The sequence below is a fragment of the Variovorax sp. H27-G14 genome (assembly GCF_046156345.1).
Classification (GTDB): domain Bacteria; phylum Pseudomonadota; class Gammaproteobacteria; order Burkholderiales; family Burkholderiaceae_C; genus Variovorax.
Genome location: NZ_JAYLVN010000014.1, coordinates 111686 through 168158, shown reverse-complemented (window position 1 = coordinate 168158; position 56473 = coordinate 111686). Strand labels below are relative to the sequence as shown.

The following is a 56473-nucleotide window of genomic DNA, read 5'->3' as shown; positions in this document are numbered from 1 at the left end:
GAGGCCGTCGGGCTGCGTCTTCTCCTGGATCAGGTCGGCCAGCTGCACCACGGCTTCTTCCTGAATCTGGGGGCGGCCCATGACCCATTCAGCCAGGCGCGCGTACTTCGACAGGCCGATCACGTTGGTGTGCTCGTTGGGCATCACGCCAATCCAGAGCTTGCCGATGATCGGGCAGAAATGATGCGAGCAGGCGCTGCGCACGGTGATCGGGCCGACGATCATCAGCTCGTTCAGGTGCTCTGCGTTGGGGAACTCGGTGAGCGCGGGCGGCGGCACATAGCGGCCGCGGAACACCTCGTTCACGTACATCTTGGCGACGCGGCGTGCGGTGTTGTCGGTGTTGTGATCGTTCTCGACGTCAATGACCAGGCTCTCGAGCACGCCCTTCATCTTGACCTCGACCTCGTCGAGCAGCGCTTCCAGCTCGCCCGGTTCGATGAACGCGGCAATGTTGTCGTTGGCATTGAAGCGCTTGCGCGCTGCGGTGATGCGCTCGCGGATCTTCACGGAGACGGGGGTGCCCTCGTCATCGTCTTTTCGATCGGGGAGCGGTTCGACGTCGGTTTTCCTCAGCATGGCGGGGATCGTACCAGTGAATGACTCCAGGGCATTCGGGCTGCAACGCCCGCCCCTTCTCGGAGCAATGCTATGAATTAAGTAGCGTGAAATCGGCCACCAGCGGCAGGTGATCGGACATTCGCGCCCATATCGGGCCCCGGGGCACGGTACAGGCCAGCGGCTCCAACTTGCGCCCGTAAACGAAATCGAGCTGCGCCACCGGCAGGCGCGACGGGTAGGTGAGCGTGCGCGGACCGCGCAGATCGCTGGCGTCGCGCATCCCCATCGCGTTCATGGCGTAGCGCATGCGCGCGCCCCAGTCGTTGAAGTCGCCCGCCACCACCACGGCCTCGTCGGGCGGCACTTCGCGGTCGATGAACTCGCGCAGCCGAGCAATCTGGCGCACCCGGCTGCCCTTGATGAGGCCCAGGTGCACCACGATCGCGTGCACCGGCTGGCCGTCGACGTCGATCACCACATGCAGCAACCCGCGCTGCTCGAAGCGGTGGTCGGAAATGTCCTGGTGGCTGGTGCGAATCACCGGCCAGCGCGTGAGCAGCGCATTGCCGTGCTCGCCGTGGCGGGTGACGGCATTGGTCTCGTAGACGGCGGTGTAGCCCTCGGGCGCCAAAAAATCGGCCTGCGGCAGCTCGGGCCAGCGCGCGAAACGCGCCGCGGCCTGCCGGTTCATCTTGCGCACTTCCTGCAGGCAGACGATGTCGGCGTCGAGCTGCTCGATGGCGTGGCCCAGGTTGTGGATTTCGAGCCGGCGTGCGGGGCCGATGCCTTGCACACCCTTGTGGATGTTGTAGGTCGCGACCCGAAGGTTGTGTGCTGCTGCGGGCTGGTTCATCGGGCAAATTCTGGCAGCAACAGAATGGCTTCGGCGTTCGATGGGGAAAAGCAGGCGCCGGCCGCGTCGCGGTACGGCAGCCAGCGCCAGTCGGTGTGCTCGCGCGGTGCCAGCACCGGCGTGAGGCGTTCGGGCACGCAAAGGCCGAACAGGTGCTCGGTGTTGTGGGTCACGCCTGGCGCGTAGCGGGCTCGCCAGCGGGGATAGATTTCGTAGACATTGGTCAGGCCCCAGTCGACGAGCCGGGACGCCAGGGGCGTGCCCGCGCCGCACTGGACGCCGGTTTCCTCGGCCACCTCGCGCGCCGCCGTGAGCGCCAGCGGTTCGTCGGCGAGGTCCTTGCTGCCGGTGACCGACTGCCAGAAGTCGGTCTCGGCGTCCGCACGCCGGATCAGCAGCACATCGAGTGCCGGAGTGTGGATCACGACCAGCACCGACTCCGGAATCTTCCAGGGTCGGGTGCCGGTCGTCATGGCGGGTGTCAGTCCGCCTGCGCCGTGTTGCGCAGCTTGATGTGCAGCTCGCGCAACTGCTTCTCGTCGACCGGGCTCGGCGCCTGCGTCAGCAGGTCTTGCGCGCGCTGGGTCTTGGGGAAGGCGATGACGTCGCGAATCGACTCGGCGCCGGTCATCAGCATGACCAGGCGGTCCAGGCCAATGGCAATGCCACCGTGCGGCGGTGCGCCGTACTGCAGCGCGTCCAGCAGAAAGCCGAACTTGAGCTGCGCGTCCTCGGCGCTGATCTTCAGCGCGCGGAACACCTTGCTCTGCACTTCTTCACGGTGGATACGCACCGAACCGCCGCCCATCTCGATGCCGTTCAGCACCATGTCATAGGCCTTGGCAATGCACTTCTCGGGCGCGGTGTCCATGAGGTCTTCATGGCCGTCCTTGGGCGCGGTGAACGGGTGGTGCACGGCGCTCCAGCGCTGGCCTTCCTCGTCGAACTCGAACATCGGGAAGTCGACCACCCACAGCGGTGCCCAGCGATCGTCGAACAGGCCGCTCTTCTTGCCGAAGGGGCTGTGGCCGATCTTCACGCGCAGCGCGCCAATGGCGTCGTTGACGACCTTTTCCTTGTCGGCGCCGAAGAACAGAATGTCGCCGTTGCACGCACCCGTGCGGGCGATGATTTCGGCCAGCGTGTTGTCGTCCAGGTTCTTCACGATCGGGCTTTGCAGGCCTTCGCGGCCGGCTGCTGCATCGTTGACCTTGATGTAGGCCAGGCCCTTGGCGCCGTAGATCTTCACGAATTCTTGATACGCGTCGATTTCACCGCGCGACATGCCGCCTTCGGCACCGCCGCCGGGCACGCGCAGCGCCACGACACGGCCGCCTTCCATGGTGGCGGCGTTCGAGAACACCTTGAATTCCACGCGCTTCATCAGCTCGGTGAGTTCGGTGAACTCGAGCTTCACGCGCAGGTCGGGCTTGTCCGAGCCGTACTTGAACATCGCGTCGCCGTACGTCATGGTCGGGAACACCGGCAGGTCGATGCCCGCGGCGTTGCGGAACATGGTGCGCACCATGCCTTCGAACATCTCGCGAATTTCTTCTTCCGACAGGAACGAGGTCTCGATGTCGATCTGCGTGAATTCGGGCTGGCGGTCGGCGCGCAAGTCTTCGTCGCGGAAGCACTTCACGATCTGGTAGTAGCGGTCGTAGCCGGCCACCATCAGCAGCTGCTTGAACAGCTGCGGCGACTGCGGCAGCGCGAAGAAGCTGCCGTCGTGCACGCGGCTGGGCACCAGGTAATCGCGCGCGCCTTCGGGCGTGGACTTGCCCAGCATCGGGGTCTCGATGTCGATGAAGCCGTTGGCATCGAGAAACTTGCGCGTTTCCATCGTCACCTTGTAGCGCAGCATCATGTTGCGCTGCATGGCCGGGCGGCGCAGGTCGAGCACGCGGTGCGTGAGGCGGGTGGTTTCCGACAGGTTGTCGTCGTCCAGCAGGAACGGTGGCGTGACCGAGGGGTTGAGCACCTTCAGCTCGTGGCACAGCACTTCGATCTTGCCGCTCTTCAAGCCGTCGTTGGTCGTGCCTTCGGGGCGCGCGCGCACCAGGCCGGTGATCTGAATGCAGAACTCGTTGCGCAGGTTCTCGGCCACGGCGAAGGTAGAGGCGCGATCGGGGTCGCACACCACCTGCACGTAGCCTTCGCGGTCACGCACGTCGACGAAGATCACGCCGCCGTGGTCGCGGCGACGGTTGACCCAGCCGCACAGAGTGACGGTCTGGCCCAGCAGGGCTTCGGTCACGAGACCGCAATATTGAGTACGCATGGCCATAGGAACAATCCATTCCGGCGCCTTGTGGGCGCGTTCGTTTTTATGAGTTGGAAGACTTCACCGCCACCGCAGAGGGGCCGCCTGGAACGACCACCCCCATCGAGACGATGTACTTGAGCGCTTCGTCCACGCTCATCTTCAGTTCGATGCAGTCGCTGCGCTTGAGCATCACGAAGTAGCCGCCCGTCGGGTTGGGCGTGGTGGGCACGTAGACACCGAGGTAGTCGCCACCGCCCAGGTGCTCGACCACGTCGGCGCCGGGCGTGCCGGTGACGAAGGCGATGGTCCAGAGCCCTTCACGCGGCCACTGCACCAGCACCGCCGTGCGAAAGGCATTGCCGTTCTCGGAGAACAGCGTGTCCGACACCTGCTTGACGCTCGAATAGATCGAGCGCACGACCGGAATGCGCCGCACCACGGCGTCGCCCCAGCCCAGCAGGCGCTTGCCCACGAAGTTGCTGGCCACCGCCCCCACCACCAGCAAGATTGCCAGCGTGAGCAGCACGCCCAGCCCGCGCACGTTGTTGTCGTAGAGCCAGCGCTGCCAGGCGCCGGGCAGCACCCAGAGCGTCTGGTCCAGCGTGTCGATGATCCACTTCAGCACCGCGAGGGTGATGAACAGCGGAACGATCACCAGCAAGCCGGAGAACAACCATTTGCGCAGGGCGAGCATGGCGGTCGGTGTGTGTAGGGGTCAGTCGCCGCTCTTGGCGGCAGGGGCCGGCGCGGGAGCCGGGGCAGCGGGCGCGGGTGCCGCTGCGGGCGCCGGGCCTGGCGCGGCGGAAGAAGAGGATGAGGACGACTCGCCGGGCTTGGCGGATGAGGCGGCGTCGCCCGAAGCGGGTGCGGCGGCCGGTTCGGCCTTCTTGCCGCCACCGTCGCGAAAATCGGTCACGTACCAGCCCGAGCCCTTGAGCTGGAAGCCGGCGGCCGTGACCTGTTTTTCGAACGCACTCGCGCCGCAGTTCGGACACACCGTGAGGGGCGCGTCGGACATCTTTTGCAAAGTGTCTTTGGCAAAGCCGCAGGCACTGCACTTGTAGGCGTAAATGGGCATGGGAATGGGTTAAAAAAAGCGGCGCAGCTGCCGCTCGCAAAGCCCTCGATTATAGGGCCGCCCCCGCCAAAGGGCGCCCGGACCGGCGCCCAGGCCCCGGCTTCAGGCGGGTTCCGTCGCCAAAGGACGGTGCGGCGTGTGCGTGTTGGCCACCCATTGCGGCAGCAGCGAACCGACCCCCATGCCCACGAACGCGCACAACACGCCCGCCAACTGCGCCGGAAAAGCGTTGCCCCAGGGCATCCACAAGAACAGCAACCACACGCCGATGCCAAGCACGATCGAGGCGATGGCGCCCTGCGTGGTGGCGCGGCGCCAGTACAGCCCGCACACCAGAGGCACGAAAGCGCCCACCAGCGGCACCTGGTAGGCGCCGGAGACCAGTTCGTAGATCGGCGTGCCCTGCATGCGGATGGCATAAGCCAGCACGGCGGCGCTGAACAGCAGCACCGTGATGCGCATCGTGCGAAGGTTCTCGCGGTCGGTGCCGGCCGGGCGGAACTGACGCCAGATGTTCTCGGTGAAGGTGACGCTGGGCGCCAGCAAAGTGGCCGAGGCGGTCGACTTGATGGCCGAGAGCAGCGCACCGAAGAACAGCACCTGCATCACGAACGGCATCTTCTGCAGCACCAGCGTGGGCAGCACCTTCTGCGGATCTTCCTTCAGCAGCACGGCCACCTCCTGCGGCATGATCAGCAGCGCGCTGGCCACCAGGAACATCGGCACGAAGGCGAACAGGATGTACGCCACACCGCCGATCACCGGGCCTCGGGTGGCCGCCTTCACGCTGTTGGCCGACATCACGCGCTGGAACACGTCCTGCTGCGGAATGGAGCCGAGCATCATCGTGATGGCGGCCGCAAAGAAGAACACCATGTCGTGCCAGTTGGGCTCGGGCCAGAACTTGAAGAGGTCCTTGCTCACGGCAAAGGCGACCACCTTGTCGGCGCCGCCGGCCATGTTGCCCGCGAACACCGCAATCACGGCCAGGCCGCTCACCAGAATGATCATTTGCATGAAGTCGGTGACGGCCACCGACCACATGCCGCCGAACAGCGTGTACGCCAGGATCGACACCACACCGATCACCATGCCCACCGGAATGCTGATGGCGCCTGCAGAAAGCAAATTGAACACCAGCCCCAGCGCCGTGACCTGCGCCGACACCCAGCCCAGGTAGCTCAGCATGATGATCAGCGAGCAGGCCACCTCCACGGTGCGCCCATAGCGCTCGCGGTAGTAGTCGCTGATGGTCAGCAGCGTCATGCGGTACAGCTTGCCCGCGAAAAACAGGCCCACCAGGATCAGGCAGGTGCCCGCGCCGAACGGGTCTTCCACCACGCCGTGCAGCCCGCCTTCGATGAATTTCGCGGGGATGCCAAGCACCGTTTCGGAGCCGAACCAGGTCGCGAAGGTGGTTGTGACGATCATGAAGAGCGGCAGGTGCCGCCCGGCAATGGCGAAGTCGGTGGTGTTCTTCACCCGCTTGGCGGCGTACAGGCCGATGGCGATGGTGACCAGCAGATAGACGATGACCAGCGTCAGCAGCACAACGAAGACTCCTCTAGAACAAACGCACGCGCACCAGCAACTGCATGGCGAGCAACCCCAATACAAAACCTATGCCACCGTAGACGATGGCCTGAAGCAACCGGTTGGTGCGTTTCTGTTCGGCCAGCAGTTCGAGCAGCTCGCGCCGGTTGTCGGCGGGGCGATTTTCCAGAAAATCGTGCAACAGCCGCGGGAACTGGGGCAGCAATTTCGCGTAGCGCGGCGCCTCGGCCTTGAGTTGCTGCAGCAGCTTCTTCGGGCCGATCTGGTCGACCATCCACTTCTCGAGGAAGGGCTTGGCCGTGGCCCACAGGTCGAGGTCGGGGTCGATGTTGCGGCCCAGGCCTTCGATGTTGAGCAGCGTCTTCTGCAGCAACACCAGCTGCGGCTGAATCTCCACCTGAAAGCGGCGCGAGGTCTGGAACAGGCGCATCAGCACCATGCCCAGCGACAGCTCCTTCAGCGGCCGGTCGAAGTACGGCTCGCACACGGTGCGAATGGCGGCCTCCAGCTCGTCGATGCGGGTGCCCACCGGCACCCAGCCGCTTTCCAGGTGCAGCTCGGCCACACGCTTGTAGTCGCGCCGGAAGAAGGCCACGAAGTTCTGCGCCAGGTATTCCTTGTCGGACTCGGTCAGCGTGCCGATGATCCCGAAGTCCAGCGAGATGTAGCGACCGAAGGTCTCCGGCTCCAGGCTCACCTGGATGTTGCCCGGGTGCATGTCGGCATGGAAGAAGCCGTCGCGGAACACCTGCGTGAAGAAGATGGTGACACCGTCGCGCGCCAACTTGGGAATGTCGACGCCGGCCGCGCGCAGGCGGTCCATCTGCGCAATGGGCACACCCTTCATGCGCTCCATGACCATGACCTCGGGGTGGCAGAAGTCCCAGAACATCTCGGGAATCATCACCAGGTCGAGCGAGGCCATGTTGCGGCGCAACTGGGCCGCATTGGCGGCCTCGCGCACCAGGTCGAGCTCGTCGTGCAGGTACTTGTCGAACTCGCCGACCACCTCGCGCGGCTTCAGGCGCTTGCCGTCGGCCGACAGCCCTTCGACCCAGCCGGCCATCATGGCCATCAGCGCCAGGTCTTTTTCGATCACGCCGCGCATGTTGGGGCGCAGCACCTTCACGGCCACTTCGCGCACATCGCCCTGGTTGGTGCGGATGGTCGCAAAGTGCACCTGCGCGATCGATGCGCTGGCGATGGGGGTTTCGTCGAACTGGATGAACACGTCGCCCACCGGGCGGCGGAACGCGCGCTCGATGGTGGCGATGGCCACCGCCGATGGGAACGGCGGCACGCGGTCCTGCAGGAACGCCAGCTCGTCGGCGATGTCGGGCGGCAGCAGGTCGCGCCGCGTCGACAGCACCTGGCCGAACTTCACGAAGATGGGGCCGAGCCGCTCCAGGGCTTCGCGCAGCCGCTGGCCGCGCGGCGCGTCCAGGTTGCGCCCGATGGACACGATGCGCGCCACCACTTTCAGCCAAGGCTTCTGGAAGCTCGTGAGCACCAGCTCATCGAGACCGTAGCGCAGCGCAACCCAGACGATGAACAGGCCGCGGTAGAAGCGACTCATTCGACCTTGCCCACCGAGCCGGCGGCCTTGGCCGCGCGGTCGCCGACGAACTGGCGCAGCGCGCCAGCGACGCGGCGCACGGCGTTGCCCAGCGTGTGCGCGGGCACATCGCCAATCACGCGGGCCAGGTCGTCCTCGACGTCCCAGCGCACGTGGTCGACAAGCCAGTTGACCTCGGCGGCCAACTGCACGTCGCCGATGATCTGCACGGCAGGCTTGTCACCGCGCAGCGTGGCACGGGCTATATCGAGGGGGGAATCGTCGGTGACGGTGAGCGTCAGCTCGGGCACTGCGCCGGCGGGGGCCAGGTCGAGCAGGCCGGCGGGCGTGGCCACCAGCTCCATCGTGACAAAGCGCCACTGGAAGCGCACCACCCTGCCCTGCTGGCGCAACAGGCGCTGCTGGGCTTCGGGCTCCTGCTGAAGCACATGGTTCAGGAACAGGACGACGCGGTGCTGAATTTCATGAACCGCCCAGTCGGGCGGTTGCAGACGCTCGCCGATGCGGTTGAACAGGTCGCCGAGAAAAGAAAATGGGGACGATGGTGTGGCCATGTCCCCATTATCTCGTCAGTGCCGCGGCCCTGTGACGGCCGCGTTTCAGCTTTTTACTGCAGTGCCTGCACGCCTGCCACCAGCCAGCCACCATTGCCGTTGGTCGGCTTGGTCATGTTCCACACTTCGCGGAACGGGCCAGGGCCGGCCGAGGCGTCTTCGCGGATCATGCCGGAGAACTCCACGCTGGCCATGTAGGCCTCGGGCAGCTCTTCGATGCCCAGCAGCTTGGCGTCGAGCATGACCACTTCGGTCTTGTTCGAGGCACCGCCCGTGTGGCCGGCGCGATCGGCCAGCTGCGTGCGGATTTCTTCGACCATGCTGTCGGTCATCATCGAACGCAGCATCGACACGTCGGCGCGGTCCCAGGCGTCCTGCAGCGTCACGAAGTTGCGCTTGGCGGCACCGAGGAAACCGTCGACATCGAAGCCCGTGGGAATGCCCCAGGACTGCGAACCGCCGAGTGCCGAGCCGATCATGCTGCCACCGGCCGCGGCGCCTGCCGCGGAAAGGCTGCTGCCGTGCGGCGTGTCATTCGCAGGAGCGGCATCGAACGAAGTGGCGGTGCGCTCCCATGGGCGTGCCGATGCGTCGTTGCCGACGTTGGCCGGGCTGTACTGCGCCGGCGCGCTGGCGTTGCTCGGGCTGGCGCCCGCGCCCTGGAACGCAAAGCCACCCTGGCGGCTTGCGCCCGAGGCCTGCGAGCGCGCCTTGATCATGCGCCACACCACCACACCGGCCAGCACCAGCAGGCCGATCAGCAGGATGTTGCCGAAGCCGGCACCCATGCCCAGCGAATGCGCGAGCCATGCGAGACCCAGGCCAGCGGCCAGGCCGCCGAGCATGGCGCCCCACGGACGCTTAGGTGCAGCGGCAGCGGGTGCAGGCGTTGCAGGCTTCGCAGCCGCGTTGGTCGCGTTCTGCTGCGCCGGCGCGGCGGGCGGCGTGGCCTGGCGTTGCGTCACGTTGGACGACTGGCGCCCCACCGACTTGCCGCCACCCATGCGAGCCGCCTCGGCCTGGACACTGCCCAGCACCAACGCAGCAGCCAAAAACAAAGTACCCAAATTCTTCATGTCGTCTCCTCTCGAGCGAAAGATTCGCCTCATCAACATTTGATTCCAACATGGAGGGCAGCGATGCCACCCGTCATGTTGTGATAGTCCACATGTCCGAAACCGCCCTCTTTCATGAGGGTCTTGAGCTCCTCTTGCGAGGGGTGCATCCGGATCGATTCGGCCAGGTAGCGGTAGCTGGCGTCGTCGCCGGCCACGAGCTTGCCCAAGCGCGGCAGCACGTTGAAGGAGTACCAGTCGTAGGCCTTGGCCAGCGGCTTGGCAACCTTCGAGAACTCGAGCACGAGCAGTTTGCCGCCCGGCTTGATCACGCGGTTCATTTCCTTCAGTGCGGCATCTTTGTGCGTCATGTTGCGCAGGCCGAAGGCCACCGTCACCACGTCGAAGTGGTTGTCGGGAAAGGGCAGCTTCTCCGCGTCGCAGACCGTGGTGGGCAGCGAGATGCCGGCGTCGAGCAGGCGGTCGCGCCCGGTGCGCAGCATGGCTTCGTTGATGTCGGTGTGGACCACCTGGCCCGTGGCGCCGACCTTCTTGGCGAAGGTCATGGCCAGGTCGCCGGTGCCGCCCGCGATGTCGAGAACGCGCGAGCCTTCGCCCACGTTCGCAACCATCACGGTGTACGCCTTCCAGGCGCGGTGCAGGCCGGCCGACATCAGGTCGTTCATGACGTCGTAGCGGGATGCGACCGAATCGAAGACACCGCGAACGCGGCGAGCCTTCTCGCTTTCGTCGACTGTTTCAAAGCCGAAGTGTGTGGTACTCATGCGACCGATGTTAGGCCGGAAGCCCTCACATCAAGCCGACGACCCCGCGCGCACGGCGGGCATTCGTTGCTTTTTTTGCCCCACCCTTTCCGGGGGTAGGGCCATGTACGCGATCGCGGCGCTGGCGTTTCGAGCGATCGCGCGCGCTCAGTGGCTGCCGCAGGCGGAGCCGCTCTTGTCGATCATCGGCGCATCGCGGTCGATGCCAGCTTCGGCCAGGCGGCGCTCGTAGGTGGCCCACAACTCGGCCTGCTTGGCACCCAGTTCGTAGAGCAGGTCCCACGAATAGATGCCGGTGTTGTGGCCGTCGCTGAAGGTCGGCTGCACCGCGTAGTTGCCCACGGGCTCGAGGTTGACCAGCTCCACGTCGCGTTTGCCCGTCTGCAGAATTTCCTGGCCCGGGCCGTGGCCCTGCACTTCGGCCGACGGCGAGCAGATGCGCATCAGCTCGAAGGGAATGCGAAAGCTCGCGCCGTCCGAGAAGCCCACTTCGAGCACGCGCGACTGCCCGTGCACGGTGATCGATTGCGGCGTCGGTGCGCCCGGTTTCAAGCCTGCCATCAAAAACTCCTGTTGACCAAGCGCGCGATCATCGCAGCCTCCATCTCCGGCAGCCGTGCCGCAATGCCCGCCTCTTGCGCCGCATTGCGCTCGCGCTGCACCGGAGCCCACACCGACCCCGGAAAATGACTGTCTTCAGCGAAGCGCGCAATCACGTGCCAGTGCAGGTGCGCCACCATGTTGCCGAGCGCGGCCAGGTTGATCTTGGCCGGCGCGAGATGCTCACGCAGGCACTGCTCGAGCACCGTCACGGCCTCCATGCACAGCGTGCGGTCGGCCGCGTCGAGGTCGGAAAACTCCGGCGCATGGTCGCGCCACACCACGCGGTAGAAGGCCGGAAAGCCTTCCTCCTGTGCATGGATGACGCGCAGCTTCGCGCCCTCGAACACAAGGCGCCCGCCAGGCCCCTCGCACAGCACGCAGCCCTGCGCCTTCGTCATACCAGCACCCGCTCGATCCCGCCCTGGTTGGCCGCCGCCACATAGGTCGGCATCCAGTCGGCGCCAAGGATCTTGTTGGCCATCTCGACCACGATGTAGTCGGCTTCGAGCAGCCCGTTGTTCAGGTCGTTGCCGTAGCGCGAGAGGCCCTGCAGGCAGCTTGGGCAGCTGGTGAGGATCTTCACGTTGCCCTTCTCGCCGACGGCGCCGCTCTCGCGCAACTCGGCCTCGCCCTTCTTCAGCTCTTCTTCCTTGCGAAAGCGGATCTGCGTCGAGATGTCCGGCCGCGACACGCCCAGCGTGCCCGACTCGCCGCAGCAGCGGTCGTTCTTGAGCACGTTGTCACCGACCAGCGCCTTCACCGTCTTCATCGGGTCCTGCAGCTTCATCGGCGAGTGGCAGGGGTCGTGGTACAGGTAGCCGCCACCGCCCGCACCGGCCAGCGTGATGCCTTTCTCCAGCAGGTACTCGTGGATGTCGATGATCCGGCAGCCCGGAAAGATCTTGTCGAACTGGTAACCCTGCAGCTGGTCGTAGCAGGTGCCGCAGCTCACCACCACCGTCTTGATGTCCAGGTAGTTCAGCGTGTTGGCCACGCGGTGGAAGAGCACGCGGTTGTCGGTGATCATCTTCTCGGCCTTGTCGAACTGGCCGCTGCCGCGTTGCGGATAGCCGCAGCACAGATACCCGGGCGGCAGCACCGTCTGCACGCCTGCGTGCCACAGCATGGCTTGCGTGGCGAGCCCCACCTGCGAGAACAACCGCTCCGACCCGCACCCCGGAAAGTAGAAGACCGCCTCGGTCTCCGAGGTCGTCGTCTTCGGATCGCGAATGATCGGCACGTAGTCCGCATCCTCGATGTCCAGCAACGCGCGCGCCGTCTGCTTGGGCAGGTTGCCCGGCATCTTCTTGTTGATGAAGTGAATCACCTGCTCTTTGAGAGGCGCCGGCCCCAGCGTGGCCGGCGGCGCGCCGGTCTGCTTTTTCGCCAGGCCGCGCAGCAGGTCGTTGGCCAGGCGCTGCGCCTTGAAGCCGATGCCCACCATGCCTGCGCGCACCGCCTTGATGGTCTGCGGGTTGGTCGCGTTCAGGAAGAACATGGCGGCCGCGTTGCCGGGACGGAAGCTCTTCTGGCCCATCTTGCGCAGCAGGTTGCGCATGTTCATCGACACGTCGCCAAAGTCGATCTTCACCGGGCAGGGCGTGAGGCATTTGTGGCACACGGTGCAGTGGTCGGCCACGTCCTCGAACTCTTCCCAGTGCTTGATGCTGATGCCGCGCCGGGTCTGCTCCTCGTACAGAAAAGCTTCCACCAGCAGCGAGGTCGCGAGGATCTTGTTGCGCGGGCTGTAGAGCAGGTTGGCGCGCGGCACGTGCGTGGCGCACACCGGCTTGCACTTGCCGCAACGCAGGCAGTCCTTCACGCTGTCGGCAATGGCGCCGATGTCGCTCTGCTGCATGATCAGCGACTCGTGCCCCATGAGGCCGAAGCTGGGCGTGTACGCGTTGGTCAGGTCGGCATGCAGCGTGACCGCTTCGCCCGCCGGCGCGCGCAGCAGCTTGCCCTTGTTGAAGCGGCCTTCCGGGTCGACCCGGGCCTTGTATTCGGTGAAGGGGCGCAGTTCTTCATCGGTCAAGAACTCGAGCTTGGTGATGCCGATGCCGTGCTCGCCCGAGATCACACCGTCCAGGCTGCGCGCCAGCGCCATGATGCGCACCACTGCGGCATGCGCGGTCTGCAGCATGTCGTAGTTGTCGCTGTTCACGGGGATGTTGGTGTGCACGTTGCCGTCGCCCGCGTGCATGTGCAGCGCGACCCACACGCGGCCCTTGAGCACGCGCTTGTGGATGGCGGTGCATTCGGCCAGGATCGGGGCAAATTCAGCGCCCGAAAAAATCTCCTGCAGCGGCTGGCGCAACTGGGTCTTCCAGCTCGCGCGCAGCGAATGGTCCTGCAGCTGCACAAACTGTGCGTCGACGTCGCGCAGCCAGCCGGCCCACAGTGTGCGCACCTCCTGCACCAGCGTCACGGCCTGCGCCACGCGGTCTTCTAGCAGCTCGGCCGCCGGAATTTCGTGCGCGTCGTCGGTCTTGCCCAATGGCAGGTTGCCGCGCACCAGGAAGGCCTCCAGCTCGTCGGTGAGCGCGAGCTTGTTCTGCAACGACAGCTCGATGTTGATGCGCTCGATGCCGTCGCTGTACTCGGCCATGCGCGGCAGCGGAATCACCACGTCTTCGTTGATCTTGAAGGCGTTGGTGTGCTTGCTGATGGCGGCCGTGCGCTTGCGGTCGAGCCAGAATTTCTTGCGTGCCTCGGGGCTGATGGCCACAAAACCTTCGCCGCTGCGCGAATTGGCGATGCGCACCACTTCCGATGTGACGCGCGCCACGTCGTCGGCGTTGTCGCCAGCGATGTCGCCGAACAGCACCATCTTGGGCAGGCCGCCGTGCTTCTTCGACTTGGTGGCGTAGCCCACGGCCTTCAGGTAACGGTCGTCCAGGTGCTCCAGGCCGGCCAGCAGCACGCCCGAGCGCTTCTGCTCGGCGAACATGAAGTCCTTGATTTCCACGATGCTGGGCACCGCGTCCTTGGCATTGCCAAAGAACTCCAGGCACACGGTGCGCGTGTGCGCGGGCATCTTGTGCACCACCCAGCGGCAGCTGGTGATGAGGCCGTCGCAGCCCTCCTTCTGGATGCCCGGCAGGCCCGACAGAAACTTGTCGGTCACGTCCTTGCCCAGACCTTCCTTGCGGAAGCTGCGACCGGGAATGTCGAGGCGCTCGGTGCGCAGCTTGGTCTTGCCGTCGGCCGCGTAGTACTGCAGCTCGAACAGGGCGCTTTCGGCGTCGTGGATCTTGCCCAGGTTGTGCCCGATGCGCGTGACTTCGAGCCATTCGGCCTGCGGCGTGACCATGCGCCACGAGGCTAGGTTGTCCAGCGCCGTGCCCCACAGCACGGCCTTCTTGCCGCCCGCGTTCATGGCGACGTTGCCGCCGACACAAGACGCTTCGGCCGACGTGGGGTCGACCGCGAACACGAAGCCCGCGCGCTCGGCCGCGTCGGCCACGCGCTGCGTGACCACGCCGGCCTCGGTCCAGATGGTGGGCACCGGCTCGGCCAGGCCGGGCAGCGCCATGTGCTCGACCTCGGTCATCGCCTCGAGCTTCTCGGTGTTGATGACCACGCTGTCCCAGGTCAGCGGAATCGCGCCGCCGGTGTAGCCGGTGCCGCCGCCGCGCGGAATGATGGTCAGGCCCAGCTCGATGCAGCCCTTCACCAACAGCGCCATTTCGGCCTCGGTGTCGGGGCACAGCACCACGAACGGATATTCCACCCGCCAGTCGGTGGCGTCGGTCACGTGCGACACGCGCGAGAGCCCGTCGAACTTGATGTTGTCCTTGGCCGTGAGCCGGCCCAGCACGCGCGTGGCCTTGCGGCGCAGGGCGGCCACGTCGCGGAACTTGGTGTCGAAGGCCGCCACGGCGTCGCCCACCAGCTTGGTGAGCTCGCCCACGAGCTGGTCGCGCGAGGCATCGCTGTCGGGGGTGCGGCGCTTCTGCACTTCGCTCAGGCGGTGCTTGAGGGCCTCGACCAGCTGGCCGCGGCGGCGCGGGTTGTCGAGCAGGTCGTCGACCAGGTAGGGGTTGCGCTGCACCACCCAGATGTCGCCCAGCACCTCGTAGAGCATGCGGGCCGATCGACCGGTGCGGCGCTCGGCGCGCAGGGTCTGCAGCAGTTCCCAGCCGCGTTCGCCCAGCAGGCGAATCACGATTTCTCGGTCGGAGAAGCTGGTGTAGTTGTACGGGATCTCGCGCAGTCGTACAGGCTCTGCGGCCTGTGACAACAGCGTGTTCAACGCGGTCGGAGCATTCATCGGGTGGGGCGCCTCGGCCGGGCGCTGCGCACCCATAGCCGGGCCGGGCATTTTAGGGCAGGCACTGGGGTCTTGCCTCTTTGGCTTGGCGTTGCCCTTGTGCTAAGGGCGCTGACCCTGTGTGCCAGGGCGGTTGTCGTGGCGTGGATGCCGTCGGCCCTCACCCCCGCCCTCTCCCCGGGGGAGAGGGAGCAATACCGGGGAGATGAACAACCGCTGTGCCCAAGGCACCCATCGCCGCCCCCCAAGGAACATCAGAACAGCACGCGACTCCGGATCGTGCCGTTCACCTTGGCCAGCTTCTCCAGCGCCAGGTCGGAGGAGGCGGCGTCGATGTCCATCACCACGTAGCCCACCTTCTCGTTCGTCTGCAGAAACTGCGAGGCGATGTTGATGTGGTTGTCCGAGAAGATCTTGTTGATCTCGGACAGCACGCCCGGCACGTTGCGGTGCACGTGCAGCAAGCGGTGCTTGCCCGGGTGCGCAGGCAGCGCCACCTCGGGAAAGTTGACCGACGAGGTCGAGGTGCCGTTGTCGCTGTATTTGACCAGCTTTTCCGCCACTTCCAGCCCGATGTTGGCCTGCGCCTCCATGGTCGAGCCGCCGATGTGGGGCGTGAGAATCACGTTGTCCAGACCGCGCAGTGGCGACAGGAACTCGTCCTTGTTGCTGCGCGGCTCCACCGGGAACACGTCGATGGCGGCGCCCAGCAGCTTCTTGGCCTTCAGCGCATCGGCCAGCGCCTCGATCTCCACCACCGTGCCGCGCGAGGCGTTGATGAGAATCGAGCCGGGCTTCATCGCCGCGATTTCGGCCGCGCCGATCATCCATTGCGTGGCCTGCGTCTCCGGCACGTGCAGCGTCACGATGTCGCTCTGGCCCAGCAATTGGTGCAGGTCGCGCACCTGGCGCGCGTTGCCCAGAGGCAGTTTGGTGACCACGTCGAAGAACGCCACGTGCATGCCCAGCGCCTCGGCCAGCACCGACAACTGCGCGCCAATGGAGCCGTAGCCCACGATGCCCAGCGTCTTGCCGCGAATTTCAAAGGCGTTGTCGGCCGACTTGAGCCAGCCGCCGCGGTGCGCCACCGCGCTCTTCTCGGGCACGCCGCGCAGCAGCAGGATGGCTTCGGCCAGCACCAGCTCGGCCACCGAACGGGTGTTGGAATACGGCGCGTTGAACACCGCCACGCCATGCTCGCGGGCGGCTTCCAGGTCGACCTGGTTGGTGCCGATGCAAAAGCAGCCGGCGGCCACCAGCTTGTGGGCGGCGGCGAACACCTCGGCGGTCAGTTGCGTGCGCGAACGGATGCCCAGAAAGTGAACGTCGGCGATCTTCGCCTTCAGCTCCGCGTCGGGCAGCGCGCCCGGCAACGACTCGATGTTGGTGTAGCCGGCGGCGCGCAGCACTTCCACGGCCGAGGGGTGAATGCCTTCGAGAAAGAGGAACTTGATCCTGCTCTTGTCGAGGGAAGTTTTGCTGCTCATGGAGGTCTCGCGGAAGGCCCTGGCCGTGGCGACAAGCTGGGCCAAAAAAGGGAGGGCGATGCTAGCATGGTGCGCTGCACCATGCAGGGCGGCGGGCCTTGCCGGACATGATGCAAACAGGGCCATAGGCCCTGGTGCGAACACGGCCAAAACCAACCGCTCAAACAGCGCAAAAAGGGTTTCCCCGATTGGAAGAAACCCGTGGTCCGTGCGCCAATGTGACGCGGCTGTGTCACGCACATGCCATAGCATTCGCGCTTTCCATTTTTCCCTTCAGGAGTCTTCATGCGATTCAAGACGCTCGCGCTGGCATCGGCGCTGGCCGCCACGCTGTTCAACGTGGCTCAGGCCCAGACCGAGATCCAGTGGTGGCATTCCATGACCGCCGTCAACAACGAGTGGGTCAACGACCTGGCCAAGCAGTTCAACGAGAGCCAGAAGGAATACAAGATCGTGCCGACCTTCAAGGGCACGTACGACGAATCCATGACGGCCTCCATCGCGGCATTCCGCTCGGGCAACGCACCGCACATCCTGCAGGTGTTCGAAGTGGGCACCGCCACCATGATGGCCAGCAAGGGCGCGATCATTCCGGTCGGCCAGGTCATGAAGGACGCGGGCGAGAAGTTCGACCCGGCCGCCTACATTCCCGCCGTGGCCGGTTACTACACCGCCCCCAACGGCCAGATGCTGAGCTTCCCGTTCAACAGCTCGACCACCATCTTCTATTTCAACAAGGACGCCTTCAAGGCGGCCGGCCTGCCCACCGACAAGGCACCGGAGACCTGGCCCGAAGTGGTCGCGGCAGCGGCCAAGCTCAAGGCGAGCGGCCACAAGTGCCCGTTCACCACGGCCTGGCAGAACTGGACGCAGGTCGAGAGCTTCTCGGCCTGGCACAACGTGGAATTTGCCAGCAAGGCCAACGGCCTGCAGGGCCTGGACGCGCGCCTGAAGGTGAACTCGCCGCTGCACCTGCGCCACATCGAGAACCTGGCCAGCATGGCCAAGCAGGGCCTGTTCGTCTACAAGGGCCGCGGCAACGTGCCCGAGGCCTCGTTCGTGTCGGGAGAGTGCGCCATGATCAACACGTCTTCGGGCTTCTACGGCAACGTGGCCAAGAACGCCAAGTTCGCCTACGGCCTGGCACCCCTGCCCTACTACCCGGACGTGCCGGGCGCACCGCAGAACACCGTGATCGGCGGCGCCAGCCTGTGGGTGATGTCGGGCAAGAAGCCGGCCGAGTACAAGGGCGTGGCCAAGTTCTTCAGCTTCATCTCGACGCCTGAAGTGCAGTCCGCCAGCCACAAGCGCACGGGCTACCTGCCCGTGACCACCGCTTCGTACAAGCTCACCGAGGAATCGGGCTTCTACAAGCAGAACCCCGGCACCGACGTGGCCGTGACGCAGATGATCCGCAAGGTCACCGACAAGAGCCGCGGCATCCGCCTGGGCAACTATGTGCAGATCCGCGCCATCGAGGACGAAGAGCTCGAACAGGTCTGGAACGGCAAGAAGACGGCCAAGGAAGCCCTGGACGCCATCGTGACCCGTGGCAACGAACAGCTCGAACGCTTTCAGAAGGCAAACAAAAGCTAACGATTGAGCTTCGGGCCTCCGTGTCCGGCTAATATCGCCCGCCCGCGTCCACTCTCATAGAAGAGGGGGCCCGGCGGGATTTTTTATGTAGAGGGATACGAGGGGTTCATGGAAAAACGCGTCTTCTTTCGCTCGGGCTGGTTGCCCTGGCTGCTGCTGACACCGCAAATGGCGGTGATTCTGGTGTTTTTCTTCTGGCCGGCGGGGCAGGCCATCCTGCAGTCGCTGCAGCAGCAAGACGCGTTCGGCACCTCGGTGGAGTTCGTCGGGTTCGACAACTTCAAGCAACTGTGGGGCGACTCGAGCTACGCCGCCTCGTTCAGAACGACGGCCGTGTTCTCGGTGCTGGTGGCCGGCCTCGGCATCAGCCTGTCGCTGGTGCTGGCGGTGTTTGCCGACCGCATCACGCGCGGCGGCACCTTCTACAAGACCATGCTGATCGTTCCCTACGCCGTGGCGCCCGCCGTGGCGGCCGTGCTGTGGGTTTTCATGTTCTCGCCGTCGCTGGGCGTGGTCGCCTATGCGCTGGGCAAGATCGGCATCAACTGGAACCACCTGCTCGACTCGGGCCACGCCATGACGCTGATCGTGATGGCCTCGGTGTGGAAGCAGATTTCGTACAACTTCCTGTTCTTCCTGGCCGGCCTGCAGTCGATTCCCAAGTCGCTGATCGAGGCCGCCGCCATTGACGGCGCGCGCCCGTGGCGCCGCTTCTGGACCGTGCAGTTCCCGCTGCTGTCGCCCACCACCTTCTTCCTGCTGGTGATCAACGTGGTGTACGCCTTCTTCGACACCTTCGCGATCGTCGATGCGGCCACGCAGGGTGGGCCGGGGCAGGACACCACCATCCTGGTCTACAAGGTCTATCACGATGGCTTCAAGAGCCTGGACCTCGGCGGCTCGGCCGCCCAGTCGGTCGTGCTGATGGTGATCGTGGTGGCGCTGACCGTCATCCAGTTCCGCTATGTCGAGAAGAAGGTTCAGTACTGAGCATGAAACAACAACAAAACCAAACGGACGGAGCGCGACATGGTTGAAAGACGCGGCACCCAGGGCATCCTGGCCCACGTGGTGATGATTCTGGGCGTGCTGATCGTCGCCTTCCCGCTGTACCTGGCCTTCGTGGCCTCGACCCACACGGCGCAGGAAATCGTGCAGGCCCCCATGCCGCTGCTGCCAGGCACGCACATGTGGGACAGCTACAAGGCGGCGCTCTTCGGGCGCGAGACCAGCGCGGGCTCCAACGCCCCGGTGGCGCACATGATGTGGGTGAGCTTTGTCACGGCCATGGTGATCGCCGTCGGAAAGATCTCGATCTCGCTGCTGTCGGCCTTCGCCATCGTGTACTTCCGCTTTCCGTTCAAGAAGATCTGCTTCTGGGCCATCTTCGTGACGCTGATGCTGCCGGTGGAAGTGCGCATCCTGCCCACCTACAAGGTGCTGTCGGACCTGAACATGCTCAACAGCTACGCGGGCCTCACGGTGCCGCTGATTGCCTCGGCCACGGCCACCTTCCTGTTCCGCCAGTTCTTTCTGACGGTGCCCGACGAGCTGACCGAAGCCTCGCGCATGGACGGCGCGAGCCCGATGCGCTTTTTCATCGACGTGCTGCTGCCGCTGTCCAAGACCTCGATTGCGGCGCTGTTCGTGATCCAGTTCATCTACGGCTGGAACCAGTACCTGTGGCCGCTGCTGGCGACCACCAGCGAAGACATGTACCCCGTGGTGGTCGGCATCAAGCGAATGATTGCCGGCGGCGACGGACAGAACGAATGGAACGTGGTGATGGCCACGGCCATCCTCGCGATGCTGCCGCCAGCCCTGGTGGTGATCCTGATGCAAAAGTGGTTCGTCAAGGGCCTCGTAGATACCGAGAAATAAGAAATGGCTGCACTTTCCCTTCGCAACGTCATCAAGCGCTACGGCCACGGGCCGAAAGCCAATCAGGTCATCCACGGCGTGAGCGCCGAAATTGCCGACCATGAATTCATCGTGATCGTGGGCCCGTCGGGCTGCGGCAAGTCCACCCTGCTGCGCATGGTGGCCGGGCTGGAAGAAGTCTCGGCCGGCGAGATCGCCATTGGCAACAAGGTGGTGAACGACCTCGAACCGTCCGAGCGCGACATCGCCATGGTGTTCCAGAACTACGCGCTCTACCCGCACATGAGCGTGTTCGCGAACATGGCCTACGGCCTGAAGATCGCCAAGGTGCCGGTGCCCGAGATCAAGGTGCGCGTGGACAAGGCCGCGAAGATTCTGGAGCTCGGCCACCTGCTGGAACGCAAGCCGCGCGAACTCTCCGGCGGACAGCGCCAGCGCGTGGCCATGGGCCGCGCCATCGTGCGCCAGCCGCAGGTGTTTCTGTTCGACGAGCCCCTGTCCAACCTGGACGCCAAGCTGCGCGCGCAGACCCGCCTCGAAATTCAGAAGCTGCACCGCGAGCTGGGCATCACCTCGCTGTTCGTCACGCACGATCAGGTCGAGGCCATGACGCTGGCGCAGCGCATCATCGTGATGAACGGCGGCGTGATGGACCAGTTCGCCACGCCCGAGGAGGTGTACAACCGCCCCGCCACCACCTTCGTGGCCAGCTTCATCGGCTCGCCGCCCATGAACCTGCTCAAGCACGCGCCGGGCGTGCGCCCGGGCCAGATCCTGGGCATTCGCCCCGAGCACATGACGCTGGACGAAAGCGGCTGGACGGTGCAGGTCGAGCAGGTCGAACTGCTGGGCGCCGAGCGCCTGGTGTACGGGCGCATCGGCGACGAGCAGATCATCATGCGCACCGACGAAGGCGACCGCCCGCCGGTGCCGGGGGACACGGTGAAGATTGCCGCGCGCGAAGAAAAGCTGCACTGGTTCGACGCCGGCTCCGGCAAGCGCGCCGACTGACCGATGGCCGTGCCCATGCCCGCCCTCGCACCCTGGCCCTACCCGCGCTGGGTTGCGCACCGCGGCGCCGGCAAGCTGGCGCCCGAGAACACGCTGGCGGCGTTCCGGCTCGGCGCCTCGCACGGCTACCGCATGTTCGAGTGCGACGCCAAGCTCAGCGCAGACGGCGTGCCCTTTCTGATGCACGACGCCGCGCTGGAGCGCACCACCAGCGGCCAAGGCATCGGCGGCGAGCAGCCATGGCATGCGCTGTCGCAGCTCGATGCCGGCAGCTGGCATTCGCGCGCCTGCGCTGGCGAGCCGCTGCCCACGCTGGAGAACATCGCGCGCTTCTGCCTGGCCAACGGCCATCTGCTGAACATCGAGATCAAGCCCGCGCCGGGCGCCGAGCGCGAGACCGGCGAGGTGGTGGCGCGCGAGGCCGCGCGCCTGTGGCAAGACGCGGCCGTGCCGCCGCTGCTCACGTCGTTTCAGGTGGCGTCGCTGCAGGGCGCGCAGGCCACGCAACCCCAACTGCCGCGCGGCCTGCTGCTCGACAAGCTCTGGGACGGCTGGCTGGACGCGGCCCGCCAGCTCGGCTGCGTGGCCATCGTCTGCAACCACGTCCTGTGGACCGCCGAGGTGGTGGCCCAGGTGCACGGCGCGGGCATGCGCGCGCTGAGCTACACGGTGAACGACGAGGCGGCTGCGCAGCGCCTGATCGACCTGGGCACCGACGGCATCATCACCGACCGGGTCGACCTGTTCAGCCCGGCCGGCTGAGGCGCACGTCTCTTACAGGCTCTTACCTCATGGCCGCTTCTATGATGCGGCCATGAAACGGACCTCTCGCCTGGCGAGCCACTGCCTCGCCTTCCTGTTGGCCCTGTCGCTACTGTCACTCCTGTCACTGAGTGGCGCTGCGTTCGCGCAGCCAGACGCCAGCATGAGCGCCGGCAGCGGCAACCCCAACAACAGCGCCAACACCGCCGTTGCGCCACCACCGGCGCCGACGGTGGCCGAGCTGCGCACGCAGTTCAACAAAATCACGGCCGACGCCGCCACCAGCACCGACGACGACCCGCGCAGGCAGCTCTCGCTGATCAGCGACATCGGCGCTCAGGCCGACAAGTTTGTCGCCGCGCGCACCGGCGACCTCGCCGACCTCAACGCGCGGCTAGGCGAGCTCGGCAACCCGCCCGGCGCCGGCGCCACCGAAGACCCCGACATCACCCGCCAGCGCGCGCGCCTCACCAAGGAGCGCAACGCGCTGGACGCGGACATCCGGCTCGCCAAGCTGCTGTCGATCGACGTGCGCCAGCGCGGCGCCGACCTGGTCACGCAGCGGCGCGAGCTGTTCGAGGCCCAGCTCACCGAGCGCGCGGCCTCGCCGCTGACCGGCGCCTTCTGGAACGACCTGAAGGAGGCCTGGCCCGACGACCTCGAACGGCTGCAGGCCATGGGCGCGGCACTCAACGAAGGGTTCGACCAGGCGCTGGCGCCCGCGTCGCGCACGCTGGTGATTGCCGCGCTCATCGGCGCGCTGCTGCTGGCCTTTGCCGGCATCTGGGGCGCCGAGCGCGCGCTCACGCACCTGGCGATGCGGATGCTGCCGGCCGGACGGCTGCGGCGTTCGCTGCTGGTGATTGCCATCGTTGCGAGCCATGTGCTGCTGGTGGCGCTGGCCGCGCACGGCTTCGTCGAAGTGCTCAAGGCGCACGCCACCTGGGACGCGCAGGCGCGAAAGGCGCTGCAGTCGACGGCCCAGGCGCTGACTTTCATGGCCTTCGTGATCGGCCTGGGCCGCGCGCTGCTGGCCACGTCGCGCCCCTCCTGGCGGCTGCCGCCCATTCCCGACGCCACGGCCAGCAAGCTCGCGGTGCTGCCCTGGCTGGTGGCGCTGGTGGCGGCGCTGGCCTGGACGCCGGCCGAGATCAACGCGCTGGTCGACGCCAGCTTCGCGGCCGTGGTGGCCACGCACGTGCTGACGGCGCTGGTCCTCACCGCGCTGGTCGGCACCGTGATCTACCGGCTGAAGGCACTGCGCGCCGACGCCCCCGAGGCCGGCCTGCCCGAGCGGCCGATGTGGGTCGGCCTGCTGGTGGCGCTGATTGGCGCGCTGATGATCGCCATCTGGGTGCTGGTGGCGCTGGGCTATGTGGCGCTGGGCAGCTTCCTGGCCTCGCAGCTGACCTGGACCGGCATTGTGGCGGCGGCCTTCTATGTGCTGTTCAAGTTTGCCGACGACGTGTTCATGGCCGTCGTTTCGTCGCGCAGCGCCTTCGGGCAGAAGCTGCAGAAAAGCTTCGGCCTGGCGCCGCAGACGCTGGACCAGACGGCCACGGTGCTGTCGGGCATCAGCCGCGTGGCGCTGTTCGTGTACATGCTGATTGCGCTGGCCGCGCCGCTGGGCACCTCGCCGGGCGAGGTGTTCCAGCGCAGCGGCAAGCTCGGCAGCGGCGTGAAGGTGGGCGAGTTTCAGCTGGTGCCGGGCGCCATCTTGAGCGCCATCGGGGTGGCGCTGGTCGGCTTCATCGTGCTGCGGGTGTTCAAGCGCTGGCTGGAGCGCAGCTACCTGCCCAACACACAGCTGGAGCCGGGCATGCAGAGCTCCATCACCACGCTGCTGGGCTATGTGGGCGGCATTCTGGTGGTCGCGTTCACGCTGTCGGCCATGGGCATTGGCATCGAGCGCATCGCGTGGGTGGCCAGCGCGCTGTCGGTGGGCATCGGTTTCGGCCTGCAGGCGATCGTGCAGAACTTCATATCGGGCCTGATCCTGCTGGCCGAGCAGCCGGTGAAGGTGGGCGACTGGGTGGTGCTGGGCACGGCCGAGGGCGACGTGCGGCGCATCAACGTGCGCGCCACCGAGATCCAGCTGGGCGACCGCTCCACGCTGATCGTGCCCAACTCGGAGTTCATCACCAAGACCGTGCGCAACATGACCCTGGCCAACGCCGAGGGCCGCGTGCTGATCCGCCTGCCCATGCCGCTGACCACCGACGCGCAGCGCGTGCGCGACCTGATCCTCACGGCCTGCAGGGCGCACGAGGGCGTGCTGGAAACACCGGCGCCGTCGCTCACGCTCGAAGGCATCGAGAACGGGTTGCTGATCTTCCAGGCGATTGCCTATGTACCGAGCCCCCGGCTGGCGGGCGGCGTGCGCAGCGACCTGCTGTTCGTGATTCTGGACGAGCTGAAGAAGGCTTCGCTGCCGTTGGCGGTGCCGACGATGGTGCTGGCTGCGACGTCCACGGCACCTGCGTCCGAGCCGCTGGCCACGCCCAGCGTGCCGTCGTCGCCTGCTTCGCCGATTCCGGGCGTGCAGCTTTGAGGCGCCGCGAGACGCTGCACGGTTACAAGCCGCTGCCGGCCTGATGGCTTTGCCCGCTGACTGGCTCGTGCGCGCCATGCGCGCGGACGACCTCGACGCCGTGCTCGCGGTGCAGCTCGCGTGCTACGGCGCGGGCTTCGTGGAGAGCGGTGAAGTCATCGCACGACGGCTCGCTGCGGCACCGCAGACGGGCTGGGTCACCGAACACCAAGGGCGCGTGCGGGCCTATCTGGCGGGTTATCCGTCGGTGGCAGGCAAGCTCACGCCCCTGCATGGGGAGTTCGAGGTGGCCACGGCGCCCGATTCGCTCTACCTGCACGACCTGGCCGTGCACCCGAACGCTGCTGGGCTGGGCCTGGGGCCATGGCTGGTGCGCCATGCCTGGGCGCATGCCGCGCAGGCCGGCTGGCGGCATTCCACGCTGGTGTCGGTGCAGTCTGCGGTGGGCTTCTGGGAACGCCAGGGCTACGCGCCGGCACAGCCCGCCGGCCAGGAGCAACAGGCCCGGCTGGCCACCTACCCGGGCGACTCGGTTTTCATGATGCGACAGCTGGGCTGACCCGCCCGGTGAGCTGTCAGCCGCGCCAGCCGCGCATCGCCAGCCACTGCACGGTGCCGCACACCACCACCAGCGCGGCGTAGGTCACCATGGCGCCGTCGCGCCCGAACACCGCGAGGCCGACCACCGACACCCCCACGCCGGCCCCGAAGGTCAGCGCCCACTGGGCCCACCAGCGGGGCACCCCGGTGCGCTTGCCGCCCAGGTAACGGCCGGCCAGGACCAGCACCAGAGCCAGAAAAGCCGCGGGTGCCACAAAATTAAGCAGGTGATTGAAAAAGGCCAACAGGTCCATCGGAAGGGTCGCCGCGTGCGTGAGCCATGCGGCCGGCGTTATGGCTGTCATAGGGAAAGCGATTTGTCCCTGCGCAAGCCTTGTGCGGCTGCTGATTTTATAATCACGCGCATGTCAGTCTGGGCTCTCGGCTTGAACCACACGACCGCGCCGCTCGATCTGCGCGGCCGTTTCGCGTTCGCGCTCGATCAGATCGCCCCCACGCTGCAAAGCCTGCGTGGTTCCTTCGCCTCTGGCAGCCACCCCCAGGTCGAGGCCGCAATCATCTCCACCTGCAACCGCACCGAGATCTATTGCGCCTCGGAGCACATCGCGCTGGACCACACTTTCGGCTGGCTGGCGCAAAGCGGTGGCGTGGCGCCGGCCCTGCTGCGCTCGCATGCCTACACCCTGCACGACGACCAAGCCGCGCGCCACGCCTTTCGCGTGGCCAGCGGGCTCGACTCCATGGTGCTGGGCGAGGCACAGATCCTCGGCCAGATGAAAGACGCCGTGCGCGCGGCCGAAACCGCCGGCGCGCTCGGCAGCACGCTGAACCAGCTGTTCCAGCGCTCGTTCGCCGTGGCCAAGGAAGTGCGCACGGCCACCGAGATCGGCGCGCACTCCATCAGTATGGCCGCCGCCGCGGTGCGTCTGGCCGGCCAGTTGTTCGAAGACCTGCGCACCACGCGCGTGCTGTTCGTGGGCGCGGGCGAAATGATCGACCTGGCCGCCACGCACTTCGCGGCCAGGGAGCCCAAGTCGATCGTCATTGCCAACCGCACGCTGGAGCGCGGCGAAAAACTGGCCTCGCGCTTCGGCGGCGAGGCCATGCGACTGGCCGACCTGCCCTCGCGGCTGGCCGAGTTCGACATCGTGGTGAGCTGCACCGCCAGCACGCTGCCGATCATCGGCCTGGGTGCCGTGGAGCGCGCACTCAAGGCGCGCAAGCACCGCCCGATGTTCATGGTCGACCTGGCCGTGCCGCGCGACATCGAGCCCGAAGTGAAGGCGCTGGAAGACATCTACCTGTACACCGTCGACGATCTGGCCCAGGTGGTGCAACAGGGCCAGGCCAACCGCCAGGCCGCCGTGGCGCAGGCCGAAGTCATCATCGACGCGGGCGTTCAGAGCTTCATGCACTGGCTGGGCCAGCGCGGCACGGTGCCGCTGATCCAGCAGCTCAATGCTCAGGCCGACGAATGGCGTGCCGCCGAAATGGCGCGCGCGCGCAAGCTGCTGGCCAAGGGCGAACCGGTCGAGGCCGTGCTCGAAGCCATGTCGCGCGGGCTCACCCAGAAAATGATGCACGGCGCCATGGCCGAGCTGCACTCGGGCGATGCCGGCTCGCGCGAGCAAACCGCGCAGACCATCTCGCGCCTGTTCCTGCGCAAAGAGCGTTAGCGACGCTGGTCATCGCCCGGCCCATGGCCGTGGCTTTCATGCGCCTGCAGTCGCACGGCGGCATTCCCTCATTTTTTTCGAGCTTCCCCGAGCCCTTTTCGCCGTGAAATCATTCCTGCGCCACCAACTCGAACGCTACGCCCAGCGCCTGGGCGAGCTCGACTTCCTGCTCTCGCGCGAAGACATCATGAGCGACATGGCGCAGTACCGCACCATCTCGCGCGAGCATGCCGAAATCACCCAGATCGCCGGGCGCTACGAGCGCTACAAGCAGCGCGAGGCCGACATCGCCGGGGCGAAAGAAATGCTCGGCGATCCCGACATGGCCGAAATGGCGATGGAAGAAATCGCAGGCGCCGAAGCCGAGCTGGTTCAGCTCGAAGAAGAACTGCAGCGCCTGCTGCTGCCCAAGGACCCGGACGACGCGCGCAATGCCTTCATGGAAATCCGCGCCGGCACGGGCGGCGACGAGTCGGCCCTGTTCGCGGGCGACCTGCTGCGCATGTACACGCGCTATTGCGAGCGCGTGGGGCTGCGTTGCGAGATCGTGAGCGAGAGCGCGAGCGAGCTCGGCGGCTACAAGGAAGTGGTGATCCGCATCGTCGGCGACGAGGTCTTCGGCAAGCTGCGCTTCGAGTCCGGCGGCCACCGCGTGCAACGCGTGCCGGCGACCGAGACGCAGGGCCGCATCCACACCAGCGCCTGCACGGTGGCCGTGCTGGCCGAGCCCGACGAAACCGTGGCGGTGCAGATCAACCCGGCCGACCTGCGCATCGACACCTACCGCGCGAGCGGCGCCGGCGGGCAGCACATCAACAAGACCGATTCGGCCGTGCGCATCACGCACATTCCGACCGGCATCGTGGCCGAGTGCCAGGACGACCGCAGCCAGCACCGCAACAAGGCCAAGGCGCTGCAGGTGCTGTCGGCCCGCATCCAGGAGAAGGACCGCAGCGAGCGCGCCGCCAAGGACGCCGCCATGCGCAAGGGGCTGATCGGCAGCGGCGACCGCTCCGACCGCATTCGCACCTACAACTTTCCGCAGGGCCGGCTCACCGACCACCGCATCAACCTCACGCTCTACAAGCTGCTGGCCATCATGGAAGGCGACCTGGGCGACGTGCTCGAAGCCCTGCGCGCCGCGCGCGAGGCCGAGCAACTGGCCGAGCTCGAATCGAGCCTGCCGGCGTGATGAGCACCGAGAACCCGTTGCCGTCGACCGTGGCGCAGGCGCTGCATGCGGCCGTGGCGCTGGGCGTGGAACGGCTCGATGCACAGCTGCTGCTGCTGCACGCCCTGGGCCGCGCGCCGCATGACCGCGCCTGGCTGCTGGCGCACGACACCGACGCCATGCCCGAGGCCGCATGGTCCGCACTGGCCGCGCAGCTGTCGCGCCGCCTGGCCGGCGAGCCGGTGGCCTACCTGCTGGGCGAAAAGGAATTTCACGGCCTGGCCTTGCAGGTCGATGCACGCGTGCTGGTGCCGCGACCCGACACCGAGACGCTGGTCGAATGGGCCCTGCATTGCCTCGAAGGCCATGCCACGCCGCGCGTGCTCGACCTGGGCACCGGCAGCGGCGCCATCGCGCTGGCGCTGCAACACGCCCGCCCCGACGCGCAGGTCGACGCAGTCGACGCCAGCGCCGGCGCGCTCGCGGTCGCCCAGGCCAACGCCCAGCGCCTGGGCCTGCCGGTGCGCTTCGCGCAGGCCAACTGGCTCGATGGCGCCGGCAACGGCTACACGGTCATCGCCAGCAACCCGCCGTACATCGCCTCCGGCGACCCGCACCTGCCCGCGCTGCGCCACGAGCCGGTTTCCGCCCTGGTGGCGGGCGCGGACGGCCTCGACGACATCCGTCAGATCGTTCAGCACGCCCCCGCGCACCTCGCGCCCAGCGGCTGGCTGCTGCTCGAACACGGCCACGACCAGGCCGCCGCCGTGCGCCAACTGCTCGCCGAACGCGGCTTTGCCGACGTGCAAAGCCGCGACGACCTTGCCGGCATCCCGCGCTGCTCAGGCGGGATCTGGCGCGCGGTGAAATAATCCCTCCAGCCCACTTTTCAGGAGTTCCCATGTCCGACGCTCAGCAACGCATTGACGATCTCGTCAAAACCAACGAACTCGTGCTCTTCATGAAGGGCAACGCCAGTTTCCCGATGTGCGGTTTCTCGGGCCGCGCCATCCAGATCCTGAAGGCCGTCGGTGTCGACACCAAGGCGCTGAAGACCGTCAACGTGCTGGAAGACGATGGCATTCGCCAGGGCATCAAGGAATACAGCAACTGGCCCACCATTCCGCAGCTGTACGTGAAGGGCGAGTTCATCGGCGGCTCGGACATCATGATGGAGATGTACGAGTCCGGCGAGCTGCAGCAAGTGGTGAACGGCAGCCCTGCCTGAGCCAATAGAAGGCTGCAATGAGCCACGATCACGGCCATTCGCACGACCATTCGCACGCGCATGACGACCCTGCGGGCGATACCGGCGACATGGCCGAACCGGCCTGGAAGCATGACGGCGTGCGTGTGGTCGGGGCCAACCAGCTGGACGTCAACACCGCGCAGACGCCCGGCATGAACCGGGCGGCGGCCATCAACTTTGCGCGCGTCGGCGCGCAAAAGCTCTGGGCCGGCACCGTCACCATCCATGCGGACGCCAAGACCGGTGCCCATCACCATGGCCCGCTCGAATCGGTGATCTACGTGGTGCGCGGGCGGGCGCGCATGCGCTGGGGCGAGAAGCTCGAGTTCACGGCAGAGGCCGGCCCGGGCGACTTCATCTATGTGCCGCCTTTCGTGCCGCACCAGGAAATCAACGCCAGCGCGACCGAGCCGCTCGAATGCGTGCTGTGCCGCAGCGACGGCGAAGCGGTGGCAGTGAACCTCGACATCGAGCCCGTCGAAAAGCCGGAATCGGTTCTCTGGGTCGACCCGACCCACCCGCACGGCGGGGTGTGAAGGTTTTTGCGAGGCCGAGTCATGGCACCATGGCACTCTTCACCGTGCCACCATGACCCTGACCCAAAGCCTGCTCATCATCGTCTTGCTGATCGCGTTGAGCGCGTTCTTCTCCCTTGCCGAAATCACCCTGGCCGCGTCTCGCCGCCTGCGTTTGCGCCAGATGGCCGACGAGGGCGACCCGCGCGCTGAAAAAGTGCTGCGGGTGCAGGAGCAGCCCGGCCACTATTTCACCGTGGTGCAGATCGGCCTCAACGCTGTGGCCATCCTCGGCGGCGTGGTCGGCGAGGGGTCGCTGAGCCCCTACTTCGCAGGCTTCTTCGAACGCTGGTTGAGCGTGGAGGCCTCGGCCAGCGTGGCCTTTTTGTGCTCGTTCGTCATCGTCATCGCGGTATTCCTGGTGTTCGCCGACCTGTTCCCCAAACGCCTGGGCATGAGCAACCCCGAGCAGCTGGCGGTGCGCATGGTCGGGCCGATGCAGCTGCTCATCACCACCTTCAAGCCGCTGGTGTGGTTCTTCACGCGCTGCACCGACCTGCTGTTCAAGGTGCTCGGCATGCCGATGGCGCGCGACGACAAGATCACCTCGGCCGACATCCTTGCCATGACCGAAGCCGGTGCTCGCGCGGGCGTGCTCGCGGTGCGCGAGCAGCAGGTGATCGCCAATGTGTTCGAGCTGGAGACGCGCCTGGTGAGCAGCGTGATGACCGCGCGCGAGAGCATTGCCTGGTTTTTGCACGACGACCCCGAGTCGGTGCTGCGCGCGCGCATCGTGGCCGAGCCTTTCTCGGCCTACCCGGTGTGCGACGGCGACATCGACCATGTGCTGGGCTACGTGGACGCCAAGGACATGTTCCAGCGCGTGCTCAGCGGCCAGCCGCTGGCCTTCGACCAGGGCCTGCCGCTGCACAAGGCGCTGGTCATTCCCGACCGGCTGTCGCTCACGGAAGTGCTCGAGCAGTTCCAGCAGGCGCACGAAGACTTCGCGATCATCGTCAACGAATACAGCCTGGTGGTGGGCGTGATCACGCTCAACGACGTGATGAGCACGGTGATGGGCGACCTGGTCACCATGCCCGACGAAGAGCAGATCGTGCGGCGCGACGAGAACTCGTGGCTCATCGACGGCGTCACGCCCATCCAGGATGTGCAGCGCGCGCTGCACATCGACGAGCTGCCGCACGCGGAAGAGTACGAAACGCTCGCAGGCTTCCTGATGGTGATGCTGCGCCGCGTGCCCAAGCGCACCGACAGCGTGACCTGGGGCGGCTACACCTTCGAGGTGATGGACGTGGACAGCTACCGCATCGACCAGGTGATGGTCACCAAGGGCTCGGCCACCGCGAAGGCACCGCCCAGCTGACGGCGCGCGGCTGCGTTGTTCAGCCAGCCGCCGCCCGGTCCTTGTCGCGCTCGCGTTCCTTGTCGTTGAACGCCCAGAGCCGCTGGTTCGCAAAAATTGCGTTGGGGTACGGCGACTTGCCGCGGCTGCCGTTGTAGCGGCCCAGCGTCATGTACAGATCGCCGTTCTCGCGGTCGAGGTAGTGACGCAATATGACGCAGCCGAAGCGCAGGTTGGTCTGCATGTGGAACAGCTTGGCCGAATCGCTGTCGCCGATCACGCGGGTCCAGAACGGCATGACCTGCATGTAGCCGCGCGCACCCGCGCTGGACACCGCGAACTTGCGGAAGTTGCTTTCGACCTGCACCAGCCCCAGCACCAGGCTCACCTCGAGGCCCGAGCGCTTGGCTTCGTACCAAACGGTCTGCAGCAGCTCGATGCGCGAAGGCGCGTCAGCCACTTTCTTCTTCAGCCGCTCGCTCATTTCGCCCAGCCAACGCAGGTAGGCCAGACGCGCCTCGGTGTTCGCGAACTGCGGCACCGGCGGCGCCTTGTTGTGGATGGCCGAGCTGAGCGCGGTGCGCACCGAGTCGATCAGAGGCTCCTCGATCTGCGCGCCCGCCAGGGCGGTGCGCGGCAACGACAGCGTTGCAAGGGCTCCCGCCGTCACGGCGGCGCCCAGGCACTGGCGTCGCGAGAGGCCGCCCTCCAGGCTCATTTCGCGAGCTTGCCGGCAATGAATTCGGCAATGCCGGCGGCAGGCACCTTGGTGGCGGCGGTGTCGCGGCGGCCCTGGTATTCGAGCTGGCCTTCTTTCAGGCCGCGGTCGGAAATGACCACGCGGTGCGGCACGCCGATCAGCTCCCAGTCGGCGAACATCGCGCCGGGGCGTTCGCCGCGGTCGTCGAGCAACACGTCCACGCCCTTGGCAAGCAGCTCTTCGTAGAGCGCTTCGGCAGCGGTCTTGACCTCGGCGCTGCGGTCCATGCCGATCGGGCAGACCACCACCGTGAAGGGCGCGATCGCGTCGGGCCAGATGATGCCGCGCTCGTCGTGGTTCTGTTCGATGGCCGCCGCCGGCAGGCGGGTGATGCCGATGCCGTAGCAGCCCATTTCCAGGAACTGCGGCTTGCCGCCTTCGTCGAGGTAGGTGGCGTTCATGTCCTTGCTGTACTTGGTGCCCAACACAAACACGTGGCCCACTTCGATGCCGCGCTCGATGGCCAGCACGCCCTTGCCGTCGGGCGAGGCGTCGCCGGCGACCACGTTGCGCAGGTCGGCCACGAGCTCGGGCTCGGGGAGGTCGCGGCCCCAGTTGACGCCGGTCATGTGAAAGTCGACCTCGTTGGCGCCGGTGATCCAGTCGGCCATGACCGCCACTTCGCGGTCGGCCACCATCTTCACCGGCTTCTTGAGGTTCAGCGGGCCGAGGTAGCCCGGCTTGCAGCCGAAGTGCTCGTCGATCTCGGCCAGGGTCGCGAAGCGGAAGCCCTTGTCAAGGCCCGGCAGCTTGCCGACCTTGATCTCGTTCATGTCATGGTCGCCGCGCAGCAGCAGCAGCCAGACCTGCGAGCCCTTGACGTTGCCGGCCGCGTCGACGATTTCGGTGGCCAGCACAAGCGACTTCACCGTGGTCGACAGTGGCACGCCGAGCAGCACGGCCACGTCTTCGCAAGTGCTCTTGCCCGGGGTGGGCGTCTTCTCGAGCGCATTGGCGGCCGCAGGACGCGGGCCGGCCGGGGCGAGCGCCTCGGCCTTTTCCATGTTGGCGGCGTAGCTGCTGTCGGGGCAATAGACGATGGCATCTTCGCCCGTGGCGGCAATCACCTGGAACTCTTCGCTCAGGTCGCCGCCGATGGCGCCGCTGTCCGCCGCCACGGCGCGGTAACGCAGGCCGAAGCGGTCGAAGATGTTGCGGTAGGCCTGCGCCATGACCTGGTAGCTGGCCTTGGCGGCATCGAGGTCGCGGTCGAAGCTGTAGGCGTCCTTCATGATGAATTCGCGCCCGCGCATCAGGCCGAAGCGCGGACGGCGCTCGTCACGGAACTTGGTCTGGATCTGGTAGAAATTCTTCGGCAGCTGCTTGTAGCTGCGGATTTCCTGGCGCGCGATGTCGGTCACAACCTCTTCGCTGGTCGGCTGGATCACGAAGTCGCGGTCGTGGCGGTCCTTGATGCGCAGCAGCTCGGGGCCCATCTTCTCGAAGCGCCCGGTCTCCTGCCAGAACTCTGCCGGCTGCACCACGGGCATGGCCATCTCGACGGCACCGGCGCGGTTCATTTCCTCGCGCACGATCGCTTCGACCTTGCGGATCACCCGCAGGCCCATGGGCATGTAGGTGTAGATGCCCGTGCCGAGCTTCTTGATCATGCCGGCACGTGTCATGAGCCGGTGGCTCGCGACCTCGGCGTCAGCGGGCGCTTCCTTGAGGGTGGAGACAAAAAATCGGGAAGCTTTCATCGGGATCGCGGTGATGGATGCAAAGTGGAAGTGGGGGACTGCTCCCCCGGAGAGACCCTGAGGGACTGGCATCGGCAGCTTGCCGGGGACACCCCGGCATGCATAATCGACTCAGTTCAAAAATTGGGGTTTGATTATGCTCGACCGGGACGGCTTCAGGCCCAACGTCGGCATCATCCTGCTCAACCAGAGAAACCAGGTTTTCTGGGGCAAGCGCATACGCACCCACTCCTGGCAGTTTCCGCAAGGCGGCATAGATCGCGGCGAGAGTCCCGAGCAAGCCATGTTCCGGGAACTGCATGAGGAAGTGGGGCTCCACCCGGAGCATGTGCGCATCGTTGCCCGTACCCGTGACTGGTTGCGCTACGAGGTGCCGGATCGGTTCATCCGCCGTGACGCACGGGGCCACTACAAGGGCCAGAAGCAAATCTGGTATTTGCTGCAACTTGTCGGACACGACTGGGATCTGAACCTGCGTGCCACCGACCATCCCGAATTCGATGCTTGGCGCTGGCACGACTACTGGGTGCCGCTCGACGTGGTCGTCGAGTTCAAGCGCGGCGTCTACGAGATGGCGCTCACCGAGCTTGCTCGCTACCTGCCACGGCAGGATTTCCGCAACCGCTTCCTGCGCAGCAACGTGCGTGCCCGAGAGTTCGAGCGCCACTCGCTGGACGCAGGAGCGCCTCCCGGACTGGACCTGCCGCCCGGCGGCAGTTTCGATCCGCATCCCGACATTCCTTCCGCGAGTGATGAACCTCCTTCCCACCTCCAAGCGCCCTTCTTTCCGACGCAACGCTGAACGCGCGCTCCTGCTCGTGTGCTTCGGCGTCTTCGCCGGATGCGCCTCTGGCCCGCACGACACCGACAACGCCGACTGGGCCCAGTCGGGCATGCCGCCGCCGCCCAAGCGCTACGAGACGGACCGTGAGTGGGAAGAAACCGCGACGCCGCCACCACCGGCTTTCAGCGACAGCCGACTGTTGGAAATCGAGATGCCACCGTACATGTCCCTGAAGTTCGGGGTCGATCCCAACACGATCAGCATCACCGGCGACGGCATCGTGCGCTACGTGGTGGTGGCGCACAACAAGAGCGGCGGTGGCGTCAACGCGTTCTACGAAGGCGTGCGCTGCTCGACGGCGGAAATGAAGAGCTACGCCCGCTACAACAGCGGTGCCTGGCAGGACACGCCCAAGCCCGAGTGGAAGCGCCTCAACGACCTGAACTCCAGCTACACCCGGGCGCTGTCGAGGCAGGGCCTTTGTCGCGGCAATGCGCCTCGCGCCTCGGTCGGCGAAATGGTGCAGAACATCCGCAACCCGGTGCGGGAAGTGCAGTAAGCCTGCACTTGCAGCGAGCAGAAAACAACAACGGGGCCTCGGCCCCGTTGTTGTTTTCAGCCCGGCATCAGCACCATGTTGTCGCGGTGGACCATTTCAGGCTCCGCCACGTAACCGAGCAAACGCTCGAATTCGCTCGACGGCTTGCGGCACAGCAGCCGTGCTTCCACGCTCGAGTAGTTGGCCAGGCCCCGCGCAAGTTCAACGCCGTCGACGTCGCGCACCGCGATCACATCGCCGCGCGAAAACTCGCCCGACACGCTGGTCATGCCGATCGGCAACAGGCTCTTGCCCTCGGCGCGCACCTTGGCGGCGGCCCCTGCGTCGACGACCACCGCACCGCGCAGCTGCAGGTGGTCGGCCATCCAGCGCTTGCGCGCCTGATGCTTGGCGGTCTGCGCCACCAGCAGCGTGCCGATGGCTTCGCCGCGCGTGAGGCGCAGCAGCGCATCGGTTTCGCGGCCCCAGGCGATGACGGTGGATGCGCCCGATCCGGCCGCGCGCTTGGCCGCGAGGATTTTCGTGATCATGCCGCCGCGCCCGATGCTCGAGCCCGCGCCACCCGCCATGGCTTCGAGCGCCGGGTCGCCGGCTGCGGCTTCATGCACGAACTTTGCGTTGGGGTCCTTGCGCGGATCGGCGGTGTACAGGCCCTTCTGGTCCGTGAGGATGACCAACGCATCGGCCTCGACCAGGTTGGCCACGAGCGCGCCGAGCGTGTCGTTGTCGCCGAACTTGATCTCGTCGTTGACGACGGTGTCGTTCTCGTTGATGACAGGCACCACGCCCAGCTTGAGCAAGGTGACGAGGGTCGATCGGGCATTGAGGTAGCGCTCGCGATCGGCCAGGTCGGCGTGCGTCAGCAGCACCTGCGCGCTGCCGATCTCGTTCTCGCGCAGCTTGGTCTCGTACATCTGGGCCAGGCCCATCTGGCCGACGGCGGCGGCGGCCTGAAGCTCGTTGATTTCATGCGGCCGGGTGCGCCAGCCGAGACGCTTCATGCCTTCGGCAATGGCGCCGCTAGACACCATGACCACCTCACGCCCTTCGCGCACCAGCACCGCCAGTTGCCGGCACCACTCGCCGATGGCCACGTCGTCGAGCCCGCGACCTTCGTTGGTCACGAGGCTGGAGCCAACCTTGACGACGATTCGGCGGGCATCCCGCAAAGCTGTGGATCCGGAATTCGAGGTCATTTCAGGGGTGCGGGCGTGAGGCTGCGAGGGTTGCTGTCGGTCTACTTTTCCATCGGTCTGCAGGCAGCCCCGCAAGGGGTGCCGCGGTGCCGCTCAGGTGCTCTCGGGCGGCAAGGGCACGAAGCGCGGGTCGATGTCGACCGGCGCCTGTTCAGCCACCTGCTGCGCCTTGACCTGCTGGTAGACGGCCTGCACCAGGTGTTCGCAGCCCTCGCGTGTAAGCGCCGAGATCTCGAACACGGGGCCTTTGAAGCGCAGGCGCTTCACGACGTCCTTGACGAGCGCCGCGCGTTCTTCCACAGGCACCATGTCGAGCTTGTTGAGTACCAGCCAACGCGGCTTTTCGTACAACGCAGCGTCGTACTTCTTGAGCTCGCCGACGATGGCCTTGGCCTGCGCGACCGGGTCGACGGCATCGTCGAAGGGCGCCATGTCGATCACATGCAGCAGCAAACGCGTGCGCTGCAGGTGACGCAGGAACAGATGGCCCAGACCAGCGCCTTCGGCGGCGCCTTCGATCAGGCCGGGAAGGTCGGCCACCACGAAGCTCTGCTCCGGACCGACGCGCACCACGCCCAGGTTGGGGTGCAGCGTGGTGAAGGGATAGTCCGCAATGCGCGGACGGGCATTGGAAACGGCGCTGATAAGCGTCGACTTGCCGGCATTCGGCATGCCGAGCAGGCCCACGTCGGCCAGCACCTTCAGCTCGAGCTTGACGTTGCGCTTTTCGCCGGGCCAGCCGGGCGTCTTCTGACGCGGCGCGCGGTTGATGGCGCTCTTGAAACGCATGTTGCCGAAGCCACCGTCACCGCCCTTGGCGATGGTGATGACCTCGCCCTCTTCCAGCAGCTCGAACAGCACCTCGCCCGTTTCGGCGTCGGAGATGATGGTGCCGACCGGCATCTTGAGCGTGATGTCGTCACCGGCGGCGCCGAACATGTCGGAGCCCATGCCGTGCTCGCCGCGCTTGGCCTCGTGGCGGCGCGAGTAGCGGAAATCGACCAGCGTGTTCAGATTCGAGTCGGCCACCGCGAAGACGTGGCCGCCACGGCCACCGTCGCCGCCGTTGGGGCCGCCGAATTCCTTGTATTTCTCATGACGGAACGACACGCAGCCGTTGCCGCCATCGCCGGCGGCGATGTCGATGAAGGCTTCGTCGACGAACTTCATGGGATGTCCAATTTACAAATGAAGAAGCCCCGGCAATGCGGGGCCTCGGGTGATCAAGGTGACGCGAGGCTTACGCCGCGGGGGTCACGTTGACCGTGTGCTTGTTCAGGGCACCCTTGTGACCGAACGACACGTGGCCTTCGACCAGGGCAAACAGCGTGTGGTCCTTGCCCACGCCGACGTTCACGCCGGGGTGGAACCGGGTGCCGCGCTGGCGCACGATGATCGCGCCTGCGCTGATCAGTTCGCCGCCAAACGCTTTCACGCCGAGCATCTTGGGCTTGGAATCGCGCCCGTTTCGCGTTGAGCCGCCGCCTTTTTTCTGTGCCATGGAATGTGTGCTCCTTAGCCGGCGATCGCGCCAATTTGCAGTTCGGTGAACTGCTGGCGATGGCCTTGACGTTTCTGATAGTGCTTGCGACGGCGCATCTTGAAGATGCCGACCTTGTCGTGCTTGCCGTGCGACAGTACCGTGACTGTCACCGTTGCGCCGGACACCAGGGGCGTGCCAACCTTGATTTCAGCGCCGTTTCCGACTGCCAGAACCTGGTCGATCACGATTTCCTGGCCTACGTCCGCAGCAATCTGTTCTACTTTAATTTTTTCGCCGGAAGCAACGCGATATTGCTTGCCGCCGGTTTTTATGACCGCGTACATGTAAACCTCTTAGAAATTGAGTCTCCACGGCGAATTCCGCAGAGCCCAAGATTATAGCGCGGTTTGGGCCTGCCGGCCATCGCGGGGGCTGGCTGTCCCGGCGAGCAGCCGCGGCTCCCTATAATTTGGGCCTTCAAGCCCCCTTCATCGCGGGGCGTTCATCACTCCCAGCAGCGCCCTGCGCCCCCGCTTTGCCAGTTCCTGCCGCCGACACCTCCCCCACCGCCACCGTGCTGGACCTGATTGCCGGCGACATGGTCGAAGTCGACCGTGTGATTGCCCAACGCCTCGACACGGGCGTGCCGCTGGTCAGCCAAGTCTCCAAGTACATCATCTCCGCCGGCGGCAAACGCCTGCGACCGGCATTGCTGCTGTTGATGTCGGGCGCGCTGGGCTACACCGGCGAGCAGCGCTTCAACTTGGCGGCCGTGGTGGAGTTCATTCACACCGCCACCCTGCTGCACGACGACGTGGTCGACGAATCGACCCTGCGCCGCGGCCGCGCGACCGCCAACGAGTCCTTCGGCAACCCAGCCAGCGTGCTGGTCGGCGACTTCCTTTACTCACGCGCTTTCCAGATGATGCTGGACGCAGACAACATGCGCGTGATGCAGATCCTGGCCGAGGCGACCAACGTGATCGCCGAGGGCGAGGTGCTCCAGTTGATGAACATGCACGACGCCTCGCTGGACGAAGAGGCGTACCTGCGCGTGATCCGCTCCAAGACCGCCAAGCTCTTCGAAGCCAGCACGCGGCTCGCGGCCGTGCTGGCGGGCGCAACACCCGAAGTGGAAGACGCCTGCGCCACCTACGGCCAGGCACTGGGCACCGCGTTTCAGGTGATCGACGACGTTCTCGACTACGCGGGCGATGCCCAGGAAACAGGAAAGAACGTCGGGGACGATCTGCGCGAAGGCAAGACCACACTGCCGCTCATCTTCGCCATGCAGCGCGGCACATCGGCGCAGAGCGGACTCGTGCGCGCCGCCATCGAGGCCGGCGACACGGCACAACTGGGCAAGATCGTCGAAATCGTTCGTGTCACCGGGGCGCTGGACGCCTCGCGCGCCGCGGCTGCCGCCGAAGCCCAGCGCGCAATTAATGCATTGAATGGCTTTCCGTCCAATTCATACGCTTCAGGTTTGCTACAATTGGCGGCTCAGTTGCTTGCGCGACGTGCCTGAAACACCTCTTTGAGTTGGCATCTAGGAACGATTACTTTTTTTCTGCAACCATCGGGGTGTAGCTTAGCCTGGTAGAGCGCTACGTTCGGGACGTAGAGGCCGGAGGTTCGAATCCTCTCACCCCGACCAGCTTCTGGCTGGACAAATAAATGACCATGCCTGTTGCTGTGTAGCGATTTACAGCACAGGACTGTTCAGCGATGATCGTGAAGCACTTTTTCACATCTTTTGCATTCGCTGAATGGCCGCTGCCGAACTTCCACTCAAAGAACCTACGCAGATTGCGCTCCCGGGGCTCGCACGCGCCTTGGTTTCAGCCGGCAAGCTTCCTGCCAAGTCCGCAGAGGACATCTATCAAAAATCGCTGAGTGGTCGTACCAGCTTCATCGCGGAGCTGACAGGTTCTGGCGCCGTATCGGCTGCCGACCTTGCCCACACGCTGTCCAGCGCGTTCGGCGCCCCGCTGCTCGACCTCGATGCCATCGATCCGCAGCGCCTGCCCAAGGACCTGCTCGACGCCAAGCTCTGCCACGCCTACCGCATCGTCGTCCTCAGCAAGCGCAACAACCGCCTGATCGTTGCCACGGCCGACCCGTCGGACCAGCAGGCCGCCGAGAAGATCAAGTTCGCCTCGCAGATGGGCGTCGACTGGGTCATCGCGGAATACGACAAGCTGTCGCGCATGATCGAAGCCGCTGCCGTGAGCGCGGCGGAGACCATCAACAACATCGTCGGCAGCGAATTCGAGTTCGACGAAGTCACGGCGGAAACTTCGAGCGACGCGTCCGATCAGGCAATCGCCGAAGTCGAAGACGCGCCGGTGGTGCGTTTTCTTCACAAGATGCTGCTGGACGCCATCGGCATGCGCGCGTCGGACATTCACTTCGAGCCCTACGAACACAACTACCGCGTGCGGTTCCGGATCGACGGCGAGCTGCGCGAAATTGCCAGCCCGCCCACCGTCATCAAGGACAAGCTGGCGTCGCGCATCAAGGTCATCTCGCGGCTCGACATTTCCGAGAAACGCGTGCCGCAAGACGGCCGCATGAAGCTCAAGATCGGGCCCGACCGCGTCATCGACTTCCGGGTGAGCACCCTGCCCACGCTGTTCGGCGAGAAGATCGTGATCCGGATTCTCGACCCGAGCAGCGCGCGCCTGGGCATCGATGCGCTGGGCTACGACGCCGACGAAAAGGCGCGGCTGCTGCACGCCATCGGCCGGCCCTACGGCATGGTGCTGGTGACCGGCCCCACGGGTTCGGGCAAGACGGTGTCCCTGTACACCTGCCTGAACCTGCTGAACCAGCCGGGCGTGAACATTGCAACGGCGGAAGACCCCTCCGAAATCAACCTGCCCGGCGTGAACCAGGTCAACGTCAACGAGAAGGCAGGCCTGACCTTCGCGACCGCGTTGCGCGCCTTCCTGCGCCAGGATCCGGACATCATCATGGTCGGCGAAATCCGCGACCTGGAAACCGCCGACATCTCGATCAAGGCCGCGCAAACGGGCCACCTGGTGCTGTCCACGCTGCACACCAACGACGCGCCCACCACGCTCACGCGAATGCGCAACATGGGCATCGCGCCGTTCAACATTGCGTCCAGCGTGATCCTGATCACCGCGCAGCGCCTGGCCCGGCGACTGTGCACCGTGTGCCGGGTGCCAGGCGACGTGCCGCGCGAAGCGCTGCTGGAAGCCGGATTCCAGGAATCGCAACTGGACGGCACCTGGAAGCCCTACCGCCCCGTCGGCTGCTCCGCATGCAGCGGCGGCTACAAGGGGCGCGTGGGCATCTACCAGGTGATGCCGATCACCGAAGCGCTCCAGGAAATCATTCTGCGCGACGGCAGCGCGCTCGACATCGCCCAGCAGTCGGAGGCCGAAGGCGTGCGCTCGCTGCGCCAGTCGGGCCTGCGCAAGGTCATGCAAGGTCTCACTTCGCTGGAAGAAGTGGTTGCCTGCACCAACATATAACGAACACACCGAGAAACCGGAGATCGAATGGCAACAGTGGCATCCCCCCGCTCCAAGCCCACGCACAAGGAGTTTGTCTTCGAGTGGGAGGGCAAGGACCGCAACGGCAAGCTGGTGCGCGGCGAGCTGCGTGCCGCCGGCGAAAACCAGGTGCAGGCGGCACTGCGCCGCCAGGGCGTGCTCGCATCGAAGATCAAGAAGCGCCGCATGCGCTCGGGCAAAGCCATCAAGCCCCGAGACATCGCGATCTTCACGCGCCAGCTGGCAACCATGATGAAGGCCGGCGTGCCGTTGATGCAGTCCTTCGACATCGTCGGGCGCGGCAACGCGAACGCGAGCGTGGCCAAGCTGCTCAACGACATTCGATCCGACGTGGAAACCGGCACCTCGCTGTCGGCGGCGTTCCGCAAGTTCCCGAAGTACTTCGACAACCTCTACTGCAACCTGGTGGAGGCCGGCGAAGCGGCCGGTATTCTTGAAGAGTTGCTCGACCGCCTGGCCACCTACATGGAGAAGACCGAGGCGATCAAGTCCAAGATCAAGTCGGCGCTGATGTACCCGACCTCCGTGGTCGTGGTGGCGTTCGTGGTGGTGGCCGTCATCATGATCTTCGTGATCCCGGCGTTCAAGCAGGTGTTCACCTCGTTCGGCGCCGACCTTCCTGCGCCCACGCTGTTCGTGATGGCCATGAGCGAGTTCTTCGTCTCCTACTGGTGGCTGATCTTCGGCGGCATCGGTGGTGGCATCTACTTCTTCCTGCAGGCCTGGCGGCGCAACGAGCGCTTCCAGAAAGTCATGGACCGCGTGCTGCTGCGCATTCCCATCTTCGGCAGCCTGATCGAAAAATCGTGCATCGCCCGCTGGACCCGCACGCTGGCGACCATGTTTGCCGCGGGCGTACCCCTGGTCGAAGCCCTCGACTCGGTGGGCGGCGCTTCGGGCAACAGCGTCTATGGCGATGCCACGTCGAAGATCCAGCAGGAGGTGTCCACCGGCACCAGCCTGACGGCGGCCATGACCAACGTCAATCTCTTCCCTTCGATGGTCATCCAGATGACCGCCATCGGCGAAGAATCCGGCTCCATCGACCACATGCTGGGCAAGGCGGCCGACTTCTACGAATCCGAAGTGGACGAAATGGTCGCGGGCCTGTCGAGCCTGATGGAGCCCATCATCATCGTGTTCCTGGGCACCATCATCGGCGGCATCGTGGTGTCGATGTACCTGCCCATCTTCAAGCTCGGCCAGGTCGTCTGATGCTGGTGTCGAGGGAGTTCGACGCCGCGTTCGCCGGCGTGCTGGGGCTATTGATCGGCAGCTTCATGAATGTCGTCATCTACCGCACGCCGGTGATGATGTACCGCGACTGGCTCGCCGACGCGGTCGCGAACCTCATGTCCTCCAAGGACGCTCCTTCGCTGTGGTCGATGGCCTTCGGCGTGAAGGTTGTGCCGCCAGCCGGGCTGGAGGCCGCGGCCGACAAGGCGGCTGCGCTCCTCGAAGCGCAGCCGCCTTTCGACTTGGCCCGCCCTGCCTCGCGCTGCGGCGCCTGCGGCCACACGATCCGCTGGTACGAGAACGTGCCCGTGCTGAGCTACCTGTTCCTGCGTGGCCGCTGTGGCGGCTGCAAGACCCCCATCAGCCCGCGCTACCCACTGGTCGAGCTGGTCACCGCTGGCCTGTTCGCCCTGTGTGCCTGGCGTTTCGGCATCACGCCGCAAGGCGTGCTGTGGGCCGCGTTCGGCGCGCTGCTGATCTGCCAGTTCCTGATCGATTTCGACACCCAGTTCCTGCCCGACTCGCTCAACTACCCCCTGCTGTGGCTCGGCCTGATCGGCGCGGCCATGGGCTGGACCGGCGTGACGCTGAGTTCGGCGGTGTGGGGCGCCGTGTTCGGCTACCTGAGCCTCTGGCTTGTGTACCATGCCTTTCGCCTCGTCACGGGCAAGGAAGGCATGGGCTATGGAGACTTCAAACTGCTCGCCGCACTGGGTGCGTGGCTGGGCGCCGACTATCTCATCGCGATCATCCTCGTGTCTTCGCTGGTGGGCGCGGTGATAGGCGTGACGCTGCGTGTGGCCGGCAAGCTGGCCCACAAGGACATCCCGATCGCCTTCGGCCCCTTCCTGGCCGGCGCGGGCCTGATCTGCCTGGTGGCGGGCCCCGAGGTCGTGAGGCAATGGATCCCGTTCGCCTTTCCCCTGGGCGCGCTGGTCCGCTGACACAAGGCATGGTGCAGCGCATCGGCCTCACAGGCGGCATCGGCAGCGGCAAGAGCACCGTGGCCGGCTTGCTGGTGAAGCAAGGGGGGGTGCTGGTCGATACCGACGCCATCGCGCGCGCCATCGCGCAGCCCGGCGGCATCGCGGTGCCTGCTCTGGAGGCCGCCTTCGGCCCCGGCGTCATTGGCGCGGACGGCGGGCTGGACCGGGCCGTCATGCGCCAAATAGTCTTCTCGGACGCCGGCGCCAAGCTGCGCCTCGAAGCCATCCTGCATCCCCTGATCGGCACCGAAACCCAGCGCCAGGCCGCGGCGGCCGGTGAAGACGCGGTCGTGGTGTTCGACGTGCCGCTGCTGGTCGAATCCGGCCGCTGGCGCACCATCGTGGACCGGGTGCTGGTGGTCGACGCGACCGAGCAGACGCAGCTGCAGCGCGTGGTTGCGCGCTCAGGCTGGACGCCCGAAGCTGTCGAGGCGGTGATCGCCCAACAGGCACCGCGCAGGGCGCGCCGGGCGGCCGCAGACGCAGTGATTTACAACGAGTCCCTGACGCTGGCGGAACTCGGTGCGCAGGTGTGGGGTCTCTGGGAACGGTGGGTCGGGCCGGGCACGCGATAATTTAGGGTTGACGCCGCGACGGCGACACGACGATCACGTCAAACGGCGCACGCCTCAGCGCCCCTCACGATGCTTTTCAATTCGTATCCCTTCATCTTTGTTTTCTTCCCGCTGGTCCTGATCGGCTTCTTCGCGATCGGTGCGCGCAGCCCCCGAGCGGCGGCGGGTTTCCTGGCACTGGCCTCGCTCTTTTTCTACGGCTGGTGGAGCGTCAAGGCGCTGCCTCTGCTGCTGGGCTCGATCTGCATCAACTACTGGTTCGGACTGCGGCTCACCCCTTCTCCGGGCCGGGAAGACAAGCACCGCAAGGCGCTGCTGATCATTGCGCTGGTGATCAATCTCGGGGTACTGGCGGTCTTCAAGTACGCCAACTTCTTCCTGGAAAACATCGATACCGGCCTGGCCGCCGCGGGCTTTGCGCAGATCGACCTGGTGCACATCGTGCTGCCGATCGGCATCTCGTTCTATACGTTCACGCAGATCGCTTTTTTGGTCGACTGCTGGCAGGGCAAGGTGCACGAGCGCAGCTTCGTGCACTACGCGCTGTTCGTCACCTACTTCCCGCACCTGATCGCGGGGCCGGTGCTGCATCACGCGCAGATGATGCCGCAGTTCAACAGCCCGGCCACCTACAGGTTCAACGCCAACAACCTGGCGCTCGGCCTGGGCATCTTCATCTTCGGCCTGGCCAAGAAGATGCTGATTGCCGACCCGATGGGCCAGTACGCCGACATGATGTTCAAGGGCGTGCACGAGGGCGTGATGCCCTCGCTGTACACGGCCTGGTTCGGTGTGCTGGCGTACACACTGCAGATTTACTTCGACTTTTCGGGCTACTCGGACATGGCGGTCGGGCTGTCGCTGTGCATCGGCGTGCAGTTGCCGCTCAACTTCCGCTCGCCCTACAAGTCGACCAACATGATCGAGTTCTGGCGGCGCTGGCACATCTCGCTGTCGACCTTTCTGCGCGACTACCTCTACGTGCCGCTGGGCGGCAACCGCAAGGGCCCGGCGCGCCGCTACATCAACCTGTTCTTGACCATGCTGCTGGGCGGCCTGTGGCACGGCGCCGCCTGGACCTTCGTGATCTGGGGCGCGCTGCACGGCGCCTTCCTGATGGTCAACCACTTCTGGAACGCCAAGGTGCGCCGCGGCAAAACCACGAGCACGTGGTACGGCCGCGCGATCGGCTGGTTCATCACCTTCCTGTGCGTGATGATTGCCTGGGTGGTGTTCCGCGCCGACAGCCTGACGGCCGCCATCGAAATCTACAAGGGCATGCTGGGCCTGCACGGCGCGCCCGTGTCGGCCTTCGGCGAGTTCCGCGTGCCGTTCCGCAAGCCCGAGTTCTTCCAGACGCTGCTCGTGGGCCTGGTGATCTGCCTGGCGCTGCCGCCCACCATCACGCTGGACCGCTGGATCCCCGCCGTCGCGGGCCTGGCCGGACGGCCGCGCCTGCAGCGCATGGCCACCTGGGCCACGGGCCTGGGCTGCATCTATCTGTTTGGCCTGTGCGTGTCGAAGTTCGGCAGCTACAGCCCGTTCCTCTATTTCCAGTTCTGACATGGAAGACACCACATCGGCCAAGACCTGGCTTCGCATCTTTGCCGCGGGCTACATCGCGTGCTGCGCGCTGCTGCTGATCAGCCTGTTCACGCCCATTCCCTATGGCGACCTGACGCGCATCGGGCGCATCTCGGAGCGCGAGTTCGGCTGGCATGTGCCGCCGCCGCCCATCCCCGACGCCGACGTCAAGACCTGGCCCATCAACGAGTCCGACATTCTGGTGATCGGCGACAGCTTCTCCGTGCGCTACGCCTGGCAGGCGTCGCTGGTGGGCGCGGGCTACAAGGTCACGACCACCCATTGGGACAACCTGGACGGCAAGCTGTGCGAGGACTTCCCCAGCTGGCTCGAGAAGTCCGGCTTCAAGGGCAAGGTTGTCATCGTCGAAAGCATCGAGCGCCTGCTCGAAGACCGCATCGAGAAGTCCGAGGCCTGCAAGACGATGAAGCACGCCTTCAAGCCGACGCCGCCGCCGTTCGAGAACCCGGCCAGGCCCGCGCCCGGCTTCCAGATCAACTGGGACGCCCAGTTGCTCAGCGGCTGGTTCACGTACCACAACACCAAGGCCATCCTGCGCTCCGACAGCTGGACCAACACGCCCGAGCGCTGGGGCCCGCTGATCGACGCGCGCGTGGTGCCCGACGGCTGCAAGCAGTTCAGCCACCACGCCTGCGACAAGCTGCTGATGACCGCCGAGGACCGCGTCAACGCGGCGCTGTCGGCCAAGTCGGCGCGCTTCATGAAGAGCTTCGAAGCCACGTCCTCGCCCTACAAAGTGGTGTGGATGGTGGTGCCCAACAAGAGCACGGTGTATTTGCAACAAAACCATGCCGACCAGTTCCGGGCCGTGTTCAACCCGCAAAATATCGGGCCTGACTTGTTTGAACTGGCGGAGCAGAACCGCTTCAAGGTCATGGACCTGTTCCCTGCCAACGAGACCCACGTCTCGACCCGGGGTTACATTCTTTTCGGTCAGCGTATGCTGGAGGCTGTGCGCCAAGTGCTGCCCGCGCCGGCTGCCAAATCACAATGAGCGCAACAAGCTCGAACCTGACGTGAAAAACCGATACGCGTGATCCTCTACGAGTACCCCTTCAACGAGCGCATCCGCACGTACCTGCGGCTGGAGCACCTGTTTCGCCGCCTCGGCGAGCTGGTGCCCTCCGAGTCGCCGCTGTCCCATCACTACGCCCTGATCACGATCTTCGAGATCATGGACGTCGCCGCGCGGGCCGACTTGAAGGCCGATGTGCTGCGCGACCTGGACAAGCACAAGAACGTCTTCAACAGCTACCGCGGCAATCCGGCCATTGCCGAAGCCGTGCTCGACCAGGTCGTCGGCCAGCTCGAGCGCAACTTCACCACGCTCAACGGCGTGGCGGGCAAGGCCGGCCAGGCACTGACCGAGAACGAGTGGCTCATGAGCATCCGCAGCCGCGCCGGCATTCCCGGCGGCACCTGCGAGTTCGACCTGCCGGCCTACTTCGCCTGGCAGCACCGCCCCGCGCCCGGCCGCCGCGCCGACCTGGAGCGCTGGTCGAACACGCTGTCGCCGCTGGCTTCGTCGATCTATCTGCTGCTCAAGCTGCTGCGCGATGCCGACGTGCCCTACAAGGTGCTCGCCACGCGCGGGCAGTTTCAGCAGAACCTGCCGCAGGGCCGCAGCTTTCAGTTGCTGCGCCTGCGCATCGACCCCAAGCTGGGCCTGGTCCCCGAGATCAGCGGCAACCGTCTCATGGTGTCGGTGCGCCTCATGCGCCACGACAAGGACGACCGCATGCACCAAAGCTCGGACGACGCGCCCTTCGAGCTGACCCTCTGCGCATGAGCCGGGTGAACAGCAAGGGCGACCGCGTCGTGCGCTGCCCCACCTGCAACGGCGACAGCATCTACGCGCCGAGCAACGCCTACCGGCCGTTCTGCAGCGCGCGCTGCAAGGGTGTCGACCTGGGTGCCTGGGCCAGCGAAGAATTCCGCATGCCGGCCGAGGCGCCGCCCGACGACGATCCTTTCGGCGACCCCAAGCTCCAGTGAGCGGGCCGCGCGGGCACGGCGCACAGCGCAACTGCCTGCCAGCGCCAGCTGGGCTACCTGCTGCCCGCGCCCTCGTCCAGCAAGGCCGGGTCGATGTACGTCGCAAAGCTGCGCGCGTACCGCGGCCGCAGATGGCCGATGTCCTTGTAGGCCGGCGAACCGTCGTCCGGCATGCTGCGAATGCACTGCCCGCCCGCGCAGAGGCTGTCGAAGGGCGCGATCACCTGCGCCCCGTTGGCTTCCGCCACCTGCCTGAGTCGCTCGTTGAACTGCGCCTGATCGAGCGGCATCGGCGCCTTGCCCTGGCCGCTGGCCGCCGTCATGCCGCCCAGCCGGCTGCCCTGGATCTGCTTGAGCGGATCGAAATCCATCCCGACCGGATTGCCCAGCACCAGGTACACCTTCTTGTGCGCCGAGATGCGCTTGAGCACCGCGCCCAGCGACTGCAGCGACAGGTCGATGCCGTCCCCATTCAGGAACGGATGCACGACCTTCATGTCGTCCACAAAGTAGTTCACGGTCGGCCCGGCGCCGGTGAAATAGCAGCTCCAGCAGGCCCCGATCACTACCGAGTCGATCTCCGGCTTGAGCGCCAGGTCGAGCACCGCGGTACGCCGCTCGTCGCAGCCGGTGTCCGCGCCGCTGAACAGGCCCGGCACAGGCGGGCATGAGCCCTTGGTCGCGAAGTAGACGGTGCGGGCCTTGTCGGCCTGCGTGCGCACCAGCTCGAGCGCGCGCGGTGCGTACTGCTCCACGTGGCTGTCGCCGATCAGCAGCACGTTGTGCTTGCCGGTGCCGGCGCGGTAGACGAACTGGCCGTCCAGCGCAGCCTCTTCGAAGCCGCCGTAGTAGTTGTCTTCGCGCGTGGCGTCGGCCACCGCCTGCAACGCCTGGCTGTCGTTGCGCGGCAGCGGCGTGCCCAGAAACACCAGCACGCCGGCCAGCGCCAGTGCCGCGCCGCCGCCGGCCAGCCCGCGCAGCACGCCGGGCGAAAGGTGCAGCTTCACGAAGCGTTCAAGGAACCGGTACGTGGCCCAGGCCAGCACCACAGAAGCCACCACCATCGCGATGCGCACCTGCAGCGAAGGCTCCCCGCCCGCGACGATGCGCGCGTAAGACAGCAGCGGCCAGTGCCAGAGGTACAGCGGGTAGCTGATCAGCCCGATCCACACCATCACCCGGTTCGACAGCAGGTAGCGGTTCAGCACGCCGTGCGGTCCCGCGGCAATGCAGCTCACCGCGCCCAGCACCGGCAGCAGCGCCCACCAGCCCGGAAACGCCTTGGTGCTGCGCGTCATGAACAGGCCCAGCACGATCAGGCCCATGCCGACGACCGACTGCACATGCTTCACCCAGGAACGACCGTCCCCCGAAGCACCCGAGCCACCCGAGCCCACCGGCGCATTCATCGCCTGCAGCCGCATGGCCGCCAGCAACCCGCCGGCCATGAGCTCCCACGCGCGCGACAGCGGCGAATAGAACGCCGCCGCCCGGTGCGGCTGCACCGTGAGCACATTGACCAGGAGCGACAGCGCCGCAACCGCCAGCGTCACCCGCAAGATCGGCCAGCGCTTGCGCCACGCCAGGCCCAGCAGCAGCGGCCAGAAAATGTAGAACTGCTCCTCGATGCCCAGCGACCACAGGTGCAACAGCGGCTTGGTCTCGGCCGTGGCGTCGAAGTAGCCCGCCTCGCCCAGGAAGACCAGGTTGGCAAAGAACGCCGCCCCGCCGGTGGTCTGCTTGCCCAGTTGCGAGAACTCGCCCGGCAGCAGCACATACCAGCCGAAGGCCAGCGTGGCCAGCAGCACCAGCACCAGCGCCGGAAAAATCCGCCGGATGCGCCGCGCATAGAAGTCGCGGTAGCTGAAGTCGCCCGCGGCCAGGCTTTGCAGAAGAATGGTCGTGATCAGGAAGCCCGAGATCACGAAGAAGATGTCGACCCCGATGAAGCCGCCCGGCAGCAGGCTCGGAAAGGCGTGGTACGCCAGCACAGAGCCCACCGCGACGGCGCGCAGGCCGTCGATGTCGGGGCGGTACTTGGGGTGCATGCTGTGCTTCGCTCAGCGCGCCGGCTGTGGTGCCGCCGCAGCGCGCACCGTGCGGTCGAAGTAGCTCGCCTGTTCGCGCGTGTAGCGCGGGCGCAGGTGGTCGGCGTCCTTGTAGGCGGGCGCACCGTCGGGCAGCGTGCGCAGGCATTGGTCGTCCTTGCACAGCACCGCCATCGCGTCGATCGGCTCCGCGCCGCTCGCCAGCGCAATCGCGCGCAAGCGGTCGTTGAGCTGTTTCTGGTCGGCCGGCAGCGGCGCCGTCGGCGTGGAGTTCAGCACCTCCATGTGCGTCAGGCGGCTGCCCTCGATCAGCCGCTTGGGCGAGAACGCCTCGCCGGCCGGGTTGTCGAGCAGCAGGTACACCTTCTTGTGGCGCGCCAACTCGCGCAGCGTGAACTCCATCGAGGCCAGCGAACGCTCGATGCCATCGCCGTTCTGGAACGGGTGCACCTTGTTGCTGCTGTCGCGAAAGTAATAGTCGGTGGCGCCCTTGCCCAGGAAGTAGCAGTTCCAGCAGCCGCCGATCACCACCGAGTCGATCTCCGGGCCCAGCGCATAGGCCAGCATGGCGTCGCGCCGCTCGGCGCAGCCGATGTTCTTGTCCGCGTTCACACCGGGCACGGCCGGGCAGGCGCCCTGGGTTGCGAACCAGGCCGACGTGTCCGGCATCGACAGCGTGCGCGCCAGTTCCATCACGCGCGGCGCGTACTGCTGCACGTGGCTGTCGCCCACGAACAGCACCCGCCTGGGGCCGCCACCGACCTTGTAGATCAGCTGCTCGCCGATCTGGTCGAGCTTGAAGCCGCCGTAGTAGTCGGCGTCCAGCGTGGCGTTGGCCACGGTCTGCAGCTTGTCGCTGCTGTTGCGCGGCTCGGGCACGCCCAGGAAGATTGCAAGGCCGGCCAGGGCCACCAGCACCATGCCGGCGCCCAGCGCCTTCAAGGTACCGGGCCCGGGGCGATTTCTGGTGAAGCGCTCCACGAAGCGGTAAGTGGCCCAGGCCAACAGCGTACTGGCCACCATCGCGGCCACGCGGTAGGCCGGCACCGGGTGCAGCGGGTCGGCCTCCACGATGCGAACGAAGGCCAGCAGCGGCCAGTGCCACAGGTACAGCGGATAGCTGATCAGCCCGACCCACACCATCACCCGGTTCGACAGCAGGTACTTGTTCAGCACGCCCGTCGGGCCGGCCGCGATGCAGCTCACCGCGCCCAGCGTGGGCAGCAATGCCCACCAGCCGGGAAACGCCTTGTTGCTGCGGATGATCACCAGGCCGAGCACGATCAGCCCCACGCCCAGCACCGACTGCACATGGCTGCGCCAGGCGCTAGGCGCCGGCGGCTTCAGCCGCATGCAGGCCAAAATGCCGCCGACCATCAGCTCCCAGAAGCGCGAGGCCGGCGAGTAGAACGAAGCCGTGGGCAATGGGTGCACGGTCGTCACATTGACCACCAGCGACACCGCCGCCACCGCCAGCACCACGCGCACCATCGGCCAGCGCTTGCGCCAGGCCAGGCCCAGCAGCAGCGGCCAGAAAATGTAGAACTGCTCCTCGATGCCCAGCGACCACAGGTGCAGCAGCGGCTTGGTTTCGGCGGCCGTGTCGAAGTAGCCCGACTCGCTCCAGAACAGCAGGTTGGCAACGAACCCGGCGCCCCCCACGGTCTGCTTGCCGAGTTCCGTGAACTCGTCGGACAGCAGCAGGTACCAGCCGGCGAGCAGCGTTGCCGCCAACACCACAATCAGCGCCGGAAAGATCCGCCGCACCCGCCGTGCGTAGAAGTCGCGGTAGGTGAAGTCACCGGCCGCAAGGCTCTGAAGAATGATGGTCGTGATCAGGAAACCCGAGATCACGAAGAAGATGTCGACCCCGATGAAGCCGCCCAGCAGCGCCGTCGGAAAGGCGTGGTACAGCACCACCGAGCCCACTGCGAGCGCGCGCAGCCCATCGATGTCCGGACGGTACTTGGGATGCATCAATCAGGGGGCTGGCGCAACCACGGGCGGCGCCACGAACGGCAGCCCGCGCTCCTCGCACAGCCACTGCAGCACCGGGAACGCGCCCGGCAGCACCGGCGTCACGTCCAGCGGCAGTTGCTGCCAGGCCATCTGCTGGCTTTCGCGCATCTCGAACTCGCCGCTCCAGGCCGTCACCTTGCACCAGTGCAGACGCACCAGCGCATGCGGGTAGTCGTGCTCGGTGACCTTCCAGACCTCGGCGCCTTCTATGGTGATGCCCAGCTCTTCATGAAGCTCGCGCCGCAGCGCCTGCTCCACGGTTTCGCCCGCTTCGATCTTGCCGCCAGGAAACTCCCAGAAGCCCGCATAGGCCTTGCCTTCGGGCCGGGTCGACAGCAGCAGCGCGTCGTCGGACAGGCGAATCAGAACGCCGACCGCGACTTCGGTGTGCTTGCGAGGCTCGCTCACGCGGGGGCCCGCCCCGTGTCTCGCCCTGCATAGTCACGGGCGAACTGATACGCCACGCGCCCGCTGCGCGACCCGCGTTCCAGCGCCCACACCAGCGCCTCCGGCCGCGCGGCCTCGATGGCGGCGGGCGACACGCCGAACGACGACAGCCACTGGGCCACGATCGTCAGGTACTCGTTCTGGCTGAACGGATAGAAGCTCACCCACAAGCCGAAGCGCTCCGACAGCGAGATCTTTTCCTCGATCACTTCACCGGGGTGCACTTCGCCGTCTTCGGTGTGGGTGTACGAGAGGTTGTCCTTCATGTACTCGGGCAGCAGGTGGCGCCGGTTGCTGGTCGCATAGATCAGCACGTTGGGCGTCGATGCGGCAATCGAGCCGTCAAGAATCGACTTCAGCGCCTTGTAGCCCGGCTCGCCCTCGTCAAAGCTCAGGTCGTCGCTGAACACGATGAACTTCTCGGGCCGCTGCGAAACCACCTCGACGATGTCGGGCAGGTCCACCAGCTCGGCCTTGTCCACCTCGATCAGGCGCAGGCCCTGCGGCGCATAGGTCTGCAGGCAGGCACGAATGAGCGACGACTTGCCGGTGCCGCGCGCGCCCGTCAGCAGCACGTTGTTGGCCGGCTTGCCGTCGACAAACTGCTGCGTGTTGCGCGCGATCTTTTCCTTCTGAACGTCGATTTCCTTCAGCGAATCGAGCGACATTGCGGCCACATGCTTCACCGGCTCGAGCACGCCGTGGCCCGAGTTGCGGCGGCGGTAGCGCCAGGCGATGGAGGCGTTCCAGTCCGCGGGCGCGGACAGCGGCTGCGGAAGAATCGATTCGATGCGGGCAATGAGCTGTTCGGCGCGCGCGATCAGCTGCTGAAACTGCTCGTTCATGACCGGTAGTCGGCGTTGATGGTCACGTAGTCGTGGCTCAGGTCGCAGGTCCACACGGTTTCGCTGGCGTTGCCGCGGCCCAGGCCAATGCGCACAGTGATCTCGCTCTGCTTCATCACGCGCTGGCCGTCTTCCTCGCGGTACGACGGGTTGCGCCCGCCTTTCACCGCCACGTGCACGTCGTCCAGAAACAGGTCGATGCCGGTCTGGTCGAGGTCGGCAATGCCCGCATAGCCGACGGCCGCCAGAATGCGGCCCAGGTTGGGGTCGCTGGCAAAGAATGCGGTCTTCACCAGCGGCGAATGCGCCACGGCATAGGCCACCTGCTTGCACTCGGCCGCGTCCTTGCCGCCTTCCACCTGCACGGTGATGAACTTGGTCGCGCCTTCGCCGTCGCGCACGATGGCTTGCGCCAGCAGGCGGGCCACGTTCTGCATGGCAGCCACAAGCGCCTGGCCATCGGCCGAGTCGAGCGCGGTGATGGGCGCGTGCGCGGCCTTCTGCGTGGCGATGACCACGAACGAGTCGTTGGTCGAGGTGTCGCCGTCGATGGTCACGCGGTTGAACGAGGCATCGGCCAGCAGCTTGGCCAGCGGCTGGATCAGCGCGGCGTCGATCTTCGCGTCGGTGGCCATGAAGCCCAGCATGGTCGCCATGTTCGGGCGAATCATGCCGGCGCCCTTGCTGATGCCGGTGACGGTGACCGTGGCACTGCCGATCTGCACCCGCTGGCTGAACGCCTTGGGGATCGTGTCGGTGGTCATGATGCCTTCGGCCGCGCGCGCCCAATGGTTGGCGTCGGCATCGTCCAGCGCGGCCGGCAGGCCCGCTTCGATGCGGTCCACGGGCAGCGGCTCCATGATCACGCCGGTCGAGAACGGCAGGATCTGCTCGGGCGCAATCTCCAGGTGGCGCGCCAGCGCGATGCAGGTGGAACGCGTGCGCATCAGGCCGTCTTCACCGGTGCCGGCGTTGGCGTTGCCGGTGTTGATCACCATCGCGCGAATGCCGTAGTCGGCCGCCAGGTGGTCGCGGCAGACCTGCACCGGCGCGGCGCAGAAACGGTTCTGGGTGAACACGCCGCCGACCGCCGAGCCTTCGTCGATCAGCACGACGGTCAGGTCCTTGCGGTTGGCCTTGCGCACGCCCGCTTCGGCCACGCCGATGCGAACGCCGGGCACCGCGAACAAGGCGGCGGGATCAGGGGCGGACAGGTTCACGGGCATCGAATTTCTCTCGGTGAAAGGTTCTGGAGATCAGCTCAGCTTGCCGTGGCACTGCTTGAACTTTTTTCCGCTGCCGCAAGGGCACGGGTCGTTGCGGCCCACGCGACCGAAGGCCGCGGCCTCGGCGCTGATGGCGCCCGCACCGGCGAATGCCGCGCGGCGCTGGCTCTCTTCGTCGACACGCACCTCGACCTCGCCGGTTTCGGTCGGCGCGCTGTAGGTGATGTTGGCCAGGTTCTCGCCACGGCTTTCCAGCGCTTCGGCGGCCTCTTCGAGCTGTTCGCCCGACTGCACGCGCACCGTCATCAGCTGGCGGGTGACTTCGTTCTTGACCGAGTCGAGCAGCTGGCCGAAGAGCTCGAAGGCCTCGCGCTTGTACTCCTGCTTGGGCTGCTTCTGCGCATAGCCGCGCAGGTGGATGCCCTGGCGCAGGTAGTCGAGCGAGGCCAGGTGTTCGCGCCAATGCGTGTCGATGCTCTGCAGCAGCACCATGCGCTCGAACTGGGTGAAGTTCTCCTGGCCGATCAGCGCCACCTTGGCGTCGAAGCTTTCGTTGGCATGCGTGAGCACCTTCTCGACGATGTCTTCGTCGGCAATGGCTTCCGCGGCCTCGACCTCCTGCTTGAGCGGCATGTCGATGCCCCACTCGTTCGTCAGGCTCTTCTCCAGGCCTGCCAAGTCCCACTGCTCTTCGACCGATTCGCTCGGCACGTACTGGCGCACCAGGTCGGTGAAGCAGCCTTCGCGCAGGCCGGCAATCTGCGCCGTGAGGTCGGTCGCATCGAGGATGTCGTTGCGCTGCTGGTAGATCACCTTGCGCTGGTCGTTCGACACGTCGTCGTACTCGAGCAGTTGCTTGCGGATGTCGAAGTTGCGCGCCTCCACCTTGCGCTGCGCGCTCTCGATGCTGCGCGTGACGATGCCGGCCTCGATGGCCTCGCCGTCGGGCATCTTCAGGCGGTCCATGATCGCCTTCACACGGTCGCCCGCGAAGATGCGCATCAGCGGATCGTCCAGGCTCAGGTAGAAGCGCGACGAACCCGGGTCGCCCTGGCGGCCCGAACGACCACGCAGCTGGTTGTCGATGCGGCGCGACTCATGGCGCTCGGTCGCAATGATGCGCAGACCGCCCAGGGACTTCACGAACTCGTGGTCCTTGGTCCATTCGGCGCGAATGTGCGCAATGTCGGCTTCCTTGGCGGCAGCGTCGCGGCCTTCGTCGTTCTCGACCGCCTCGATCATCTTCTCGATGTTGCCGCCCAGCACGATGTCGGTACCGCGACCGGCCATGTTGGTCGCGATGGTGATCATCTTCGTGCGGCCGGCCTGCGCCACGATGTCGGCTTCGCGGGCGTGCTGCTTGGCGTTGAGCACCTGGTGCGGCAGCCCGGCCTTGTCGAGCAGGGCGTCGATGATTTCCGAGTTCTCGATCGACGAGGTGCCCACCAGCACCGGCTGGCCGCGCTCGTAGCACTCGCGAATGTCCTGAATGGCCGCTTCGTACTTCTCGCGCGTCGTCTTGTAGACGCGGTCGAGCTGGTCGTCGCGCTTGCTGATGCGGTTCGGCGGAATGATCATGGTCTCCAGACCATAGATTTCCTGGAACTCGTAGGCTTCGGTGTCGGCCGTGCCGGTCATGCCAGCCAGCTTGCCGTACAGGCGGAAGTAGTTCTGGAAAGTGATGGAGGCCAGCGTCTGGTTCTCGGCCTGGATCTCCACGCCTTCCTTGGCTTCCACGGCCTGGTGCAGGCCGTCGCTCCAGCGGCGGCCGGTCATGAGGCGGCCGGTGAACTCGTCGACGATGACCACTTCGCCTTCCTGCACCACGTAGCTCTGGTCGCGGTGGTATAGGTGGCGCGCGCGCAGCGCCGCGTTCAGGTGGTGCATCAGCGTGATGTTGGCCGGGTCGTAAAGCGACGCGCCATCGGGCAGCAGGCCGAACTCGCCCAGGATGCGCTCTGCGTTCTCATGGCCGTCTTCGGTCAGAAACACCTGGTGTGTTTTCTCGTCGACCGTGAAGTCGCCGGGCACCGTGACGCCTTCGCCGGTGCGCGGGTCGGCTTCGCCTTCCTGCTTGGTCAGCAGCGGCACCACCTTGTTGATGGCCAGGTACATGTCGGTGTGGTCTTCGGCCTGGCCGCTGATGATCAGCGGGGTGCGGGCTTCGTCGATCAGGATCGAGTCCACCTCGTCCACGATCGCGAAGTTCAGCACGCGCTGCACCCGGTCGCCGGGCTCGTACACCATGTTGTCGCGCAGGTAGTCGAAGCCGTACTCGTTGTTGGTGCCGTACGTGATGTCGCTGCCGTAGGCGGCCTGCTTTTCTTCGCGCGGCATCTGCGGCAGGTTGATGCCCACCGTCAGACCCAGGAAGTTGTAGAGGCGGCCCATCCAGGTCGCGTCGCGGTTGGCCAGGTAGTCGTTCACCGTGACCACGTGCACGCCCTTGCCGGACAGCGCATTCAGGTACACCGGCAGCGTGG

52 protein-coding genes and 1 tRNA gene (2 of these 53 cut by a window edge) are annotated in these 56473 nt (G+C 66.0%); 25 read left to right on the top strand and 28 right to left on the bottom strand.

Annotation, left to right across the window (positions count from 1 at the left end):
* From folE to serA, 15 genes are all read right to left on the bottom strand, one after another.
* Nucleotides 1-579: the 5' portion of a GTP cyclohydrolase I gene (gene folE / locus VLK31_RS26440; protein WP_409171440.1), read on the bottom strand. 153 nt of this gene lie to the left of the window's left edge; only the first 579 of its 732 coding nucleotides appear in the window; its start codon is at nt 577-579; its stop codon lies off the left edge, out of view.
* 70 nt (nt 580-649) lie between these two features.
* Entirely contained in the window at nt 650-1414 is a 765-nt protein-coding gene (locus tag VLK31_RS26435; RefSeq protein WP_409171439.1) for an endonuclease/exonuclease/phosphatase family protein, read from the bottom strand.
* Entirely contained in the window at nt 1411-1887 is a 477-nt protein-coding gene (gene nudB / locus VLK31_RS26430; RefSeq protein ID WP_409171438.1) for a dihydroneopterin triphosphate diphosphatase, read from the bottom strand. The genes VLK31_RS26435 and nudB overlap by 4 nt, the downstream gene beginning before the upstream one ends.
* An 8-nt stretch (nt 1888-1895) precedes the next feature.
* Nucleotides 1896-3701, bottom strand: a complete 1806-nt coding sequence (aspS, locus tag VLK31_RS26425) for an aspartate--tRNA ligase (protein WP_409171437.1) — start codon at nt 3699-3701, stop codon at nt 1896-1898.
* A 40-nt stretch (nt 3702-3741) separates the two neighbouring features.
* Nucleotides 3742-4374 carry a DUF502 domain-containing protein gene (locus VLK31_RS26420; RefSeq protein WP_409171436.1) on the bottom strand — a complete coding sequence of 211 codons (633 nt, stop codon included), beginning with the start codon at nt 4372-4374 and terminating at the stop codon, nt 3742-3744.
* 21 nt (nt 4375-4395) lie between these two features.
* Nucleotides 4396-4758 carry an FmdB family zinc ribbon protein gene (locus tag VLK31_RS26415; RefSeq protein ID WP_409171435.1) on the bottom strand — a complete coding sequence of 121 codons (363 nt, stop codon included), beginning with the start codon at nt 4756-4758 and terminating at the stop codon, nt 4396-4398.
* Between the two features lie 102 nt (nt 4759-4860).
* The gene (locus VLK31_RS26410; protein WP_409171434.1) at nt 4861-6309 is read right to left on the bottom strand and encodes a sodium:solute symporter family protein; all 1449 of its coding nucleotides are present in this window, start codon (nt 6307-6309) and stop codon (nt 4861-4863) included.
* 13 nt (nt 6310-6322) lie between these two features.
* Nucleotides 6323-7888 carry a ubiquinone biosynthesis regulatory protein kinase UbiB gene (ubiB, locus tag VLK31_RS26405; protein ID WP_409171433.1) on the bottom strand — a complete coding sequence of 522 codons (1566 nt, stop codon included), beginning with the start codon at nt 7886-7888 and terminating at the stop codon, nt 6323-6325.
* Nucleotides 7885-8442 carry an SCP2 domain-containing protein gene (locus VLK31_RS26400; protein ID WP_409171432.1) on the bottom strand — a complete coding sequence of 186 codons (558 nt, stop codon included), beginning with the start codon at nt 8440-8442 and terminating at the stop codon, nt 7885-7887. Before VLK31_RS26400 ends, ubiB begins: the two co-directional genes overlap by 4 nt.
* A 53-nt stretch (nt 8443-8495) precedes the next feature.
* Nucleotides 8496-9518: a Tim44 domain-containing protein gene (locus tag VLK31_RS26395; protein WP_409171430.1), complete on the bottom strand. Its 1023-nt coding sequence runs from the start codon at nt 9516-9518 to the stop codon at nt 8496-8498.
* A 32-nt stretch (nt 9519-9550) separates the two neighbouring features.
* Nucleotides 9551-10282, bottom strand: coding sequence for a bifunctional demethylmenaquinone methyltransferase/2-methoxy-6-polyprenyl-1,4-benzoquinol methylase UbiE (gene ubiE, locus VLK31_RS26390; RefSeq protein ID WP_409171429.1), 732 nt, complete (start codon nt 10280-10282; stop codon nt 9551-9553).
* A gap of 147 nt (nt 10283-10429) precedes the next feature.
* Nucleotides 10430-10843, bottom strand: coding sequence for a gamma-butyrobetaine hydroxylase-like domain-containing protein (locus tag VLK31_RS26385; protein WP_409171428.1), 414 nt, complete (start codon nt 10841-10843; stop codon nt 10430-10432).
* Nucleotides 10843-11283, bottom strand: coding sequence for an HIT family protein (locus VLK31_RS26380; protein ID WP_409171427.1), 441 nt, complete (start codon nt 11281-11283; stop codon nt 10843-10845). The genes VLK31_RS26385 and VLK31_RS26380 overlap by 1 nt, the downstream gene beginning before the upstream one ends.
* Nucleotides 11280-15158, bottom strand: coding sequence for a DUF3683 domain-containing protein (locus VLK31_RS26375; protein ID WP_409171426.1), 3879 nt, complete (start codon nt 15156-15158; stop codon nt 11280-11282). Before VLK31_RS26375 ends, VLK31_RS26380 begins: the two co-directional genes overlap by 4 nt.
* 254 nt (nt 15159-15412) lie before the next feature.
* A complete protein-coding gene (gene serA / locus VLK31_RS26370) occupies nt 15413-16645 on the bottom strand; it encodes a phosphoglycerate dehydrogenase (RefSeq protein ID WP_409171425.1) in 1233 nt (410 codons plus the stop codon).
* Between the two features lie 285 nt (nt 16646-16930).
* On the opposite strand from serA, the gene ugpB reads away from it, so the two are divergent.
* The 7 genes from ugpB (at nt 16931) to VLK31_RS26335 (ending at nt 25005) form a co-directional block, all read left to right on the top strand.
* Complete coding sequence (gene ugpB / locus VLK31_RS26365; RefSeq protein ID WP_409171424.1) at nt 16931-18241, top strand: sn-glycerol-3-phosphate ABC transporter substrate-binding protein UgpB; 1311 nt, start codon at nt 16931-16933, stop codon at nt 18239-18241.
* A gap of 108 nt (nt 18242-18349) precedes the next feature.
* Nucleotides 18350-19231, top strand: coding sequence for a sn-glycerol-3-phosphate ABC transporter permease UgpA (gene ugpA / locus VLK31_RS26360; RefSeq protein WP_409171423.1), 882 nt, complete (start codon nt 18350-18352; stop codon nt 19229-19231).
* 39 nt (nt 19232-19270) lie between these two features.
* Nucleotides 19271-20122 carry a sn-glycerol-3-phosphate ABC transporter permease UgpE gene (ugpE, locus tag VLK31_RS26355; protein WP_409171422.1) on the top strand — a complete coding sequence of 284 codons (852 nt, stop codon included), beginning with the start codon at nt 19271-19273 and terminating at the stop codon, nt 20120-20122.
* Between the two features lie 3 nt (nt 20123-20125).
* Nucleotides 20126-21133 carry a sn-glycerol-3-phosphate ABC transporter ATP-binding protein UgpC gene (gene ugpC / locus VLK31_RS26350; protein ID WP_409171421.1) on the top strand — a complete coding sequence of 336 codons (1008 nt, stop codon included), beginning with the start codon at nt 20126-20128 and terminating at the stop codon, nt 21131-21133.
* Nucleotides 21134-21148: 15 nt separating this feature from the next.
* Nucleotides 21149-21895, top strand: a complete 747-nt coding sequence (gene ugpQ, locus VLK31_RS26345; protein ID WP_409171420.1) for a glycerophosphodiester phosphodiesterase — start codon at nt 21149-21151, stop codon at nt 21893-21895.
* A 52-nt stretch (nt 21896-21947) separates the two neighbouring features.
* On the top strand, nt 21948-24446 hold the full coding sequence (locus VLK31_RS26340) for a DUF3772 domain-containing protein (RefSeq protein ID WP_409171419.1): 2499 nt from the start codon (nt 21948-21950) through the stop codon (nt 24444-24446).
* 43 nt (nt 24447-24489) lie between these two features.
* On the top strand, nt 24490-25005 hold the full coding sequence (locus tag VLK31_RS26335; protein ID WP_409171418.1) for a GNAT family N-acetyltransferase: 516 nt from the start codon (nt 24490-24492) through the stop codon (nt 25003-25005).
* A gap of 16 nt (nt 25006-25021) precedes the next feature.
* On the opposite strand, the gene VLK31_RS26330 is transcribed toward VLK31_RS26335, so the two are convergent.
* Nucleotides 25022-25300, bottom strand: coding sequence for a hypothetical protein (locus VLK31_RS26330; RefSeq protein WP_409171451.1), 279 nt, complete (start codon nt 25298-25300; stop codon nt 25022-25024).
* Between the two features lie 111 nt (nt 25301-25411).
* On the opposite strand from VLK31_RS26330, the gene hemA reads away from it, so the two are divergent.
* From hemA to VLK31_RS26300, 6 genes are all read left to right on the top strand, one after another.
* Nucleotides 25412-26683 (top strand): glutamyl-tRNA reductase, encoded by a 1272-nt coding sequence (gene hemA, locus VLK31_RS26325; protein ID WP_409171417.1) that lies wholly within the window; start codon nt 25412-25414, stop codon nt 26681-26683.
* Nucleotides 26684-26786: 103 nt separating this feature from the next.
* Nucleotides 26787-27875 carry a peptide chain release factor 1 gene (prfA, locus tag VLK31_RS26320; RefSeq protein ID WP_409171416.1) on the top strand — a complete coding sequence of 363 codons (1089 nt, stop codon included), beginning with the start codon at nt 26787-26789 and terminating at the stop codon, nt 27873-27875.
* Entirely contained in the window at nt 27875-28726 is an 852-nt protein-coding gene (prmC, locus tag VLK31_RS26315) for a peptide chain release factor N(5)-glutamine methyltransferase (RefSeq protein WP_409171415.1), read from the top strand. The genes prfA and prmC overlap by 1 nt, the downstream gene beginning before the upstream one ends.
* Nucleotides 28727-28755: 29 nt before the next feature.
* The gene (gene grxD / locus VLK31_RS26310) at nt 28756-29082 is read left to right on the top strand and encodes a Grx4 family monothiol glutaredoxin (protein ID WP_093134857.1); all 327 of its coding nucleotides are present in this window, start codon (nt 28756-28758) and stop codon (nt 29080-29082) included.
* Nucleotides 29083-29099: 17 nt separating this feature from the next.
* Nucleotides 29100-29639 carry a cupin domain-containing protein gene (locus tag VLK31_RS26305; protein ID WP_409171414.1) on the top strand — a complete coding sequence of 180 codons (540 nt, stop codon included), beginning with the start codon at nt 29100-29102 and terminating at the stop codon, nt 29637-29639.
* A gap of 52 nt (nt 29640-29691) precedes the next feature.
* On the top strand, nt 29692-31002 hold the full coding sequence (locus tag VLK31_RS26300; RefSeq protein ID WP_409171413.1) for a hemolysin family protein: 1311 nt from the start codon (nt 29692-29694) through the stop codon (nt 31000-31002).
* Nucleotides 31003-31021: 19 nt separating this feature from the next.
* Here VLK31_RS26300 and VLK31_RS26295 read toward each other — a convergent pair whose 3' ends face one another.
* Complete coding sequence (locus tag VLK31_RS26295; RefSeq protein ID WP_409171412.1) at nt 31022-31699, bottom strand: lytic transglycosylase domain-containing protein; 678 nt, start codon at nt 31697-31699, stop codon at nt 31022-31024.
* Entirely contained in the window at nt 31696-33441 is a 1746-nt protein-coding gene (locus tag VLK31_RS26290) for a proline--tRNA ligase (protein ID WP_409171411.1), read from the bottom strand. The genes VLK31_RS26295 and VLK31_RS26290 overlap by 4 nt, the downstream gene beginning before the upstream one ends.
* A gap of 136 nt (nt 33442-33577) precedes the next feature.
* Here VLK31_RS26290 and VLK31_RS26285 point away from each other — a divergent pair, with 136 nt between their 5' ends.
* Nucleotides 33578-34243, top strand: coding sequence for an RNA pyrophosphohydrolase (locus VLK31_RS26285; protein ID WP_409171450.1), 666 nt, complete (start codon nt 33578-33580; stop codon nt 34241-34243).
* Entirely contained in the window at nt 34194-34784 is a 591-nt protein-coding gene (locus VLK31_RS26280) for a CNP1-like family protein (protein WP_409171410.1), read from the top strand. Before VLK31_RS26285 ends, VLK31_RS26280 begins: the two co-directional genes overlap by 50 nt.
* Before the next feature lie 56 nt (nt 34785-34840).
* On the opposite strand, the gene proB is transcribed toward VLK31_RS26280, so the two are convergent.
* The 4 genes from proB to rplU form a co-directional block, all read right to left on the bottom strand.
* Nucleotides 34841-35980: a glutamate 5-kinase gene (proB, locus tag VLK31_RS26275; RefSeq protein ID WP_409171409.1), complete on the bottom strand. Its 1140-nt coding sequence runs from the start codon at nt 35978-35980 to the stop codon at nt 34841-34843.
* A gap of 93 nt (nt 35981-36073) precedes the next feature.
* Nucleotides 36074-37150, bottom strand: coding sequence for an Obg family GTPase CgtA (gene cgtA, locus VLK31_RS26270; protein ID WP_409171408.1), 1077 nt, complete (start codon nt 37148-37150; stop codon nt 36074-36076).
* A gap of 70 nt (nt 37151-37220) precedes the next feature.
* Complete coding sequence (gene rpmA, locus VLK31_RS26265; RefSeq protein WP_409171407.1) at nt 37221-37481, bottom strand: 50S ribosomal protein L27; 261 nt, start codon at nt 37479-37481, stop codon at nt 37221-37223.
* A gap of 14 nt (nt 37482-37495) precedes the next feature.
* Nucleotides 37496-37807 carry a 50S ribosomal protein L21 gene (gene rplU / locus VLK31_RS26260; protein WP_042578903.1) on the bottom strand — a complete coding sequence of 104 codons (312 nt, stop codon included), beginning with the start codon at nt 37805-37807 and terminating at the stop codon, nt 37496-37498.
* Nucleotides 37808-37998: 191 nt separating this feature from the next.
* On the opposite strand from rplU, the gene VLK31_RS26255 reads away from it, so the two are divergent.
* The 10 genes from VLK31_RS26255 to VLK31_RS26210 all read left to right on the top strand — a co-directional run bounded on the left by VLK31_RS26255 (nt 37999) and on the right by VLK31_RS26210 (nt 47405).
* Nucleotides 37999-38991 (top strand): polyprenyl synthetase family protein, encoded by a 993-nt coding sequence (locus VLK31_RS26255; RefSeq protein WP_409171406.1) that lies wholly within the window; start codon nt 37999-38001, stop codon nt 38989-38991.
* Nucleotides 38992-39043: 52 nt separating this feature from the next.
* A tRNA-Pro gene (locus VLK31_RS26250) sits at nt 39044-39120 on the top strand.
* A gap of 112 nt (nt 39121-39232) precedes the next feature.
* On the top strand, nt 39233-40966 hold the full coding sequence (pilB, locus tag VLK31_RS26245) for a type IV-A pilus assembly ATPase PilB (RefSeq protein ID WP_409171405.1): 1734 nt from the start codon (nt 39233-39235) through the stop codon (nt 40964-40966).
* A gap of 27 nt (nt 40967-40993) precedes the next feature.
* Nucleotides 40994-42223, top strand: coding sequence for a type II secretion system F family protein (locus VLK31_RS26240; protein WP_409171404.1), 1230 nt, complete (start codon nt 40994-40996; stop codon nt 42221-42223).
* Nucleotides 42223-43188, top strand: coding sequence for a prepilin peptidase (locus VLK31_RS26235; protein ID WP_409171403.1), 966 nt, complete (start codon nt 42223-42225; stop codon nt 43186-43188). Before VLK31_RS26240 ends, VLK31_RS26235 begins: the two co-directional genes overlap by 1 nt.
* 8 nt (nt 43189-43196) lie before the next feature.
* A complete protein-coding gene (gene coaE, locus VLK31_RS26230; protein ID WP_409171402.1) occupies nt 43197-43805 on the top strand; it encodes a dephospho-CoA kinase in 609 nt (202 codons plus the stop codon).
* A 69-nt stretch (nt 43806-43874) separates the two neighbouring features.
* Nucleotides 43875-45368, top strand: coding sequence for an MBOAT family O-acyltransferase (locus VLK31_RS26225; RefSeq protein WP_409171401.1), 1494 nt, complete (start codon nt 43875-43877; stop codon nt 45366-45368).
* Nucleotide 45369: 1 nt separating this feature from the next.
* Nucleotides 45370-46404 carry a hypothetical protein gene (locus tag VLK31_RS26220; protein WP_409171400.1) on the top strand — a complete coding sequence of 345 codons (1035 nt, stop codon included), beginning with the start codon at nt 45370-45372 and terminating at the stop codon, nt 46402-46404.
* Nucleotides 46405-46443: 39 nt separating this feature from the next.
* On the top strand, nt 46444-47199 hold the full coding sequence (gene zapD, locus VLK31_RS26215) for a cell division protein ZapD (RefSeq protein ID WP_409171399.1): 756 nt from the start codon (nt 46444-46446) through the stop codon (nt 47197-47199).
* Nucleotides 47196-47405: a DNA gyrase inhibitor YacG gene (locus VLK31_RS26210; RefSeq protein ID WP_409171398.1), complete on the top strand. Its 210-nt coding sequence runs from the start codon at nt 47196-47198 to the stop codon at nt 47403-47405. The genes zapD and VLK31_RS26210 overlap by 4 nt, the downstream gene beginning before the upstream one ends.
* A gap of 53 nt (nt 47406-47458) precedes the next feature.
* Here VLK31_RS26210 and VLK31_RS26205 read toward each other — a convergent pair whose 3' ends face one another.
* The 6 genes in view from VLK31_RS26205 to secA are tightly spaced (at most 30 nt apart) and all read right to left on the bottom strand, a layout consistent with a single transcriptional unit that may run on beyond the window.
* A complete protein-coding gene (locus VLK31_RS26205) occupies nt 47459-49453 on the bottom strand; it encodes an acyltransferase family protein (protein ID WP_409171397.1) in 1995 nt (664 codons plus the stop codon).
* Nucleotides 49454-49465: 12 nt separating this feature from the next.
* Entirely contained in the window at nt 49466-51430 is a 1965-nt protein-coding gene (locus tag VLK31_RS26200; protein ID WP_409171396.1) for an acyltransferase family protein, read from the bottom strand.
* A gap of 3 nt (nt 51431-51433) precedes the next feature.
* Nucleotides 51434-51880, bottom strand: a complete 447-nt coding sequence (locus VLK31_RS26195) for an NUDIX domain-containing protein (RefSeq protein ID WP_409171395.1) — start codon at nt 51878-51880, stop codon at nt 51434-51436.
* Nucleotides 51877-52764, bottom strand: a complete 888-nt coding sequence (locus VLK31_RS26190) for an ATP-binding protein (protein ID WP_409171394.1) — start codon at nt 52762-52764, stop codon at nt 51877-51879. The genes VLK31_RS26195 and VLK31_RS26190 overlap by 4 nt, the downstream gene beginning before the upstream one ends.
* Complete coding sequence (argJ, locus tag VLK31_RS26185; RefSeq protein WP_409171393.1) at nt 52761-53990, bottom strand: bifunctional glutamate N-acetyltransferase/amino-acid acetyltransferase ArgJ; 1230 nt, start codon at nt 53988-53990, stop codon at nt 52761-52763. The genes VLK31_RS26190 and argJ overlap by 4 nt, the downstream gene beginning before the upstream one ends.
* Before the next feature lie 30 nt (nt 53991-54020).
* Nucleotides 54021-56473 carry the 3' portion of a preprotein translocase subunit SecA gene (gene secA, locus VLK31_RS26180; RefSeq protein ID WP_409171392.1) on the bottom strand. Its footprint extends 334 nt past the window's final position, so 2453 of the gene's 2787 nt are visible here — the last part of the coding sequence; the start codon falls outside the window, past its right edge; the stop codon is at nt 54021-54023.

What these genes read in the sequence shown, in the direction of transcription:
- VLK31_RS26435 (WP_409171439.1), bottom strand. Translation starts at nt 1,414, where the DNA reads ATGAACCAGCCCGCAGCAGCACACAACCTTCGGGTCGCGACCTACAAC.
- nudB (WP_409171438.1), bottom strand. Translation starts at nt 1,887, where the DNA reads ATGACGACCGGCACCCGACCCTGGAAGATTCCGGAGTCGGTGCTGGTC.
- aspS (WP_409171437.1), bottom strand. Translation starts at nt 3,701, where the DNA reads ATGGCCATGCGTACTCAATATTGCGGTCTCGTGACCGAAGCCCTGCTG.
- VLK31_RS26420 (WP_409171436.1), bottom strand. Translation starts at nt 4,374, where the DNA reads ATGCTCGCCCTGCGCAAATGGTTGTTCTCCGGCTTGCTGGTGATCGTT.
- VLK31_RS26415 (WP_409171435.1), bottom strand. Translation starts at nt 4,758, where the DNA reads ATGCCCATTTACGCCTACAAGTGCAGTGCCTGCGGCTTTGCCAAAGAC.
- ubiB (WP_409171433.1), bottom strand. Translation starts at nt 7,888, where the DNA reads ATGAGTCGCTTCTACCGCGGCCTGTTCATCGTCTGGGTTGCGCTGCGC.
- VLK31_RS26400 (WP_409171432.1), bottom strand. Translation starts at nt 8,442, where the DNA reads ATGGCCACACCATCGTCCCCATTTTCTTTTCTCGGCGACCTGTTCAAC.
- VLK31_RS26395 (WP_409171430.1), bottom strand. Translation starts at nt 9,518, where the DNA reads ATGAAGAATTTGGGTACTTTGTTTTTGGCTGCTGCGTTGGTGCTGGGC.
- ubiE (WP_409171429.1), bottom strand. Translation starts at nt 10,282, where the DNA reads ATGAGTACCACACACTTCGGCTTTGAAACAGTCGACGAAAGCGAGAAG.
- VLK31_RS26385 (WP_409171428.1), bottom strand. Translation starts at nt 10,843, where the DNA reads ATGGCAGGCTTGAAACCGGGCGCACCGACGCCGCAATCGATCACCGTG.
- VLK31_RS26380 (WP_409171427.1), bottom strand. Translation starts at nt 11,283, where the DNA reads ATGACGAAGGCGCAGGGCTGCGTGCTGTGCGAGGGGCCTGGCGGGCGC.
- VLK31_RS26375 (WP_409171426.1), bottom strand. Translation starts at nt 15,158, where the DNA reads ATGAATGCTCCGACCGCGTTGAACACGCTGTTGTCACAGGCCGCAGAG.
- serA (WP_409171425.1), bottom strand. Translation starts at nt 16,645, where the DNA reads ATGAGCAGCAAAACTTCCCTCGACAAGAGCAGGATCAAGTTCCTCTTT.
- ugpB (WP_409171424.1), top strand. Translation starts at nt 16,931, where the DNA reads ATGCGATTCAAGACGCTCGCGCTGGCATCGGCGCTGGCCGCCACGCTG.
- ugpA (WP_409171423.1), top strand. Translation starts at nt 18,350, where the DNA reads ATGGAAAAACGCGTCTTCTTTCGCTCGGGCTGGTTGCCCTGGCTGCTG.
- ugpE (WP_409171422.1), top strand. Translation starts at nt 19,271, where the DNA reads ATGGTTGAAAGACGCGGCACCCAGGGCATCCTGGCCCACGTGGTGATG.
- ugpC (WP_409171421.1), top strand. Translation starts at nt 20,126, where the DNA reads ATGGCTGCACTTTCCCTTCGCAACGTCATCAAGCGCTACGGCCACGGG.
- ugpQ (WP_409171420.1), top strand. Translation starts at nt 21,149, where the DNA reads ATGCCCGCCCTCGCACCCTGGCCCTACCCGCGCTGGGTTGCGCACCGC.
- VLK31_RS26340 (WP_409171419.1), top strand. Translation starts at nt 21,948, where the DNA reads ATGAAACGGACCTCTCGCCTGGCGAGCCACTGCCTCGCCTTCCTGTTG.
- VLK31_RS26335 (WP_409171418.1), top strand. Translation starts at nt 24,490, where the DNA reads ATGGCTTTGCCCGCTGACTGGCTCGTGCGCGCCATGCGCGCGGACGAC.
- VLK31_RS26330 (WP_409171451.1), bottom strand. Translation starts at nt 25,300, where the DNA reads ATGGACCTGTTGGCCTTTTTCAATCACCTGCTTAATTTTGTGGCACCC.
- hemA (WP_409171417.1), top strand. Translation starts at nt 25,412, where the DNA reads ATGTCAGTCTGGGCTCTCGGCTTGAACCACACGACCGCGCCGCTCGAT.
- prmC (WP_409171415.1), top strand. Translation starts at nt 27,875, where the DNA reads ATGAGCACCGAGAACCCGTTGCCGTCGACCGTGGCGCAGGCGCTGCAT.
- grxD (WP_093134857.1), top strand. Translation starts at nt 28,756, where the DNA reads ATGTCCGACGCTCAGCAACGCATTGACGATCTCGTCAAAACCAACGAA.
- VLK31_RS26305 (WP_409171414.1), top strand. Translation starts at nt 29,100, where the DNA reads ATGAGCCACGATCACGGCCATTCGCACGACCATTCGCACGCGCATGAC.
- VLK31_RS26300 (WP_409171413.1), top strand. Translation starts at nt 29,692, where the DNA reads ATGACCCTGACCCAAAGCCTGCTCATCATCGTCTTGCTGATCGCGTTG.
- VLK31_RS26295 (WP_409171412.1), bottom strand. Translation starts at nt 31,699, where the DNA reads ATGAGCCTGGAGGGCGGCCTCTCGCGACGCCAGTGCCTGGGCGCCGCC.
- VLK31_RS26290 (WP_409171411.1), bottom strand. Translation starts at nt 33,441, where the DNA reads ATGAAAGCTTCCCGATTTTTTGTCTCCACCCTCAAGGAAGCGCCCGCT.
- VLK31_RS26285 (WP_409171450.1), top strand. Translation starts at nt 33,578, where the DNA reads ATGCTCGACCGGGACGGCTTCAGGCCCAACGTCGGCATCATCCTGCTC.
- VLK31_RS26280 (WP_409171410.1), top strand. Translation starts at nt 34,194, where the DNA reads ATGAACCTCCTTCCCACCTCCAAGCGCCCTTCTTTCCGACGCAACGCT.
- proB (WP_409171409.1), bottom strand. Translation starts at nt 35,980, where the DNA reads ATGACCTCGAATTCCGGATCCACAGCTTTGCGGGATGCCCGCCGAATC.
- cgtA (WP_409171408.1), bottom strand. Translation starts at nt 37,150, where the DNA reads ATGAAGTTCGTCGACGAAGCCTTCATCGACATCGCCGCCGGCGATGGC.
- rpmA (WP_409171407.1), bottom strand. Translation starts at nt 37,481, where the DNA reads ATGGCACAGAAAAAAGGCGGCGGCTCAACGCGAAACGGGCGCGATTCC.
- rplU (WP_042578903.1), bottom strand. Translation starts at nt 37,807, where the DNA reads ATGTACGCGGTCATAAAAACCGGCGGCAAGCAATATCGCGTTGCTTCC.
- pilB (WP_409171405.1), top strand. Translation starts at nt 39,233, where the DNA reads ATGGCCGCTGCCGAACTTCCACTCAAAGAACCTACGCAGATTGCGCTC.
- VLK31_RS26240 (WP_409171404.1), top strand. Translation starts at nt 40,994, where the DNA reads ATGGCAACAGTGGCATCCCCCCGCTCCAAGCCCACGCACAAGGAGTTT.
- VLK31_RS26235 (WP_409171403.1), top strand. Translation starts at nt 42,223, where the DNA reads ATGCTGGTGTCGAGGGAGTTCGACGCCGCGTTCGCCGGCGTGCTGGGG.
- coaE (WP_409171402.1), top strand. Translation starts at nt 43,197, where the DNA reads ATGGTGCAGCGCATCGGCCTCACAGGCGGCATCGGCAGCGGCAAGAGC.
- VLK31_RS26225 (WP_409171401.1), top strand. Translation starts at nt 43,875, where the DNA reads ATGCTTTTCAATTCGTATCCCTTCATCTTTGTTTTCTTCCCGCTGGTC.
- VLK31_RS26220 (WP_409171400.1), top strand. Translation starts at nt 45,370, where the DNA reads ATGGAAGACACCACATCGGCCAAGACCTGGCTTCGCATCTTTGCCGCG.
- VLK31_RS26210 (WP_409171398.1), top strand. Translation starts at nt 47,196, where the DNA reads ATGAGCCGGGTGAACAGCAAGGGCGACCGCGTCGTGCGCTGCCCCACC.
- VLK31_RS26205 (WP_409171397.1), bottom strand. Translation starts at nt 49,453, where the DNA reads ATGCACCCCAAGTACCGCCCCGACATCGACGGCCTGCGCGCCGTCGCG.
- VLK31_RS26200 (WP_409171396.1), bottom strand. Translation starts at nt 51,430, where the DNA reads ATGCATCCCAAGTACCGTCCGGACATCGATGGGCTGCGCGCGCTCGCA.
- VLK31_RS26190 (WP_409171394.1), bottom strand. Translation starts at nt 52,764, where the DNA reads ATGAACGAGCAGTTTCAGCAGCTGATCGCGCGCGCCGAACAGCTCATT.
- argJ (WP_409171393.1), bottom strand. Translation starts at nt 53,990, where the DNA reads ATGCCCGTGAACCTGTCCGCCCCTGATCCCGCCGCCTTGTTCGCGGTG.